The sequence below is a fragment of the Iodidimonas gelatinilytica genome, assembly GCF_008579125.1.
Lineage (GTDB): Bacteria > Pseudomonadota > Alphaproteobacteria > Sphingomonadales > Rhodothalassiaceae > Iodidimonas > Iodidimonas muriae.
Map to the genome: position 1 here is coordinate 57,672 of NZ_BKCL01000007.1, position 56,013 is coordinate 113,684.

Sequence of the window (56,013 nt, forward strand, 5' to 3'; positions counted from 1 at the left end):
CTGAAAGACAGGGGGAGCACATGATGGCCGCACATGCCTCCTCCCACTGGACCGAGGATCTGCCTCCCTTGAAGGGGCGTCTGGAAGCGAATGTGCCTTTGGCACGTTATAGCTGGTTCCGCACAGGCGGTCCGGCGGAGCTGTTTTTTGAACCGGCAGATCAAGACGATCTCTGTGCCTTGCTGGGCACTCTTCCTGCGGATGTGCCGCTGACCGTTCTTGGTGTGGGGTCCAATATCTTGATCCGCGATGGCGGGGTGGACGGGCTTGTGATCCGCATGGGCAAGGCCATGGGGCAGATTGCCCGCGATGGCGATTGCCTGATGGTGGGCGCGGGTGCCTCTGATTTCGCGGTGGCCCATGCGGCCCGCGATTATGGCCTGTCGGGCTTGGAATTTCTGCGGGGTGTGCCCGGCTCGATCGGTGGGGCGGTGCGGATGAACGCCGGGGCTTATGGCGTTGAAATGGCCGATATACTGGTGGATGCCTGCATTATGGATCGCTTTGGGCATATCCGTACCGTGGCCTGTGCCGATCTGGATTTCAGCTATCGCCATAGCGGGTTAAGCGATCGGGATGTGGTTGTCAGCGCCCGCTTGCGCGGTGTGCCGGGTGAGCGCGAACGGATCGAAGCACGCATGGCCGAGATCAGCAAGGCACGGGAAGATGCGCAGCCTTTGCGCAGTCGCACGGGCGGCTCCACCTTTAAAAATCCGCCGGGGATGAAGGCGTGGGAACTGATTGACCGGGCAGGCTGTCGGGGCATGACATTGGGCGGCGCACAAATATCCGAAAAACATACAAATTTCCTGATCAACACCGGAACGGCCAGCTCTGGCGATCTGGAAGATTTGGGTGACATGGTGCGGCAATGCGTGGCGGATCAATGCGGCGTAACGCTGGATTGGGAAATCCGCCGTATCGGCAAGCGTGCAGGAGGGGCCAGATGATCGGACCTTTTTCACGTACCGGCATGATCAAGGCTGTGGCGGCTTTGGTGCTTTTGGCCGTGGGGCTGGGGGCTTTCGGGCTTTATGGGACGGCCCTGCGCAGCCAATGGGCGTTGTTCAGTAGCGAAGCACGCCAGAAACTGGGCCTGACGGTTCATAGTGTGGATGTGGAAGGGGCCGTCTTTACATCCGATGCGGCGCTGAATGAAGCCATTGGCGATCAGCGTGGGCGGGCCATGGATGCGGTGGCGCTGGATGCCATCAAGGCCCGTGTGGAAGCCATAAGCTGGGTAAAATCCGCTGAGGTAGAGCGCCAATTGCCCGACCGTATCCTGATCCGGCTTACCGAACGCACGCCCTTTGCCTTGTGGCAAAAGGATCGGGTTTTAAGCCTTGTGGACGATACGGGTGAAATTCTCACCCATGAAGATCTGGCCCGTTGGCGGCATTTGCCGTTGATCGTGGGCGCAGGTGCCCCCGAAGCGGCGCAGGCGATGCTCCATGTGCTTGATACAACGCCGGATCTTGCAAGCCAGGTGGATGCCTTGGTGCGGGTGGGGGCACGGCGCTGGGATGTGAAAATGGCCAATAATATCCTTGTGCGCTTGCCTGCGGATGGCCCTGAAAATGGCCCAGAGAGTGGTCTTGGGGAGGAAGTACGCGCGGAAGGAGAGCCTGCATGGGATTGCGCCAAGGCCTGGGCGTTTTTTGCGGCTCTTGAAAAGCAGCATCGGCTGATGACACGCGACATTGCTTTGGTGGATTTGCGCCTTGCAGAGCGGTTGGTGGTGCGCCTGACCCCGGAAGGTCGGGCATTGGGCTTGTCCAATGGGGATATCCTATGATCCGGGCCAGTCTCATAACAGCTTTGACGAGGGGGGCTCGGCCATGACCTCTCAGCGACAGGGATTGATCGCGGCACTGGATGTGGGCAGCTCCAAAGTGGGGTGTTTCATTGCACATAGAGGGGCTTCGGGTGAGCTTGATGTGCTTGGCTTGGGACATCGGGTGTGCCGGGGTGTGAAGGCCGGTGCGGTGGTGGATATCGCCGAGGCCGAGCGGGCTATCCGGGCCGCCGTACAACAAGCGGAAACCTTGCGGGCGAAACCGTGGAAAGCGTTGTGGTGAGCCTGAGCGCCGGGCAACTGGAATCGCAGGTCATCGAGGTGGATGTATCCATTGATGGCCATCGGGTGGAAGAGGCGGATATCACTCGCGTGCTGCATGAAGCCCGTGCCAGCATCGACCCCGGCGATCGGGTGGTGATCCACGCTTTTCCGGCCTGCTTTGCCATTGATGGCTCTTATGGGGTGAAAGAACCGGTGGGTATGTTTGGCGACCGTTTGGCGGTATCCATGCATGTGATCACGGCGGCTGCCGGACCGGTGCGGAATTTGGAAAGCGCCATTCAGCGTGCCCATCTTACCGTGGCCCGCTTTGTGGCAAGTCCTTATGCCTCGGCCCTTGCAACGCTGGTGGATGACGAGCGGGAATTGGGCGCGGCTGTTGTGGATATGGGGGCCGGTTCGACACAGATCGCCATTTTTGCAGGCGGTGCCTTGGTGCATGTGGATGTGATTCCGGTGGGGGCGGGCCATATCACGCAAGATATCGCGCGGGGTTTGTTGACGCCGGTGGACCATGCCGAGCGCCTGAAAACCTATTATGGCGCGGCGATGCAATCACCGACCGATGATCGGGAAATGATCGACGTGCCGCAATTGGGGGAAACCGGCCCGGCTGAGGATATCACCAGCCAATTGCCGCGTTCTGTGCTGACAGGGGTGATCCAGCCCCGGATCGAGGAAACTCTGGAATTGGTGCGCGATTATCTGGAGGCGGGCGGCTTTGATGGCATTGGCGCGCGTCGGGTGGTGCTGACAGGCGGAGGCGCGCAAATGCCGGGCATTCGCGAACTGGCGCAAACCATTTTGGGAAAGCAGGTGCGGATTGGGCGGCCACGTCGGGTGGTTGGCTTGGCCGATGCCACGGCCGGACCGGCCTTCGCCACCTGTACGGGGCTTTTATTATACGACCAGATGGCCCCTTTGGAACTGTCGGACGAACGCCAAACAGAGGCAAAGGAACAACCCAAAGGACGATTGGCGCGAATGGGGCGCTGGTTCAAAGAGAATTTCTAGAAACGAGACGCGACCGGAAGGGCAAGCCCGGCGCATATGCCTCCCGATCGGGGGATAAAAAGAGGAGAAGGCCAATGTCGATCGAACTGACCATGCCGGAATTGACCGAGCTTCAACCGCGCATCACTGTGATGGGTGTGGGTGGCGCTGGCGGCAATGCTGTGAACAATATGATCCGGTCCGAACTGCAAGGTGTGAGCTTTGTGGTTGCCAATACCGATGCACAGGCTTTGTCGCATAGCTTGTGCGATACGCGTATCCAGCTGGGCGTGGAAAGCACGCAGGGCTTGGGTGCCGGCTCTAAACCCGAAGTGGGTGAACAGGCAGCGGAAGAAACTCTGGCACAGATCGAACAGCATCTGGATGGCTGCCATATGCTGTTTTTGGCGGCGGGCATGGGCGGTGGCACCGGCACCGGAGCCACACCGGTGATCGCCCGAAAAGCGCGTGAACGTGGTATCCTTACCATTGGGGTTGTGACAAAGCCGTTCAGCTTTGAAGGCAACCGCAGGATGAAGTTCGCGCAAGCCGGTATCGCTGAATTGCAAGAAAGCGTCGATACGCTGATTATCATCCCAATCAGAATTTGTTCCGCATCGCCACAGAAAAGACCACCTTCCAAGATGCTTTCTCCATGGCCGATGAAGTGCTCAATTCCGGGGTTCGCGGCATTACCGATCTGATGGTGATGCCTGGCCTTATCAATCTGGATTTTGCAGATGTGAAAACGGTGATGAGCGAAATGGGCAAGGCGATGATGGGCACCGGCGAAGCCGATGGCGACCGTCGCGCTGTGGAAGCTGCCGAAGCGGCCATTTCCAATCCTTTGCTGGATGAAGTGTCCTTGAAGGGCGCAAAGGGCGTGATCATCAATATCACCGGCGGCATGGATCTGACCTTGTTCGAGGTGGATGAAGCCGCCAAGCATATCCGCAGTCAAGTGGATGAAGATGCCAATATCATCGTCGGGTCGGCGTTTAATGAAGCATTGAACGGCCAGATCAGGGTGTCTGTTGTGGCCACAGGCATTGCAGGCGAAGATATGCAAAAGCCAGCGGATGCACAGCCTTCCAGTGCGTCGGTTGTGAGTTTTTCGCGCAATACGCGGCCCCAAATAAGCGGCGCTGCCTCTCAACCGCGTGCGGAAGCGGCCGTGGCGCGCGCTCTGGAGGAAGAGCCGGTGCGAATCATGGAAGAGGATGATGCCCGCTTGGCAGCCCAGGATGCAGAAGAAGCGCTTGTGCTGGAAGCCCAGATTGGCAGTGAAGCGGAAGCACCGGCGCAGACGGATATGTCTCAGGATGCCGCCTTGGACGAGTCTGCCGCGATGGACAATGCGTCACTGGATGAAGCCGATGTGGAAGCGGTTGTGGCAAACGCGGATGTGTTTATCGCCCCGGAACCGCAAATCCCCAGTACGGCGACAGATCCGGTAGGGGAACCGGATGTGTTTGCAAAGGCGGATTATGAAAATGCTGGCGAGCCGCAGGTGGAAAAAAGCCGCTCTTTGTTTCGGCGCATGACCTCTTTTGGCAATAAAGGCGGGGCGTCAGCCCAGTCTGTGGCAGATGCCCAATTGAACGCCAAAACGGAAGAGGCACAAAAAGACAAGCGCAAGCTGGATCGGTTGCGCCCCGAAGACCGTCCGGTTCCGAGCAGTCGTTCGGAAAAGAAACTGGCGGAAGAACAGTTGGAAATTCCGGCATTCTTGCGCCGCCAGATTAACTAGAAAGGCTCGTTGGCCTTTTCTTGCTTGCCCCATGCCGTCATCGGGATGTCCCCGGTGGCGGCATGTTCTTGTTTTGCACGGTTCTTAATAAAAGGGATCGTTATCCGATCCCAGAATCCGTACCAAAGCCCGGATGGAATTGCGCACACGCGGGTCACGAACCGCATTTAGTTCCTTCGCGGTCAGCACCACATCTTCCGATGTGACGGCCAGTGATTTGCTGGAAAAAGGCTGGTCGATTTCAGAAAAGAAATCCCCCACCGTGATGTTCAAGGCTTTTGCCAGAATATAAAGGCGCCCGGCGCTGATTCGATTGGTGCCATTTTCATATTTCTGGACCTGTTGATAGGAAATCCCCAAGGCCCGGGCCAATTCCTGTTGGGTCACACCACGCTGTTGGCGTCGATTCTTGATCGACAGCCCAACTTGCTGATCAACTCCGTTGGCCAATTCACCCAACGCCTCTCTGTCGGGCATGTTTGGCTCTCGTTGTTCCTCTTCAGTCACTCTCGTGCGCTCCCTGGTCCCCATAAGCAGTTTGGATCATGACAATCCCGACCTTCACAAAAACCGGTTTTTAGCATGCAATGTTCAATTTGGACGGATGCATTGCCGCAATTCCTGAAAATCGTGTTATAAGGCTATCAATCACTGTGTCTCTTTCGATGAGTAAAATTACTCATGGTAGAAAGAGATACGATAGGACAACTCGGTGGACAAGTATAGATGCGATTTCTCAAAAAAGTATTGCAACTGAAGGGTGTGTTTCTGCGTTCCGTTCTGTCCGTTGGGCTGGTTGCAGCTTTAGCGGCTTGTTCCGGCAGCGAAAAAGACACCTATGTGGCGCGGGATGTGGATGTGCTTTACAGCATCGGCTATGATGGCTTGCAAAAGCGTCGCTGGAAAATGGCCGCCGCCGCCTTTGACGAGGTGGAACGCCAGCATCCCTATTCTGTGTGGGCGCGTCAGGCGCAGCTGATGGGGGCTTATGCCCTTTATATGGATGATGAATATGATTCGGCCATTCTTGCGGCCGAGCGGTTCTTGTCTTTGCACCCCGGCAATGAAAATGCAGCCTATGCCAATTATCTGATTGCCGTCAGCTATTATGAGCAGATCTCGGATGTGTACCGGGATCAACGGGTTACGGAGCAGGCAGCTCAGGCATTGACAGAAGTTGTGCGCCGTTATCCCGATAGTGAATATGCCCGCGATGCGGCCTTGAAGCTGGATCTGGTTTATGACCAGCTTGCCGCGAAAGATATGGATGTGGGCCGCTTCTATTTGAAGCAAGAACAATATCTGGCCGCCATGGGGCGCTTTCAGAATGTGATCGACCGCTATGGCACCACCAGCCATGTTCCGGAAGCGCTCCACCGCATGGTGGAATGTTATACCGCCCTTGGTGTGGAGCGGGAAGCACAGAAATACGCCGCTGTTTTGGGACACAACCATCCCGGCAGTAAGTGGTATCGCTATTCTTATGCCATGGTCACGGGTGAAGATCCTGATGCGCCACAAGAAAACCGCAGTTTTTTCGCGCGGATTTTTGGGAACTGAGGGCGGTAATCCTGTGAAAGGCGGCTTAGGGGCTCTGTCGTAATGCTGCTTGGCCTTACTATTTGCGATATTGTTTTGATCGAGCAGCTTTCCTTGTCCTTTTCCCAAGGGCTGACGGTGCTGACCGGTGAAACGGGGGCGGGGAAATCCATCCTTCTTGATTCGCTGGGGCTGGCCATTGGTGCACGCGCCGATAGCGGGCTGGTGCGGCATGGGGCCAGCCGTGGTTCTGTGACGGCCAGTTTCGATCTGCCTGCCACCCATAAGGCGCGGGTATTCCTGCGCGACCAGGAGATCGGCAAAGAGACGGATTGCGCGGATGAGCCGGTGATTTTACGTCGGGTCATTCATGCGGATGGCGGCAGCCGGGCTTATGTCAATGACCAGATGATCTCTGTTTCCATGATGCGGAAATTGGGCGATCTGCTGGTAGAGGTGCATGGCCAGCATGATGATCGTGGATTGCTGGATGTGTCTGGACATCGGGCCTTGCTGGATGCCTATGGAGCCATGAAGACCTCCGAGAGGCGGTGGCCAGCGCCTATGATGCGATGAAAGCCGCCAAGATCAGCCTGCATCAAGCGGAAGAGGCTTTGGCGCAAGCGCAGGCCGGAGAAGATTATCTGCGCCATGCCTTGGAAGAACTGGATAAATTGGCCCCTGAAGTGGGCGAAGAAGCGGATTTGGCCGAACGTCGGGCGCTGATGATGCAGGGCGAACGCCTGGCGGGAACGCTGGGGGATATCCAGACAGAATTAGAGGCCGATACCGGAGTCGAGGCGCAGTTGCGTGGTGTGTTGCGACGTCTTGAGCGGCTGGAGCCAGAAGCGCAGAGCCTTTTGCAGCCGGTAATCAGTGCTTTGGATCGGGCGGCGATCGAAGCCGCAGACGGAATGATGGCGTTGTCTGCCGTACAATCAGAGCTGGATTTTGACCCCGATCAGGCGGAACAGGTGGAAGAGCGTTTGTTCGCTTTGCGCGCGGCGGGCCGGAAATATAAATGTGCGCCCGATGACCTTCCCGCATTGCGGATGAAATTTGCACAGGATGTGGCCTCTTTGGATCACAGTTCGGAAGGTATTGGCGAAAAACGCGCAGCTCTGGAACGCGCGCGCACAATCCTTGCCGAGAAAATTGCGGATTTGCACAAGGCCCGAAAAGATGCGGCGCAAAAACTGGATGCGGCGGTGAATTCCGAATTGCCGCCCTTGAAGCTGGAAAAAGCCCGGTTTCGCACCCGCTTGGAGCCCTTGGCCCAAGAGCATTGGACGCGGGATGGCGGCGATCATGTGGCCTTCGAGATTTCCACCAATCCCGGCGCGCCTTTTGGTGGGCTGATCAAGGTGGCTTCGGGCGGTGAACTGGCCCGTGTGATTTTGGCGCTCAAGGTATCTTTGGCCAGCCGCAACAGTGCAGAAACGCTGGTTTTCGATGAGGTGGACCGGGGAATTGGCGGGGCGACCGCCGATGCGGTGGGCGAGCGTTTGGCGCGTTTGGCCCAACAGGCGCAAGTGCTGGTGGTGACCCATTCACCGCAAGTGGCGGCCCGTGGCGATTGTCATTTACAGATCAGCAAGGCCGATCGGGACGATGTACAAGGGCTTGTAACCCGCACAGATGTAGCACGTCTTGACCAAGAGGCGCGACAAGAGGAAATTGCGCGTATGTTGTCGGGGGCGGAAATCACCGATGCAGCGCGCGCGGCGGCATCCAGCCTGATGAAACAATCCGCCTGATCTCTAGGGCGTTCGTCTCAATTCTAATAAAGCAGTGTTTTTATGTCGAAGCTCCCTTTGTTGCCGGTTGCGGTGGATGATCTTGATGAAAAACAAGCACGCCGCGAACTGGCACGTCTGGCGATGGAAATCGCCCATCATGACGCGCTTTATTATCAGAAAGACAAGCCCGCCATTTCCGATGCAGACTATGATGCGTTACGGCGCCGAAATGAACAAATAGAGGCGCGGTTTCCCCATCTGGTCCGCGCCAATAGCCCGTCAAAACGGGTCGGGGCGGCGCCTTCGGAAAAGTTTGAAAAATACCGCCATCAAAAGCCCATGCTGTCGCTTGACAACGCCTTTGATGAAAAGGATATGGCGGATTTTCTGGCGCGCATCAGGCGGTTTTTGAAGCTGGCCGATGAGACGCCCATCAGCCTGACCGGCGAACCCAAGATCGATGGCCTGTCGGCATCCTTGCGCTATGAACAGGGGGCGCTGGTGGTGGGGGCCACCCGCGGTGACGGGACAGAAGGCGAGAATATCACCCGCAATATCCGCACGATCAGCGATATTCCCAAACGATTGGCGGGTGACGGCTGGCCTGATGTGGTGGAAATTCGCGGTGAAATTTATATGGCGAAATCGGATTTTTTCGCCCTCAATGAACGGCAGGAAAAGGCTGGTAAGGCCCCCTTCGCCAATCCACGCAATGCTGCTGCAGGGTCGGTGCGCCAGCTTGATCCCGCCATTACCAAATCGCGGCCCTTGCGGTTTTTCGCCTATGGGTGGGGCGATATGTCGGCTCTGCCGTTCAAGACGCAAATGGAAGCCTTGAAACAGTTTGAACGCTGGGGGTTCAAGATCAATCCCTATACGCAAACGCTGGATGATCTCGATGCTGTATTGGAGCATTTTCGGGGGTTGGAGCCAAACGGGCCAGCCTTGATTATGATATTGATGGCGTTGTTTATAAGGTGGATCGGCTGGATTTGCAGGATAAATTGGGGTTCATCAGCCGCAGCCCACGCTGGGCCATTGCCCATAAATTCCCCGCAGAAAAAGCCCAAACGCTTTTGATGGATGTGGAATTTCAGGTGGGGCGCACCGGTGCCATTACTCCGGTGGCAAAATTGAAGCCGGTGACGGTGGGCGGCGTGGTGGTGCAAAAGGCAACGCTGCACAATAAAGACGAGATTGCCCGTCTTGGGGTGCGGATCGGCGATACGGTGATGATACAGCGCGCTGGCGATGTGATCCCGCAGATTTTGGGATTTGTGCCGGAATTGCGCCCCGATGATGCAAAGGCCATTCTTTTTCCGAAAACCTGCCCCATTTGCGGCTCGGCTGCGGTGCGCGAAGGTGATGATGTGGTCATTCGTTGCACGGGCGGCTTGGTGTGCGAGGCGCAAAGGGGCGAGCGCTTGCGCCATTTTGTATCCCGCGATGCCATGGATATCGAAGGGCTGGGCGATAAACAGATCAAGCGTTTTTCGCCAAAGGCTTGATCGAAGGCCCTGAGGCTATTTTTACTCTAAAAGACCGCAATAAAGATCTTCAGATCGAAAAGATGGAAGGGTGGGGGGAGCAATCGGCGCAAAAACTGTTCGATGCCATTGAGACGCGGCGCACAGTTTCCCTTGATCGTTTTTTATATGCCCTTGGGATTCGCCATGTGGGGCAAACCACCGCCAGGATATTGGCCCGCCGCTGGACATCTTTAAAGGCATTGCGCGGCTTGCTGGAAGGCGATCAGGAACAGGCCAAGGCGGAATTGAAGGCGGTGGATCAGATTGGCCCAAAGCTGGCCGAAAGCATCATCGACTTTTTCCATGAGCCCCATAATATCAAAGTGATCGATGGGCTTTTGGAAAATGTCACGGTGCTGGATATGGAAGATGTGCCGCAAGAGTCTGGCCCGCTTGCAGGTAAAACACTGGTGTTCACCGGCTCCTTGAAGCAATTGAAACGATCCGAAGCGAAGGCGCAGGCGGAAAGTTTCGGGGCGACCGTAACCGATTCCGTGTCCGCCAAGACAGACCTGTTGATTGCCGGTCCGGGCGCTGGATCGAAATTGAAAAAAGCGCAGAGCTTGGGAATCGACGTGATTGATGAAGAGGAATGGCTGGCCCGTATCGCCACTTTCTCTACGGCCTAGATGTAATTCTTATGGGACGATATATTTTTTAGCTATGCGTTTATTACATAGCTATTGTGCCTTTAATGGCTCTACTATTGTGCAGTGCAAAACGTCACATGAGGGGGGAACAGTGATCACCCTTTTCATAGGAAATACAGATGTTTGCACAATTCGCACAATCCACCCGCGACGCCGCCCAAGGCCTGTTTGGCCGCCAGTATGGCTTTTTCGATCTGCTGACCGACAATGGTCAATTGACGGAACAGGCCACAGCCCAACTTTTGGCCTTTCAAAAGCCCAAAGCCCCCATTGTGACGGCTCCGGTTGCAATGGCACGGCAAGCCGCTTAAGTGATCTTGGCGCTATCCTTGCCTTGGGCCGGTGCCTTACGCATCAACAGGGTCGGCCAATCGCCGATCTGCAAACGCCCTTCACATAAAAATCCACGCGCCCGATAGGCATTGGCCACACGCCGTTCCTGCCGGGCCAGTAATCCCGCCAGAATCAGCCGCCCGCCCGGTGCCACGCCTTTTGCAATATCGGCGGCCATTTCCACAAGCGGTGCGGCTAGAATATTGGCGGTCACCAGATCGAAAGGGCCTGCCGATGTGATGGCGCGATGGCGCATCCCCGGCGCGGTCAGGGCCGCAAGCCCATAGCCCGCATGGTGATTATGCCGCCATGGAAAGTCGTTGATAACGGCGTTTTCCCGCGTGGTGACCATGGCAATGGGGTCGATATCGCTGGCGAGGACGCCTTTGCGCCACAGGCGCCCCATGGCCATTGCCAGAACCCCCGATCCACAGCCAGATCCAGCATAGCCTGTGGCCGGTCGATTCGCCGGGCCAAGCGGTCCAGCATCAGCAAGCACCCCATTGTGGTGGCATGTTGGCCGGTGCCAAAGGCTTGCCCCGCTTCGATCTGCAAATTGATGCCGAAAGCCCGCCGGTTTTCTCGATCATGGCTGCCATGTACAAACAGTTTTCCCGCCGTCACCGGCGACAGCAGTTTCTGGCTTTCGCTGACCCAATCCCGATCTTCCAAAGCTTCGCACTGAATGTCTTCGGCTTGATGCCCGGTTTCATCCCGCCATGCGTCAAGAGCGGCGACCAGCTCTGTTAAATCCGGTTTCGTGTCGAAATAGGCTTCGATTCGCCAGATATGGTCTTCAACCACTTCAAAGCTGGAGATGGTGGGGGGGCAGGCATCAAGGGCGAACACCTCTTCAAACAGAGTTTCAAGGGCGGGGGCCACTGCCATGGGGGCCGTGGTCCAGACATGCCAAGCGCTCATGCGGGCCTCACAAAGCTATCGATCACGCGTTTTTCTCCGGAATGTTCAAACATGACCACCAGCTTGTTGCCATCCACTGACATGACCTCGCCATAGCCGAATTTGTCGTGAAACACCCGGTCTCCTTCGGCAAAGCGGGTGGCTTTGGCTTGCGGCAGGCCGCTGCGCTCCACCCGGCCTTCGATGGGCTTGTTGCGCCTTGATTTGCGGATGCGCTCGGCGCGGCCACCGCCCCAATCGGATTGTGTGCCGTGCCCTCCGCCCGCATGACGATTGCGGGCGCGTGTCCAACCCGGCCCACGGGCCGGTTCGGCGTCATAGCCTTGAAAGCCGCCCCATGCGCCTGATGCCATGCTGCCTTCCTGGCCGGAATAAAGCCCTTGGGCGTTTAATGTGTCCACATGCTTGGCGTCCAGATCTTCGATGAAGCGCGAAGGGAGGCTGCTTTGCCATTGTCCGAATATTTGCCGATTGGCGGCAAATAAAATGATGGCGCGCTTTTTGGCGCGGGTCAGGCCCACATAGGCAAGGCGGCGTTCTTCCTCCAAAGACTCAAGCCCCCCTTCATCAATGGCGCGTTGATTGGGGAAAACCCCTTCTTCCCAGCCGGGCAGGAACACCGTATCGAATTCCAGCCCCTTGGCGGCGTGCAAGGTCATGATGGACAGCTTCTCGACGTCGGATGCTTCCTGATTTTCCATCACAAGGCTGATATGTTCCAGAAAACCGGGCAATGTATCGAAATCCCGCATGGCGCTGACCATTTCGCGCAGATTGTCCAGCCGGCCTTCGGCATCGGGGGATTTGTCTTTTTGCCACATCTCGATATAGCCGGAATCTTCCAGGATCTGTTCGGTCAGCGTTGGATGATCCAGATGATCCAGATCTTCGCGCCAGCGGCGGAAGTCTTCCAGAAACAGCGCCAGTGACCGCCGTGCTTGCGGGCGTAATTCTTCTGAATCGGTAAGCATGGCGGCGGCGCGGCTCATGGGGATGTCTTCAAGGCGGGCAAGGCGGTTGATGGCCTGCATCGCGGCAGGGCCAAGGCCACGCTTTGGCACATTCAAAATGCGTTCGAACGCCAGATCGTCATCGGGTTGCACCAGAACACGCAAATATGCCAGTGCATCTCGGATTTCCGCCCGCTCATAAAAACGCGGCCCGCCCACCACACGATAGGGAATACCCAATGTGATCATGCGTTCTTCAAATTCGCGGGTTTGAAAGCCTGCACGTACCAAAACCGCCATTTCCGCAAGAGAGTGGCCGCTTCTTTGCAGGGCTTCCACCCGGTCGCCCACGGTACGGGCCTCTTCAAGAGCATCCCACACGCCGCATATGGTGATTTTGTCTCCGCTCCCCGCATCGGTCCATAAGGTTTTGCCAAGCCGTCCGGAATTGGCGGCGATCAGGGAGGAGGCCGCCCCCAGAATATGGCCGGTGGAGCGGTAATTCTGTTCCAGACGCACAATATGGGCGCCGGGAAAATCGCTTTCAAAGCGTAGGATATTGCCCACTTCCGCGCCGCGCCATCCATAGATCGACTGGTCGTCATCCCCCACACAGCAAATGTTTCGCGGTTGGTCATCCGGGCGCTGGGCCAGCAGGCGCAGCCATAAATATTGCGCCACATTGGTGTCTTGATATTCGTCCACCAGCAACCGGCGATAGCGGTTTTGATAGCGTGTCAGAATATCCCCATGATGCTGGAAAATGGTGATCATATGTAAAAGCAGGTCGCCAAAATCGCAGGCATTGAGCACTTTCAGCCGGGCCTGATATTGCGCGTAAAGCTCCAACCCCCTGCCATCGGCGAAATTGAACCCTTCACCTTGCGGCACACGATCAGGCGTGAGCGCCTTGTTTTTCCAACGGTCGATCAACCCCGCCAGCATCCGTGCGGGCCAGCGTTTTTCATCAATATCCGCCGCTTTGATCAATTGCTTGAGCAACCGGATCTGGTCGTCGGTATCAAGAATGGTGAAGCTGGATTTCAGGCCCACCAATTCTGCATGTTCGCGCAACCAGCGTGCTGAAATGGAATGGAAGGTGCCAAGTGCCATGCCCGCGGCCGGACGGCCCAAGAGCCGCTCCACCCGTTCGCGCATTTCCCGCGCGGCCTTGTTGGTAAAGGTGACGGCCAAAACTTCGCCGGGATGGGCTTTGCCGGTGGCGATCATATGGGCGATGCGGGTTGTCAGCACCCGTGTTTTGCCGGTTCCTGCGCCGGCCAGCACCAGAACAGGGCCATCCAGCCGCTCCACAGCTTCGCGCTGGGCGGGATTTAGCCCGGAAAGCCAAGGGGCCTGTTGGGCGGGCGGTGTGGCCTTGGGGGCGGGGCCGACATCGGAAAAATCAAAGGGATCGGAATTCATGCGCCCTGTTTAATCTTTTGGCGGGGAAATGGCCACCGGATAAAGCGGGATCAGTCTTTGCCCTGGCTGTCCAGCAATGCGCGATTATAGGCCTTGAGCACATCTTCATGGTTCAGAATACCGATCACCAACCGCGAGCTGGTATCCGACAGAACCGGCAAATCGTGCTCGCCGGTGCGCTCCAGCATGCGCAGGCCGCTTTCCAGAGTGTCAGAGGCATAAATTACTGCCGGATTTGCACGCATTATTTCTGCGGCGCGCACCAGATGGTTCAGATCCGGATCAAAGGCTTCCTCGGGCAGATCGGCAAAGGAAATGATACCGGCAAGGGCACCGTTTTCATCGACAACCATCAGCTTTCCGCCGCCCTGGGCCACCAGATGCCGGCGGACTTCAAAAATGCTGGCGCTTTTTGGCACTGTGGAGAAAATTGTGCGCATGACCGCCTTTGTGCCCGTGGATTTCAACAAATGGGAGGCCTTCCCCGATTCCAGATTAAGCCCGCGTCGTTCAAGCTGGCGTAGAAAAAACGAAGGCGCATAGGCAAAATGGGTAATCATCGACGACAGGGCCGCAGCAACCATCACGGCCATGGTCACTTCATAATCGCCGGTCAGTTCAAACACGATCAGGATGGTGGACATGGGCGCCCCCAGTACCGAGGACGCAAAAGCCCCCATACCAACCACCGCATAAACGCCTGGTCCAGACGTGAAATCGGGAAACATGCTTGCGGTCACCACCCCGAAGGCCCCGCCCAGCATGGCCCCGGTAAATAAGGCGGGTGAAAAAACACCGGTGCCGAATCGCGCCGCCGTGCAAAGGGCGGTGAGGGCAATTTTGCCAAGGAACAGGGCAATCAAAAGCCCGAAGCCATAGCTGCCCTTGAGCGCGCTATCGGTGCCTTCATAGCCAACGCCGATCACTTCGGGCAGCCAGATGGCCACAATCCCCACACAAACACCGCCCACGGGGGGGAAAGCCCAATCGGGCAGGCTGGAGATATGGCGGCGCAGATCGGTGGCCCAAAAGATCGACTGCATGAAGAGGATGGCTCCCATCGCCGATAAAACCCCCAACAGGCCAAAAGCGGGGAATTCCCATAAAGATGCAATTTCCAAAGGGGGAACGGTAAAGGCGGGGAAATTGCCCAGATGAATCCGTGAAACGATGGTGCCGGCAACGCCCGCCACCACAATGGGAGCAAAGGCATGCAGGGCATAATGGCCCACCACCACTTCCAAAGCGAAGATCACCCCGGCAATGGGAGCATTGAACGAGGCGGCGACACCGCTGGCCACACCGCAACCCACCAAGGTGCGCATCACCGCAGGCGATAGATGAAGGCGTTGCGAGAAAAACGAGGCAATGGCCGCCGCCAGATGCACCACGGGGCCTTCGCGGCCCACCGACGAGCCAAAGCCCAGGGCCGTTGCATTGGACACCGCATTGGCCAAGGCAGCCCGGAAGTCCATGCGTCCATCGCGCAACGCCACCGATTCCACCACTTCCGATACCCCTTGCGGGCGGCCATCGGGCAAGAACCATTTCAGCAGCAAAGCCACCACTATGCCACCGGCCACCGGGGCCAAAAGCATGTGCCACCAAGGCAACCGGATGATCCCGGCAATCAGTTGTTCTTCGCTGGCGCCAAAGGCCAGATAGCCCCAGGCATTGATCAGCAAGCGAAAGCCGATGGCTCCATATCCCGCCAGCGTGCCGATACCGATGGCCAGCACAAACAGGATGGAATGGTCATAGCGGAGCCGGCCCAGCATTCCCATAATGGCCGCGCGCATTCGGTGGCTTGTTGATGGGCGTTGCATGATTCGCCGTTGCCTTGGTTATTTGCAGGTTCCTATCGAGCCTTCGGCGCAAATGGTGGTGCCATCGATCCATGTGGCTCCGGTGAAATCGGTTCGATAAAGATCGGCATCTTCCAGCCGCGCCCGGGTCAGATTTGCGCCGCCGAGATTGGTTTGGAACAGCCGGGCACCGCGCAGATCCGCATGGCTCAGATCCGCACCGCTCAGATCCGTCTTGGTGAAATCCGCATCGATCAGATTGGCACCGGATAAATTTACGTTTTTAAGGCTGGCAGACATGAATTTTGCCCGCCGCCCATCCAGCCCCGATAAATTGGCGCGGTCCAGTGTGGCGCGGCTAAAGCTGCTGTCGCGCACAATGCCGTTTTGAATGTCGATATCTTGAAATTGCCGCCCATTCATGAAACAGCGAGTCCATTCCACACCGGGGCGGGGCGCATCGCTGCATCCGGCAAAGGCCGGGACGGAAAGGCCCATCAGGAAGGTTGCCCATAACAAGGCAGAAAACCGCATAAGACGTATGGCAAGGAAAGGCGAGGGGCGATGATAACGGGTCAAGGGCGATCCCTTCTCATGGGTTGGTGTGCGGCTATGGAAACATCTGCTTTCGGATTGCAATATGCCTCAAGACTGCCACACAGTCCTTATGTGATAAGCGTATCGGATATGTGGCTGCAAGGATTTGGTTTTCAACGATGGTCATCAAGCCGTTAAAAGACCGCACGGATATGGACGACACAGCGTTGGATGCGCCGGAAAAAGGGGTGCGGCGCTGGCGTCTGGCGGGCTGGATAGCGGCTGGTCTGCTGGTGGTTTTGCTTGGTCTTGTGCTGATTGCCCCCGGTCTGATCGATTGGAATGCCTATAAAGACCGCTTTGAAACGATGATGAGCACGGCTTTGGGGCGGCAGGTTGTTATCGCCGGAGATTTATCCTTTCGCACCCTGCCCACGCCTGCATTGCGGGCGGCGGATGTGCGGATTGGCAATGTCCCTGATGGGCGTGCTGATTATCTGGCCAAGGCTGAACGGTTGGATGCCGTGGTGGCGTTGTTCCCTTTGCTGCGCGGTGATATCCGGATACGGCGGATCGAATTGATTGCGCCGGAGATTGCCTTGGAGCGGACGGCGGATGGTCGGGGCAACTGGCAATTGGGCGGAGAGGCGCCAAAGGAGCCGGATATCTCCGAAACCGATAGCGCCATGGCGGCCATCAGCGTGGATGATTTTGTCGTCAGAAAAGGCACGCTCAGCTTTTATGACGCGCAATCGATGCAGGAGTTCAAGGCCAGTGCTATCGAGCTTCGGCTTGTGGCAGAGTCGCTTTCCGGGCCGTTTCAGGGGCAGGCCCGGATGCAGGTGGCCGATGTGCCGCTGGACCTTTCCATAAAGGCCAGCCGTTTTGAGCGGGCGGCGCGGGTGCCAGTTTCGGTTACAATGACGGTGCGCGATGCCAAAGCCACTTTGTCGGGCTGGTTTCGCCTGCAAGATGCCGATGCCCATATGCCGCAAATGGCCTTGGCGGCAGGAATAGATGTCCCGGATCTGGCTGTTTTGCTGGGCGATATGGGCGCTATGGCGTCGCACCCGCTCCCCGTCATCGCCGGACTGGACCAACCATTCTCCCTTGAGGGGGACTTGTCGGTGGATGGCGATATCCGGCTGAGCGATCTGCGTGGAAAATTTGCCGCAACGACCTTAAGCGGTGCGCTTGAATATATCATGGAAGATGATCCGGCGCTGACCGCGACCGTGCGTGCCGACCAGATCGATCTGGACCCGTTTTTTGCCAAAGATGCGGTGGATGCGGTTGCAGCGGAAGGGGCATCCACCTTTCCGGAAAAAACGGTGAACTGGCCCGATGTGCCAAAGGATTTGGCGCTGACCCTGTCTTTGGCGGTGGATGCGGCCCATTATCGTGGTGGCATGATCAGCCGCGCCACCATGGATCTGCACAGCGAAGACGGTGTGTTGGTGATCGAACAGGCGCGGGCCAATTTGCCCGGCGCATCAAGCCTGTCTTTGAACGGGCAGCTTTCGCAAAAGGGGGAAAATCCCCAACTGGCAGGAACGTTAAAGGCATCGTCGAGCAATGTGCGTGCCGTGCTGGATTGGTTGGAGATCGCCCTTCCCATCCCAAGGGATCGGCTATCCAGCCTTGTTTTTGAAAGCGCTGTGAAGGCCACCCCCAATGACATAGCGTTTGATGATCTTAGCCTTGTGTTGGATGCCAGCCATGTGGAAGGGACGGTGCTGATGGTCTTTGGGCCGGATCAGCCTGCTCTGGAGGCGGATATCCGCGTCGATCGTTTGGCCCTTGATGATTATTTCTTGCCGCCCGCGCCTGATGCGCCGCCTTTTGACAGGGTGGATTTGTCGCGCAGGGCCAATGATATGCTGGTTGATTCCGAGAGCCTTGATCTGCGCCTGAAGCTGGCATTGGGCCGATTGAGTGCTTTTGGGCAGGATCTGCGCGATGTGCAGCTTGTTCTGGACCGGCATCTGGATGCCCTGACGGTGGAACGGGCCGCTTTTAAAAATCAGGAAGGGGCCGATTTCGGCTTTTCCGGGCGGGTGCAGGCAGGGGACGACATTCCCGGCATCGATATGCTGGTGCGGGGCAGCTTGCCGGATCTGGCCCGCGCGGTGGATGCACTGGCCGTTACATCCCCGCCATTTTTGCGCCCTGTGGGGTCTGTGACATTTGAAGGGCGCATTGCCGGTGCCTTGACCGATGTGGAGGTGGATCTTGGCGGACAGCTTGCGGGCGGGCGCCTGACAGCGCGGGGCAAGGCTGGCTCGGCTCTTGATCCAAAGGCCGGCACCCTGGATCTGGATTTGACAGTGGATCACCCGTCCCATCGGGCTTTGGCTGCGCGTTTTGGCTTTGATGCCTTGGCGCATGGTGATGCCTTGCCGGTGCATCTGGAGGCGCAGCTGTCCGGACCGGCAATGGGCCTTGATGTGGCCGGGAAGGGGCGTCTTTTGGGCGGTCAGATGGATGTGACCGGACAAATGGCGGGCCATGATGGCGGGCAAAATCTTGAACTGGATATAACGGCCACGCATCCCGAACTGGCGCAGCTGGTGCGGCAAGTGATCCCGGATTATCGGCCACGCAAGGCGGAACTGGGGCCGCTCTCCGGCCATCTGTCCGTTGCTTATGACGCGTCGTCCCACCGGCTGGGGTTGAAGATCGCGCCGTCAGAAGTGGGGCCGAGCCGCGTTTCAGGCACATTGGATGTGAAACTGGCAAAAGACCGGCCCTTTCTGACGGTAGAGCTGGATTTGGGGGCGGTGCCGCTGCCGGATTTTCTGCCCCCCGCCTCCACAGGGATCATGCCAGCCCGGAAAACCGGCACTCGCCGCTGGTCGCAAGAGCCTTTGGCCTTGGAAGGATTGCGCGGTTTTGACGGTACTTTGGCGCTTGCCGCCCAAATGATGACGCTTGATCCTTGGAGCTGGATGCGCCGGTGGTGGAAGCCCGACTGGACCAAGGGGTGCTGACCCTGGATGCCGTGACGGGTAAACTTTTCGGCGGCGATCTGTTGATGTCGGGGGCTCTGGATGTGGGGGACGTGCCGGATCTGAGCCTGACCTATGCGCTAAAGGACAGCCGCTTTGCCGATGTGCTCGAGGCGACACTCGGCCACGGGATCATTGATGGTCAGGGCTCTGTTGCGGGGGCCTTTTCCGCCAAAGGCAATAGCCAATTCGATATGGTGTCTTCTGTCAGCGGTCAAAGCCGTGTCCATATTCAAAATGGTGCGTTGATAGGGGTGGATCTTCCCGGCCTTGTGCGCGGCCTCAAGGGCGCTTCTTCCGCTAAGGGTCTGGGCGCACTTGCTTTTAATGCCTTTTCATCGGGCCAAACTCCGTTCACGGATATGACGGTGGATTTGCAAGCGCAAAAAGGCCTTGTGCAAATGGCCCCGATGCGGGCCGCTCTTGCGGCTGGGCAGATGGAAAGCCGCGCCAGTCTGGATCTTGGGGCCTGGGCGCTCTCAATGACCGGTACCTTCCGCCTTGAAGACTATCCCAAAGCGCCGCCCATCGGGTTTGATTTGGGGGGAGCCGTTTCCAACCCCACCATCGCCCTTGATACCGACCCATTGCTGCGCTGGCGGGCCGCCCAATTGGCGACATCGGTGTTCAAACGGCTGGATATTCCCGGATCGGACCTTTTGAAGGCTCCGGATGTGGTGGGCACCAAGCAGGATCGGATGTGCCGTTAAAGGAAGATGCTTTGGCAGAAACCCCGCCAAGGCCGTGACCCTAACGCCCTGCTTCATGCTTCAAGTTCTCCAGCACCAATAGGCGCAAGGCACTGGAGAGATTGGTTTCGCGCTGTTCGTCGATTTCGGTGACAAGGGCGTTGATGGAGAGCCCGCGATGATGGGCAATGCGGGTTATTTCATCCCAGAAAGCCGGCTCAAGCGAAATGCTGGTGCGGTGTCCGCGGATCAGAACAGATCGCTTGGCCGGGCTTTTTCTTGTCATGACCAAGGCTCAGTCTTTGGGGTGCACCATGTCTTTGGGGCGTACCACCCGGTCAAATTCTTCTGCCGTTACATATCCAAGGGATAGCGCCGCTTCTTTCAATGTAGACCCGGATTTATGGGCTTTTTTGGCCACTTCCGTGGCTTTGTCATAGCCGATGGTGGGGGCAAGAGCCGTCACCAGCATCAGCGATTCATTGAGCAATGTCGTGATGCGGTCTTCATTGGCTGCAATGCCAGCGACACAGCGGTCGGTGAAGGAACGCGCTCCGTCGGCCAAAAGGCGGATGGATTGCAGCAGATTATAGATCATCACCGGCTTATAGACATTCAGTTCCATATGCCCGTTGGACCCGGCAACACTCACCGCCACATGATTGCCCATCACCTGCGCGCACACCATGGTCATGGCTTCGCACTGGGTGGGGTTCACTTTGCCCGGCATGATCGACGAGCCCGGCTCGTTTTCCGGCAGGACCAGTTCGCCAAGGCCGCACCGCGGGCCAGAGCCTAGAAGGCGGATGTCATTGGCGATTTTCATCAAGGACACGGCGATGCTGTTCATGGCGCCAGAGGCTTCCACCAAGGCATCATGGGCGGCCAATGCTTCAAATTTATTCTCGGCCGTAATAAAGGGCAGACCGGTGATGGCCGCGATTTCTTGCGCCACACGCTCGGCGAAGCCGGGCTTTGAATTGATGCCGGTGCCCACAGCGGTGCCGCCCTGTGCCAGTTGATAAAGGGCAGGAAGCACGGCTTTGGCTCGACGCAGGGATTGCTTGATTTGATGCACATAGCCGGAGAATTCCTGACCCAGCGTCAGGGGCGTGGCATCTTGCAAATGGGTGCGGCCGATCTTGACGATGTCTTTGAAGGCATCGGCTTTTTGCTCCAGCGCTTTTAAAAGATGCTCCAAAGACGGGATCAGGCGGTGATGGATTTCTTCCACCGCCGCCACATGCATGGCCGTGGGGAAGGTATCGTTGGAGCTTTGCGAGCGGTTGCAATGATCATTGGGATGCACCGGATCCTTTGATCCCAGTTCGCCACCCAGAATTTCAATGGCGCGATTGGCGATCACCTCATTGGCATTCATATTGGATTGGGTGCCCGATCCGGTTTGCCACACCACCAGCGGAAAATGATTGTTGAGCTTGCCGTCGATCACTTCCTGCGCCGCTTGGTCGATGGCTTTGCCGATGCGGCTATCCAGATTGTCCAGCGCCATATTGGCCCGCGCCGCGCCTTGCTTCACAATGCCCAGGGCGCGCACCACCGGCAGCGGCATGGTTTCGCCACCAATGGGGAAATTGATCAAGGAGCGTTGGGTTTGCGCACCCCAATAGCGGTCGGCGGGAACGTCCAGTTTTCCAAAGCTATCGCGCTCGGTGCGCACACCATTCTTGGACATATCTTATCTCCTGCAACGAGTCTTGTGACGGCCAAGGGTATCGGCCCGGCACTGCCGTTCCGTTCTGGCCGAATGATGGGGCAGATCAGGTTTTCTTGCGAAAGGCATCCAAAGCGACGACTTTGCTATCGTCATTGGTGGTGCCATCATCGCCGTGACTGGTGTCCTGTGCATCGGATTCCGGCTCGGCAGAGACAGTATCCAGCGCAACGGGTTCGTCCTCGGTGCTGGTGCCGCTTGCATCCTCGTCTTGAAACTGTAAGGCAAACTGCACGGAAGGATCGACAAAGCCGACCACCGCATTGAACGGGATCACCAGCCGTTCCGGCTTATGATTGAAGGACAGGCCGATTACAAAATGATCGTCAGCCACTTCCAGCCCCCAAAAGCGATGCTGCACAACGATGGTCATATCATCGGGATAGCGCTTTTTCAGATGCTCGGGGATGATAACGCCAGGGGCGCGTGTACGGAAAGCGATATAGAAATGATGGGCGCCGGGAAGCCCCTCGCGCATGACACGACGCAATATTTCGCGCACGACGCCGCGCAACGCATCTTGCACCATTTCATCATAGTTGAATTGAGATTCGGACATGGATGCAATCTTGACCTGTGCCTTTTAAGGAAAAAACGGGCCGACAATCGGACTCGACGTCCTTATAGTCCTTCATATCTGTACTGGCCAGCCGGTTTAAAGGGCTGGGGTCGCAATCTTGGGGAATGCGGCTTTTCCTCGGCGCATGATTGTTTTTGGAGTGGGTTATATAAATGGCTGATTTTTATCGTTTTTTCGCAAGAATTATTGTGCTGGCCGGTGTTATTTTCCCGATTGCAGCTTTTTCCCAGACCCGGCCTTTGGATGCGCCTTCCCCTGATCTTGCCTTTCCCCATGAGCGGAATGCTTTTGGACTTGCGCCCGACCCTGCCATCCATTGGGGGCGGCTGGATACGGGCCTGCGCTATGCCATCATGGAGAACAAAACGCCGCGCGATCAGGCCAGCTTGCAATTGCGTGTGGATGTGGGATCGCTGGATGAAGTGCCGGAACTTGGCGGGATTGCGCATTTTCTTGAACATCTGGCGTTTCAGAAAACCATCCGCCGCCCCGATGAAGGATTGTTCACAGAACTGGAGCGTTTGGGCCTGCAATCGGGGGCCGACAGCAATGCCACCACCGGGCTGGAGGCGACCACATATTATCTGACTGTGCCCGGCTCCGGGATCGACCGCATCTCCCGCGCCTTGGATATTTTCCGCGACATTTCCGATGGTCTGTTGCTGACAGAAGAGGATGTGGAGCAAGAACGGGATGTGGTGACAAGCGAATTGGTGTCGCGCGATAGCAGTGCGGCGCAATCTTCAAAAATCCGGATGCGCTTTTTGACACCCGGTGCAAAAGCGGCTGAACAATGGCCCGCTGGCACGCGAGAGAGCCTTCATGTCATCAGCCGTGAGGATCTTCTGGCATTTTATCAGGCTCATTACCGGCCTGAGAAAATGCTGTTGGTGCTGGTGGGGGATTTTGATGCCGAAGCGGTGGAAGCGGAAGTGCGCGCCCGCTTTGCCGATTTTAAAGGCGCGGGCGTGGCGGCCCCGGATGTGAGTGAAGAACGGACCGCATCTTTGCCGCAGGCCCCGCGCGCTCTGAGCCATGTGGAAGAAAGCCTGCGTCCTTCTATTGCCGTATATTTTGAACAGCCAGCAAAGAGCATTGCCAGCCAATCCCTTGGCTATAGCGGTGCCTATCGGCTGCAAAAGGCCGATGAAGATACACGGCGGGCCGTTTTGAAGCGCGGATTGGCGCTGGATTTTGCCATGGGGGCCTATCGCCGCCGTTTGCAAGATCTGATGTTTGCCGATGATGCGGGGTTCAGCTCTGGCGGGCCGTTTGGCGACCATATCCCCCGTGCCGCCTATTTTGCGGGCTTGCAATTCACCCCGGTTGGCGATGATTGGCGCACCGCCCTTCATGTGGCACGGCGTGAACTGGATCGGTTGCTGGCCTTTGGCATTACAGAGCAAGAACTGGATCTGATGCGCCGGAGCCAGATCACAAGTTTAAAAGCCAGCGTAGATCGGGCCGATACCCGCAGTTCGGGCGCATTGGCATCGAATATCCTTCGGTCAACGGCGGCGCATTTCGTGGTGCGGCATCCGTCTGCGCTGTTGGCGGATTTGATGGATGTGGTGGATCAGCTCAGCCTTGAGGATGTGAAGGCAGCATTAAAGGATCGTTATGAAGGCAAGGCTCCGGCCATTTTCGTGCGCTTGCAAAACAGCGATGAGCCGGTGAGCGAAGCGGAGATTTTGGCCGAATGGGCGGCGGCAGGGGAAACGTTATTGCAGCCGTGGCAACCTTCTGACGACAAGGCCTTTGCCTATCAGGTGTTTGGCGAGCCCGGCCAGATCGTTTCGCAAGAACATATCGAGGATTTTGATTTCGAACGCCTGACCTTTGCCAATCATGTGGTGGCGCAGATCAAGGACAGCGATCTGGAACGCAATACCGTGCGCTTTTCGATCCGGCTGGGCAATGGCCTGTCCGCTTTTGCGCCCGATGAAGCGGGATTGATGGCCAAAGCCGGTCAATGGGCCACATTGGGGGGGCTTGGGGCCCATGATTTTCAGGAATTGTCGCGGTTGTTTGCCGATAAAAACATGTCGGTGCAATTGTCTATCGATGGGGGCGGGGTGCGGATTTTAGGGGCCGCCATGCGCGCGGATCTGCCCATTGCCTTGCAATATGCCGCAGCGCTATTGACCGATCCGGCGTTCCGGCCCGATGCGGTGCCGCTTTACGAGCGCTCCATGATGCAGCTTTTCGCCGGGCTGCGTGCCAGCCCGCAATCGGTTCTGCGCGCCGAAGGGGTGCCGTTTATCTTTTCGGGCGACCAGCGCCGCGTGGGCTTTCCCGCCGATCTGGAGGCGGCGCTTGCGCCAGATCGGGAAACGGTGGTGAAGCGCCTGACCCCCTTATTGGCCCATGAATTTCTGGAAGTTTCTTTGGTGGGGGACATCCGGGTTTTGGAAGCGCAAACGCTGTTGGCCAATACATTGGGGGCGTTGCCAGAGCGGGCCGCCGAGCCGGAATTGGCCGGCTCCATTCTCCCCCGGTTTGCGGCCAATGGGGCCAAAGCTGCCTTCACCTATGATGGCCATGATGCGGGGTCGCGGGTGTCGCTTTACTGGCCGGTACGGGACGGTGTGGAGCGCCCCAAGGCTTTGGCGCTGCATTTGATGACCAGCGTGCTTGATATTTTGGCGCGGGAAGATGTGCGCGAGGCCGGTGGATTGTCTTATTCGCCGCAAGCCTCATGGCAATTGGATTCGTCCTTGGGATATCGCGGGCTGATCGCGTTGTCCGCTGATAGCGATAGCGCCCGCAGCCATGAGGTGGTGGAGGCGCTTTCGGCTTTGCTGGAAAGGGTAGCGCAAACAGCCCCCAGTGACGATCTGCTGGAACGCGCCCGCCAGCCGGTGATGGAACAGCTTGGCCGTTGGCGCGATAGCAATCAGGGCTGGTTGTTCGGCATGCTGGAAGGGCTGTCGCATGCCCCCGAGCGGTTAAAGCGTTACCGCACGGTGGAAGCGGATTATCGGGCCGTCACCGCAAAGCAGGTGCAGGATGCGGCCATTTGGCTTTTGAAAACCGGTGCCCCCATTGAAATCGTGGTGAGCCCCATAAGCATAGAGGACGACGCCACAAAAGAGGCAAAGGCACCAGATTCGCCCTGATGAAAGCACAGGGCGGATAAAGAGAGCCGATATATGGGACTGCGGGAAGTGGAGGGCTTTTTGTTGCCCGGTGCCCTCCGAACCGCGGGAATGCTTCTGTTACCCGGTGCACCCCTAAATACCGTGCTGATTGCTCTGCAATCTTGACCGCTAGGTCTTAATTACGCTGCAACAGCAAATGCCTCGTTATCATTGGCATTTGTGAATATGGCCCATCACGGTGGTACCATGCCGAGCAGAAAGTATCGTCTTTGAGCACATGTCGATCCTATTTCGCCCCCATCAGCAGCGGTCGCTTCCCCGGCCTATATGCTTTATGGGCTTCAATCGCTGATGGTGGAGGCGCCGGGTACCGCCCCCGGGTCCATAATGCCTATTTCACGCACCGTTTACTGCCATAGTCGGTTGCCCGACAGCGCCTATATAAGCATTTTTGGCGAAGGTTTAAAGAGGCTTGCGTTTATCAATGCACAAAGGCCCAATGGCAGGCATGATAAAGGGGCGAAAAGCCTATGTGATGGCGGAAAAGGAAAGCTCTTATGGATCAGCTGGCAGCATTGCGGGTGTTTTTGAAGGTTGCAGAAAAAGGCAGCTTTTCCATGGCTGCGCGCAGCCTGAACCTGTCCAAATCCGCCGTATCGAAGCTGATTTCGGCCTTGGAGGATCATTTGGGGGCGCGGTTGTTTTATCGCACCACACGGCAGGTGAGCCTGACGGAAGAAGGGCGCGCTTATGTGCAACGGGCGACGCGGATTCTGGAGGATCTGGCGGATGCGGACAATGCGGTGTCCAGTCTTAATGCGGAACCGCGTGGCACATTGCGTATAAGTTGTGCTCTGGATTTCGGGCTTCGCCATGTGGCCCCGGCCTTGCCGGAATTTCTGGGCCAGTATCCCGATTTGAAGATAGATGTGGATTTTAACGATCGATTCGTTGATCTGGTAGAAGAAGGCTATGATCTGGCTTTGCGCATTGGCAGCTTATCGGATTCCAGCCTGATTGCCCGCAAGATTGCCGTGGCGCGAATGGTGGTGGCGGCCAGCCCTGCCTATTTGGCACGCTATGGCACACCGCTCAGTCCTGCGGATTTGGCCGACCATGATTGTCTTTTATATCGCGGGCGCAACAATTCTGGTGAGTGGACCTTTACCGGCCCCGATGGGCAAAGCCAGTCGGTGCGGGTGTCCGGCCCGATGCGGGCCAATAATGGGGATGCGTTGAAAGAAACCGCGCGCCATGGACTGGGGATCGTGGCCATTCCCGATTTTCTTTTGGGTGCGGATCTGGAGCAAGAGGGCCTTGTGGAGATCCTGAGAGATTATCAGCAAGCCCTTTTGCCGGTGCAGTCAATTTATCCGCCCAACCGGCATCTTTCCACCAAGGTGCGGCGCTTTATCGATTATCTGGCGCAACGCTTCTCGACAAGGCCCGGCTGGGGTAATGGGACGGATCATATCGTCCATAAATCCTGAGCGGCGTCATTTCCGAGCTTATGGTCCAAAATATATGAAAGGGCGCTGCCGCTTGTTGGGAAAGATGCAGCGCCCTTTTTTTCTTATGCGTGATTTTCGTGGCTATCCCTGCGGATGGCTTCAAGGAAGCTGTCGATTTTGTTCGACAAGGTTTCTGTCAGCGTGAACACATCGCCAGCCAGTTGCCGCACATCGGACATGGAGCCGCCGATATTGCCTGCCGACAAGGATACTTCGGCAATATTGGACGAGACATCCTCGCTGCGGCCCGCCGCTTCTGTCACGGCGCGGGTGATTTCGTTGATGGCCTGTGCCTGTTCGTCGATCATCGAGGTGATCTCGTCGGAAATGGTGCTGACCCGTGTGATGGTGGCATCCAGCCGCTCATTGGCGCTCACCGCTTCCTGAGTGGCGGACTGGACAGAAGAAATCTGGCTGGCAATTTCCTTGGTGGCTTGTGCCGTTTGCCCCGCAAGCTTTCACCTCATTGGCAACCACGGCAAAGCCCCGCCCTGCCTCGCCCGCCCGCGCCGCTTCAATGGTGGCATTCAAGGCCAGCAGATTGGTTTGCCCGGCGATATCATCGATCAGCTTGACCACATGGCCGATTTTTTCCACATAGCCTGCAAGGCTGTCGATCACTTCGCCGGCGGCTTTTGCTTCCTTGGATGCTTCGCCCGATGCGCCGGACGAGCGTTGTACCTGTTCGTTCATCTGCTGCACCGAGGCAGAGAGTTCTTCGGCGGCCGCGGCTGCGGTGCGCACATTGTCGGCGCTGCTGTCGGCGGCATTGGAAACGGTGGTGCTGGATTCACTCATGGCCTCGATGGCGGTGCTTACTTCGCTGGCATTGTTGCGCATCCGCTGGACGGCATCGGTCACGCTTTTCAGCGTGCTCACCACTTCTTGCTCGAAGTTTTTACCATGCTCTTCCAAAAGCGCTTCGGCACTTTCGCGCACCATTTCATGATTGGTGGACGACATGATCTCGTTCATCAAAAAATTGTGCCGGTTGAGCGCCACCACGGCCTTGGCGCGGTCTTCGCGGTTCTCGATTCCTTCGATCACATATGTGATGAACATGTCATAGACGGTGGCATAAGCGGGAAGATAGAATTTTGGGCTCAACCCGATGCGGTGCATATAAGCGCCGCGCTCGGAAATGACCTGCCCATAGCGGCGATCCATTGGCGCGGTGAACATATAGTGCCAAAATTCCACCTGCCGCTTTTTGATCTGCTCCAACCGTGATGTATCGATGGCGTTTTGCGCTTCTTTATGGATCAGAAGATTGTCGAAGAATGCTTGCAATATGGAGTCGATATTCGGCTCGATGACTGGCCATAAAAGGCACAGCTCGTCGCGGAGCTTGCCTCCCGCGGCAAAATTCTGGATGCGGCTATTCATTTCGAGCTTGAACGTGATATCGCTCAGCTCTTCCAGAATTCCGGTTTTTGTTTTAACACTCAGGCTTGTTTCGCTCATGGTACCCCCGACGCCCGTTTAGGCTGTATTGTCTCTTGCTAAAGCACTATCGAACCACAGAGTTAAAAGGCCCTTAAAATTTGAACGATCTCTGAATGCTTTGGTGGATTGTGATCGGAAACATTTGCAGTCCTGAATAGAAGAACGGTAATATTTTCGATGAAACAGTATCTTGACTTGTTGCGCCATGTTCGAACGCAAGGCACGTTCAAACAAGACCGCACAGGAACGGGGACCTACTCGGTTTTCGGGCATCAGATGCGCTTCGATCTGGAGCAGGGCTTTCCGCTTCTCACCACGAAAAAACTGCATTTGCGGTCAATTATCTACGAGCTTTTGTGGTTTTTACGCGGCGACACCAATATCCGCTGGTTGCAAGAAAACAAAGTCCGCATCTGGGATGAATGGGCCGATGAAAAGGGCGAGCTTGGCCCGGTTTATGGCAAGCAATGGCGGGCATGGGAAACGGCGGATGGCCGGGTGATCGACCAGATATCCAATGTGGTCGAGGCCATCAAGAAAACCCCCGATAGCCGGCGGTTGATCGTATCGGCATGGAATGTGGCGGATGTGGATCACATGGCTTTGCCGCCTTGCCATTGCCTGTTTCAATTCTATGTGGCCGATGGGCGTTTATCGTGCCAGCTTTACCAGCGGTCGGCGGATATTTTTTTGGGTGTGCCGTTCAATATTGCCTCTTATGCGTTGCTGACCATGATGATGGCCCAAGAAACGGGGCTGCGTCCGGGGGATTTTGTCCATAGCTTTGGCGATGCGCATCTTTATAGCAATCATGTGGAACAGGCGGATCTGCAGCTTGGCCGGACGCCGCGCCTTTTGCCGAAGATGATCCTCAATCCGCAGCGCACATCCCTCCAGGCATTTCAATATGAAGATTTTCGCCTTGAGGATTATGACCCCCATCCGCATATCAAGGCCCCCGTTGCCGTTTAAAGGCCGCGAACTATTTCTGTCTTTGATCGTTTCTGCTTTGCGGCAGGAATAATCAGGCAGAGGTGCAGCAATGACCAAGAGCGGGCAGACTTATGAGTCTTTAAAGGCAACATTGGACGAATGGGAAGCCGAACTGGAAAAGATGGAGGCGAAAGCCCGCAAATTCCGAGCGGAAAAGCAGGCGGAATTTGATTCCTATGTCAAGCAGGCGCGTTCCCAGCGCGACGAGGCCCATGACCGGATCAGCAAGCTGCAAAAAGCCAGCGAGCATGCCATGGGCGATATTCGCAAAGGGGCGGAAAAAGCGCTTGATGATTTAAATGACGCCATGAAACGCGCCAGAGCCCATTATCGCTAGGGCCAGTTTTTACGCGTCTTTTCGTTGATCGCTCTTTCTATCCCAACCGCCTCTGTATTTTCCGATATTGATTTGGGCGGAGGCGGGCGGTTGGGTGTGCGCGCACGCACTCTGTTGAGTCAAGGAGCTGTCGTCGCTTCGGATGCCATTTTGGTGCTTTCATGCTGGCGTAAAAAATCCAGAATAGCCGCATTGCCACGCGGCTCAAACAGATCCCAGCCATGTCCCGCCCCATCAAATAACAGGCGGGTGATATTGTCGCCGCCCGCCGCCATCAGGCGTTCGGATTGATGCTGCGGTACGGTGGCATCTTCGGTGCCGTGAATAATCAGCACCGGCTCTTCCACATCTTGAATGCGGGCGATGGAATCGAAGCGGTCCGTCAAAATCGCATCGACGAACCATTTGGGGAACTGGTCGTAACCCATTTCTGCGATAGAGGCGAAAGGGGCTGCCAAAACAACAGAGGCAACGGCGCGATCTGCCGCCAAAGGAACGGCGGTGCCGGTGCCCAGCGAATAGCCGTAAACATGCACGCTCGGGGACGGAATACCGCGATCTTCCAGCCAGTCCAGCCCGGCTTTGGCGTCGATCAGGAAGCATCATCGGATAAAGCCCCCGGATTGCCGCCATAACCGCGATATTCCAGCATCAAAACGCCATAGCCCGCTTCTACCAAAGGTGCGGTTCCGCGCGTATATTTGCCGATGCTTTTGGAATTGCCGTGCAGATAAAGGATGGTTTCTTCACCCGCAAGTGGCGCATGCCACCACGCATTCAAGGCCAGTCCGTCGGGCGTTTCGATACTGACGGTTTCAACGGGAAAAGGCACCAAAGACGCATCCGGTCTGTCGGGCGAAGGATTGAAGATGCGGTCCTTATAATAAACATGAAGCCCATAACCGGAAGCGCCGGTGAGCAATAACAGGGCGACAAGCGCAATGGACAGGCGTTTGATCATCTTCAACTCCGGCTTTATAGGATGTGGCACGGATATAATGGCACCAGACCAGCAAAGCAGGAACCTCCTTTTATGGCAAGACTATCACTGATTGTGGCCGCTGCCGAAAATGGCGTGATCGGCATGAAAGGAGAGATGCCTTGGCACCTGCCCGCTGATTTGCGGTATTTTCGCAAGATCACTTTGGGGCATACGGTTCTGATGGGCCGTAAAACCTATGAATCCATTGGCAAGCCTTTGCCCAAGCGCCGCAATATTGTCATCACCCGTCAGGAAAACTGGCACGCCGAGGGGGTTGAGGTGGCGTCTTCGGTGGATGAGGCCATCCGCATGGCCGGATCGGATGAGGAAATTATGGTGATCGGTGGCGGCGAGATTTACAGGCAAAGCCTGCCCAGCGCCGATCGGGTGTATTTGACCCGTGTGCATCTGGAGGTGGCGGGCGATACGTATTTTCCCGAACTCTCCAAAGATCAGTGGCGTGAAGTTTCTTGTATGGACCATCCCGCCGAAGGAGACGCGCCTGCCTATTCGTTGCGGATGTTGGACCGTGTCTGAGCGTTGTCGATAAGATGTCGGTCCAGTTCTTGGATGGCGTCCAACAGAACCTCTTTGGAGTTCCAAGGCAGGAAATGGTTTTGTCCATCCAGACGCGCCAATGTAAAGGACGCGTCTTCGGGAAGCGTCTTGCGCATATAATCCACATTGGCATAGGGGACCAGATCGTCTTCGGTGCCATGCACCATGATGATGGGCAGGCGCATCTGCGCGATCCCTTGGGATAGTTCCACCAGCTCGTCTTCAAGGGCGATCAGTTCCCGATTGGCATTGCGCATGGCCCGCGGCAAGGCCCAGGACAGCAGGAAGCTGTCGCCGAGATGCTGGATGGCATAGACTTTTTCCAGATCGGGATCGAATGCCCCCGCCGCCAATACCAGCCCGCCCACCAGATCGGGATAATCCATGGCAGCGCGCACGACCACCGGTCCTCCCAGGCTATGGCCCATCAGGATTGGTTTCAGGCCATTCTCCGGCGTCAGAAATGAGCGGAGGGCCGCAGCCTGTTGCGCAAGGGAGGTCACAACCCCTTCCGGTCCGCTTTCGCCAAAGCCGGGGCGGTCAATGGCGATGAAATGAAAGCTGTCGCCCGCCATGGCCATGAAATCCCGCCACCCTTCGGCAGAGCCGGGCGTGCCATGGACCAATATCACGGTGCGCGCGTTTGAGGGGCCTTGGGTATAAGCGGCGATCTGTGTGGATTCGTCGGGGCCGATGGGGGCATCGACAGACAGGCGGGTTACGTCCCATATGCCGTGGTTGTCACGCAGGCCAGAAGGTGGCCCGACACAGGCATAAAGGCCGCCCATAATCACAGCCAGACCGGCGAAGGTGATAAGGACGCGACCGATTTTCATGAAGCAACCTCTAGGACTGAACGGGGTGTAAAGCCGATTCGGTGGGGCGGGGGTGATAGACATTCCCCGGACCTAAAAGCCCTTGAGCGGTCAAATAGTCAAGATGAGCCTGTACCGATTGTTGCGCCGCCTGAACAAGGCGCGGGGTCAGGCCCGTATAAATTTGCGAGACAATTTCAGCGGGCGTGCGGCAGCCTTTTTGCAGACAGGCGATAATCTGTTGTTCCCGGCAATGGCGATGCTCGATCAACTGACGGACATAGTGATGCGGATTGTCGATTTTCGGGCCGTGGCTGGGCAGATACAGCCGATCCTCACGGGTCAGCAGGGCCTCCAGTGAGTTCAGATAATGCTCCAGATTGCCCAAAGGCGGCGAGATGACGGTGGTGGACCAGCCCATCACCTGGTCGCCGGAAAATAAAATACGCTCTTGTTCAAGGGCGTAACATAAATGGTTGGGAAAATGCCCCGGCGTGTGAACGGCGCGGATTACCCGCCCATCAATGGTGATGCTGTCTTGATCCGTCAGTTCCCGGTCCGGCGCAAAGGCCAGATCCACGTCTTCTGTGGTCAGGGCGGCAATGGCGGCGTCGATGGGGCGATGGCCCATCACCGGTGCGCCGGTAAGCTGTGACAAGGCTGCTGCTGCCGGAGAATGGTCCTGATGGCTGTGGGTCACCAAAATGGCGCGCACGGGGCGCCCTGCCACCGCTTTCATCAAGGCATCGATATGGCTGTCCAACAAGGGGCCGGGGTCGATGATCGCCAGTTCGGTTTCGCCCACCAGAAAACTGTTGGTGCCCCGAAAGGTGTAATCCTTGGGGTTTTGGGCAAGCACCTGCACGATGCCCCGGGCAATGGGGTGGGGTGCTTCATAAGGCGCATCGAAATTACAATTGAAATCAGGCGGCACGTGGGTTTCCGGTTCTGTGACAGCGGGACAAAATGCATATATGACGCGGCAAAACGCCAATGTGGGTTAAGCGGCCATAGGGTCTCGATATATAAAGCACTCAACCGATGAGAAACATTGGTGGGGGGATCACAACTGCTGAACAGGGGTTCACAAATATGTCAGCATGAGAGTATCAAGGCGGGGCTATAGCTTTGGGGAGGGATTGCCCAAGACCTATGAAAGGCGCGCGCAATCCCCATTTGTATTTGGGAGTGTACTATGAAGCGGATTTTATTGCTGGGTGCAGGCAAGATCGGTGAAATGATCACGGTGATGCTGGCGCAAACCGGCGATTATCATGTGCGTGTGGGCGATCGGGACGAGGCCGCTTTTGCGCGCATTGTGCAATCCGATCGCGTTGAAACGCAGGTGGTGGATGCCAGCGACCATGACAGCCTGATAAGCGCCATGCAGGGCTGTTTTGCGGTTCTGTCGGCCATGCCGTTCCATCTCAATCCCGGCATTGGCAAGGCGGCAAAAGAAGCGGGCTGCCATTATCTGGATCTCACAGAAGATGTGGCCAGCACCCGTGCCATCAAGGCGCTGTCGGAAAATGCCGAAACCGCGTTCATTCCCCAATGCGGGCTGGCACCGGGCTTTATTTCCATCGTTGCCGCCGATCTGGCCGGTCGCTTTGACAGCCTGCACAATGTGCATATGCGCGTTGGCGCTTTGCCGAAATATCCCACCAATGCGTTGAAATATAATCTCACCTGGTCCACCGACGGGCTGATCAACGAATATTGCAATCCATGCGATGCGGTTGTCGGCGGTGTGCTCAAAGAAGTGCCGCCCTTGGAAGAAATCGAGCATTTCTCGTTGGATGGTATCACCTATGAAGCCTTCAATACTTCGGGCGGGCTTGGCACTTTGGCGGAAACGCTGGCAGGAAAGGTGAATAACCTCAATTATCGCACGGTACGTTATCCGGGCCACCGCGATATCGTGAAAATGCTGCTGCAGGATTTGCGTCTGGCCGAAAAACCGGACTTGATGAAGGATATTTTCGAGCATGCCATCCCGTTGACCATGCAGGATGTGGTGCTGATTTTCGTCACCGTATCGGGCTATCGCAATGGGCGATTCATGCAGGAAAGCCATGCCCAGAAGGTTTATGCCCATGAACTGGATGGCCGCATGTGGAGCGGTATTCAGATCACCACATCGGCGGGCATCTGTGCCGTTCTGGATCTGTTGGCCACTGGCGCGATTGCCCAGAAAGGCTTTGTGCGGCAAGAAGATATCTCGCTGGATATGTTCTTGGAGAACCGTTTCGGGCGGCATTATGCGCTGGCGCAACCCAATGTGGCAGATATGACGCCGGGAGCTGCGGGCCGGGCTGCGGAATAAGCCGCCATGACCGCTTTGGGAACAGGTCTTTCAAAAAGCGCTCCGCCCATGACCGGCGCCGGTGTTCTTGTGGAGTCGCTGGTAGAGGCCGGGGCCAGAATGGCTTTCGGCGTGCCGGGCGAAAGTTATCTGGCGGTGCTGGATGCGCTCCATGATGTGCGGGATCGCTTGCCGTTCATCACCTGTCGCCATGAAGCCTCTGCCGCCAATATGGCGGAGGCTTATGGGAAGCTCACCGGCGACCCCGGCTTGGCGCTTGTAACCCGCGGGCCGGGGGCGACCCATGCCAGCATCGGGCTGCATACGGCGTTTCAGGATTCGACGCCGATGCTGTTGTTCATCGGGCAAGTGGCACGCTCGATGATCGACCGGGAAGCCTTTCAGGAAATTGATTATCGCAAATTCCTGTCGGAACTGACCAAATGGACCGGCGAAGTGGGAACGCCCGACCGGATGGCGGAATATCTGGGCCATGCCTGGTCCACCGCCACGGCGGGGCGGCAAGGGCCGGTGGCGCTGGCTTTGCCTGAAGATGTTCTCAGCGCTTCGACCAGCCGTCAGCCCGGCCGCGCGCATAAGCCGGTGCAGGCGCATCCGGCAAAAGAAGATGTGGTGGCGGTGGCAAAGGCCATTTCGGCGGCAAAACAGCCGCTTCTCCTGATCGGTGGCGGTCCGTGGAGCGCGGATCAATCCAAAGCCCTTCAGGCATTTGCGGAACGCCATCATCTGCCATTGCCACGTCATTCCGCTGCCAGTCTTTGATCGATAATCGCTCGCCAGCTTATGCCGGACATATGGGGATCGGGGCCAATCCGGCGCTGGTCAACCGCATGAAGGCTGCGGATCTGTTGCTGGTGATCGGCCCGCGTTTGGGGGAGATGACGACCCATGGTTATCATCGCCTCGATGTGCCTGTACCGCACCAACGTCTTGTGCATGTGCATGCCGGGGCCGAGGAATTGGGCCGAGTTTATCAAGCGGATCATGCCATCAATGCCGCCCCCGGCCTGTTTGCAAAAGCCTTGTCGGAAGAAGGGGTGTCGGGCGATTGGGCCGATTGGTGCGGTGGTGCCGCAGCAGAGGAAAGCGGATGGCGCAGCCTGTTGCCAATCCCGGCGCGGTGCAGCTTGGGGCGCTCTATCACAGCTTGCGGGCGGCCCTTCCCGATGAGGCGATCATCACCAATGGTGCGGGAAATTATGCAGCGTTCCTGCACCGCTTTTTTGAATATCGCGGCTTTAGAACCCAGCTTGCACCCACATCGGGAGCCATGGGTTATGGGGTGCCAGCGGGCATCGCGGCGAGTCTGGCCGCGCCGGACCGTCCGGTGGTGGCTGTGGCCGGGGACGGCTGCTTTTTGATGAGCGGCAACGAACTGGCCACCGCTGTGCGCTATAATGCGAAAACGGTGTTTTTGGTGCTCAATAACGGCATGTACGGCACCATCCGCATGCATCAGGAACGCACCTATCCCCAAAGGGTCAGCGGAACCGATCTTACGAATCCCGATTTTGTCGCCTATGCCAAATCCTTCGGGATGGAGGCATGGCGGGTGGATTCGTCCGATCAATTCGAACCGGCTTTGGGCCGTGCCTTGGCCACCGATGGCCCGGCTCTCATTGAAATCATTGTGGACCGTGAAGCAATCAGTCCCACTGCAACTTTAAGCGGCCTTGGCGCATAAAGGCGTTGTCCGGCCCGACATATATAATCTCAGGAGTATTCCTATGACGTCTCAAGATTTGCTGACCGCCCTTCATTTGGACCCGACGCATTTTGCCAAAGGCGAACTGGCCGTGACCAGCCCCATCGACGGGGCCGTTTTGGGCCATGTGGACCTTGATAGCCCGCAAACAGTTTCGGCCAAGATCGGCAAGGCTACGGACGCATTTGCAAGCTGGCGCGCCGTGCCGGGGCCGCAACGTGGTGAACTGGTGCGGCTTTTGGGTGAAGAACTGCGCGATCATAAAGAAGCGCTGGGCCGCCTTGTCAGTGCCGAATGCGGCAAAATCCTTGAAGAAGGCAAGGGCGAAGTTCAGGAAATGATCGATATTTGCGATTTCGCTGTCGGTCTGTCGCGTCAGCTTTATGGCCTGACCATCGCGTCCGAACGCCCCGGCCACGCCATGCGTGAAACATGGCAGCCCCTTGGCCCTGTCGGGGTGATTTCCGCTTTCAATTTCCCGGTGGCCGTATGGTCGTGGAACACCGCCCTTGCCTTGGTTTGCGGCGATCCGGTGATCTGGAAACCATCAGAGAAAACGCCGCTCACCGCCCTTGCCTGTCAGGCTCTGTTTGAACGTGCCGTAAAGCGGTTTGGCGCGGCACCGGAAGGCTTGTCGCAAGTGATCATTGGTGCTGCAGATGTCGGGGAAGCCATGGTGGATGATCCGCGCCTGCCGCTGATTTCCGCCACCGGCTCATGCGCCATGGGCCGCAAAGTGGGGCCGCGTGTGGCCGCCCGCTTTGGCCGCTGCCTTTTGGAACTGGGCGGCAATAATGCCATCATCGTTACCCCTTCTGCCGACCTAGATCTGGCGGTGCGCGGCATTGTATTCGGGGCCGTGGGCACAGCCGGTCAGCGCTGCACCTCTACGCGCCGGTTGATCGTGCATGAAAGCGTTTATGACACGTTGATGCCGCGTCTTAAAAAGGCCTATGACGCCGTCACGGTGGGCAATCCCCTTGAAGGGGCGCTTGTGGGGCCATTGATCGACAAAGCATCCTTCGATGGCATGGAAAGGGCGTTGGAAAAAGCCCGCAAGGAAGGCGGTACCGTGCATGGTGGCGGACGGGTTTTGGAAGATAAATACCCCAATGCCTATTATGCCCGTCCGGCGCTGGTGGATATGCCCAAGCAAGCCGGGGTGATGGTGGAAGAAACCTTCGCGCCGATTCTTTATGTGGTGACATATAGCACGCTGGATGAAGCCATTGCCTTGCAAAATGGTGTGCCGCAGGGCTTGTCCTCTGCCATCTTCACCAATGATGTGCGCGAAGCCGAGCGTTATTTGTCGGCCACCGGTTCCGATTGCGGCATAGCCAATGTGAATATCGGGACGTCCGGCGCGGAAATCGGCGGTGCATTCGGTGGTGAAAAAGACACCGGCGGTGGCCGCGAATCCGGCTCCGATGCGTGGAAGGTCTATATGCGCCGCCAAACCTCTACGGTGAATTATTCCACGGATCTGCCTTTGGCGCAGGGGATCAAATTCGATATTTAAGGACGCATAGACATGGGGGTGCGGGACGGCTTTATTTTGGCTCTGTTTGTGGTTTTGGCCTTTGGCCTTGCCGCATGTAATGGTGCCGGGTCGAACCCGCCCCCCGTGCAACGACTTGAAGATATCCGGCTTTCTGCCTGGCAAAATAGCGGCGTAACCAAAGTCTGCTTGCCGCCCGTTCCGATCGTGGAAATGGCGGTGATCGATCTCAATACCATCACCTTCCAGCTTGCCGATAATAGCCGGTGGCGCAATGATTTGCCGCAGGTCTGTCCCGGCCTTATGATGAGTGAAGCCTTCGATATTCGCGCCAAAGCGGAGACGCTGTGCCGCACCGATATGGTTCAGGTCAAAAGCCCTGATGGCCCCGGCGCTTTGTGCGGGCTTGGGCTTTTTGAACGGTTGGAGCCCCGATTGGAACAGATGTGAGCGCCCAGCGTTCATTCGGGCGATATGGCGAACCTTTAACCAAGGGAGGGTGGAATGATGGAAGGATCGTTCAGGTGGCTTTTTCTTTTCGGGCTGGCGGCGGTGGCCGCTTGCACGCAAGGACAAGAAAACACGCCGGATGCGGCACAAACCGCAAAGATCGAGGAAGATCACGCCATTCTTGGCCGCTATGAGGCAACGGGAGAGGAAAAAAGCTGCATTTCCTTGACGCGAATTTCTCAAAGCCATGTGTTGTCGGACACAGAAATCTTTTTCGAGATGCGCGGGCGGGAAGGCTATCTCAGCAATTTGCCCAATCGGTGCCCGCAGCTTGGTTTTTATGAAAGCTTCAGCTATTCCACCAGCACCGGGCAGTTATGCAACACCGATATCATCACCGTTTTAAACCGCAGCTCGGTGGCAGGGGCCTCGTGCGGGCTTGGGAAATTTGTCGCCTATAAGCTGAAGGAAAAAGAGTGATTTCCGATGTGGCGACGATCAATTCGCAAGCTTTAGAAGCTGGCGTTCAAACAGTTTTAAAACCGGTCCCAAAGCCTGTCCGCGCTTGAGAATTTGCCCGTCCATGCCAAGGATCAGCCATGCCCCTTGTCGTTTGGCATGGGCAGGGCTTTTGATAATCCGGTAAAGCGGCATTTCGCTGGCACGGCGGAAAATGGAAAACACCGCCCTGTCGCGGCCGCTATGGATGCCATAGTCGCGCCAGTTTCCAGCAGCAACCATGCGCCCATAGACATTCAGGATCAGCGTCAATTCCATGCGCGTGAACAGCACTGCCTTCGGGGCATTGCTGGTGGACGGAAAAGGGGCAATGAGATTGTGGTTGACCATCAAGGGCCATTTTGCGGGGTGCTTATGGACTTGGCAAGGGACCTCTGCCTCGGTCGTCTTTGTTTTTAGGTGCTTTAAATCATAGGCCTTGATCAATCCGGAAAGCTATTATATCGTTTAGATATATTAATGGAGGCGTGCTCTTTGCAAAGAGCACTGCTTGCACAGGCTGTTAGCAGGAAATGCGACGACCGTCCGGCAACCGGCGATCAGTGAATGGAGAACATGGATGACAGGAATCCAGAATAAACGGACAATGGTTTTTGGCGGTGTCATTGCAGCCATTTTTGCTGTGGTTGTGGTGGCTTCATTCGTTGCCCCAAGTCAGCTGATGGAAGAGATCCGATCCGAAGAAACCATCCGAATCACATTGTCCGGTGAAGACATATCCCAGACCAGAGATATCAGCATGGCCGAGTTCAATCGGGTACGGCTTGTAGGCCATTATGATGTGGAACTGGTGGCGGGAAAGCCTGCGATGCTCAAGATCGAAGGCGACAAGGCGGTCCTGAATCTGATCAAGACAAAAATCGTGAATGACGAATTGCTGGTCGAACCGAAAGGAAAGTTGGGCAATAGAGGGCTGGGGGACGTCAAGATGGTGCTCCATTTGCCCAGCCTGACGGCTTTGACGCTTGATGGCGCGACCAGTGCACAATTGATGAATTTGGATAGCGAGAACCTGATGCTGACCATCAACGGAGCCGGCGACATTGAGAGCGAGGGTCGGTGCGGCACCCTGATCGCCGTAAGCAATGGGGCTGCAGATGTGGATGCCAGGGACTTGCGCTGTAAAACGGTGCAGCTCACCATCAATGGTGCGGGCCAGATGTCGGCCTATGCCACGGATTCGGCGATGGTTGCTGTCAATGGTGTGGGTGAAGTCGATGTGTATGGCAATCCCAAAAACATTCGTAAAGTCAATGCAGGCTTTGGGGACATCACCTTCCATGACATGGACGACGAAGACGAAAGCGCCAAGGATAAGGACAAGGACAAGGACTCTTGAGCGCACCCTTGTCCAAACGGCTTGAAACAAAGGCCGTCTAAGCAGCCTTGATCAAAAAAGCGGGCAAAATGTGTGTGTTGCATAAGCGACGGGTGCGTTTGCCCAAATGCTGCGCTATAAGAGGGCTCCGTGTTTCACCCTTATAGCTTTGGTTGCGCCCTTTATGCCTGATTCCGATAAGCTTTATGAATCCGCCTTGCGTTATCACCGCATGGCTCCCGCTGGAAAACTGGCCGTTGTCGCCACCAAGCCGCTGGTTACACAGCGAGATTTGGCGCTGGCATATTCTCCCGGTGTGGCGGCAGCCTGCACGGCCATTGTCGATGATCCGGGCCAAGCGGCGCAATTGACGGCGCGGGGCAATCTGGTGGCGGTGATCAGCAATGGCTCTGCCGTTTTGGGGTTGGGCAATATCGGGCCGCTGGCTTCCAAGCCGGTGATGGAAGGCAAAGCGGTTCTGTTCAAGAAATTTGCCAATATCGATTGTTTCGATATTGAGGTGGATGCCACTGACGCGGACCTGTTTTGCAAGGTGGTGGCCGCCCTTGAACCCACCTTTGGGGCCATCAATCTTGAAGATATCAAAGCGCCTGAATGTTTCATCATTGAAGAACGCTTGCGCAAGATCATGGACATTCCGGTGTTCCATGACGATCAGCATGGCACCGCCATTGTGGCAGGGGCCGCGATCTATAATGCGCTGAAAGTGGTCGGGAAAAGCTTTGGGGATGTGAAGCTGGTTTCTACCGGCGGCGGAGCGGCCAGCCTTGCTTGTCTTGATCTGCTGGTTTCCATGGGACTGGCAAAAGACAATATCACCCTGTGCGATATTGACGGCGTGGTTTATGAGGGCCGCGAGGCGGGGATGAACCCCTATAAAGCCCGATATGCGCGCAAAACGGATATGCGTTCGCTAAGCGATGCGATCGAAGGGGCCGATATTTTCCTGGGATTATCTGCACCCCGGGTTTTGACAGCGGATATGGTAAAAAAGATGGGCACGCAGCCGATCATCATGGCGCTGGCCAATCCTGAGCCGGAAATCATGCCGGATCTGGCCCGCGAAGCCCGCCCTGATGCCATCATTGCCACTGGCCGGTCGGATTTTCCCAATCAGGTCAATAATGTGCTGTGCTATCCCTTTATGTTCCGCGGTGCTTTGGATGTGGGGGCGACCGACATCAATGAAGCGATGAAAATCGCTGCCGTGAAAGCCATTGCGGCGCTGGCGGAAAAAGAGGTGTCGGACGTGGTGGCCCGCGCCTATGAAGGCGAGCCTTTGCGCCTTGGGCCGGACTATTTGATTCCAAAACCCTTTGATGCGCGGCTGATGACGGAAGTGGCTCCGGCTGTGGCCAAAGCGGCCATGGACAGTGGTGTGGCGCGGCGGCCCATCGAGGATTTTGATGCCTATCTCGCAGGCCTTAATACCTTTGTTTTCCGGTCTGGCAATCTGATGCAACCCATTTTCGAACGGGCCCGCACCCAGCGTAAACGGCTTTTGTTTGCCGAAGGGGAAGATGAACGGGTGCTGCAGGCAGCCCAAGCTCTCCTGGATGAACGCATGGCCGATATCACGGTGGTGGGTCGCCCCAAGGTGGTGCAAAGTCGGATCGAGAAATTGGGCTTGCGCATTCGCCCGGATGTGGATTTTGAAGTGGTCAATCCGCAAAATGATGCGCGTTATGGCGAATATTGGCGCAGCTATCATGAATTGATGGAAAGAAAGGGCGTTTCTCCCGATGAGGCACGCACCATCATGCGCACCAACAACACCGCCATTGCGGCCTTGGCCCTGCATCGCGGCGAAGCCGATGCCATGGTTTGCGGTGCGGTGGGGCGCTACCATCGGCATCTCACCCATGTGCTTGATATTGTGGGCCTGTCGGATGGGGTGAAGGCGGCGTCGGCCTTATCGGTTCTGATGTTGGGCAAGGGCACGTTTTTCCTGTGCGATACGTTTATCACGCCAGACCCCACGGCTGAAGAGATCGCTGAAGTGACCATCTTGGCCGCCGATGAAGTACGGCGCTTTGGCTTGACGCCGAAAGTGGCTTTGCTGTCTCATTCCAATTTCGGGTCATCCAGAACCCATAGCGCCGCCAAAATGCGCACGGCATTGGCGCTGTTGCATGAAATGGCCCCGGATCTGGAGGTGGAAGGCGAGATGCACGGCGATGCGGCCATTGAAGAAAAAATCAGGGACCGCATTTTCCCCCATTCCCGCCTTTCGGGCATGGCCAATCTGCTGGTGATGCCCAATCTGGATGCCGCCAATATCTCTTATGAACTTTTGAAGGTTCTTGGTGATGGGCTGCCCATCGGCCCCTTGCTTTTGGGGACAAAAAAATCCGCGCATATCGTAACGCCATCGGTGACGGCACGCGGGCTTTTGAATATGGGGGCGCTGGCGCTTGTGGATGCGATTGATCCACCGGCTTTGCGCCGCTCTCCATCGATCGATCTATTGGACGTCTGAAAACGCGCCTCTTTGTCCGGTGAAAATGGCTGGGCAAAGGGGCGTGGCTTAATCGGGATCAACCCAGGTGACGTGGCCCATTTTACGCCCCGGCTTGGCAACGGCTTTGCCATAATGGTGGAAATGGGCCAAAGGATCGCCAAGGATATCGCGCCAATGGGTGATGTTCTTACCGATCAGATTTTCCATGCGGATTCGTCCCAAAGCGCGGCTGTCGCCTAAAGGCAATCCACAAATGGCGCGGATATGTTGCTCGAATTGGCTGGTAACGGCGCCATCCAGTGTCCAGTGCCCGGAATTGTGAACGCGCGGGGCCACTTCATTCACCAAAACCTCGCCGGTTTTGTCGGTCACGAACATTTCCACGGCCAGAACGCCCACAAAATCCAGCGCTTCGGCAATGGCATGGGCATAGCTGAGCGCTTGATCGGCCACAGAGTCGCTGATGGTGGCGGGAACGCGGCTGGTGCGTAAGATCCCTTTTGAGTGATCGTTTTCCACGGGTGGCCAACTGGCGATATTGCCATCAAGCCCGCGGGCCAAAAGCACCGAGATTTCCCGGTCAAAGGGGATAACGCTTTCGGCGATCACCAGTTCCGATGCCAAAGAATCCCACGCGTCTTGGGCATTGTCGCCCTTTTCCAAGCGCACCTGCCCCTTGCCGTCATAGCCCAGCCGGCGGGTTTTGGCGATCACCGGATAGCCCAGCGTCTGGGCGGCATCGTGCAGCGCTGCGGCACTGGCCACATCGTGATAAGGCGCTACGGGAATATCAAGAACCGAGAGAAAGTCCTTTTCAAACAAACGGTCCTGCGTTGTCGCCAAGGATGCAATGCCGGGCCGGATGGGCACCCTTGCTTTCAGAAAATCCAAAGACAAGGCCGGGACATTTTCAAACTCGAAGCTGATCAGATCCACCGCATCTGCGAATTCCGCCAGGGCGGCCCGGCTTTCATAAGGGGCCTGCCAATACCGGTCGCACATCTGGAAGGCGGGGCTTAAAGGATCGGGGCAATAAATGGCCGTGCGATAGCCCAGCTGTGCCGCCGCTATGGACAACATGCGCCCCAACTGCCCGCCGCCCAATATGCCAATGGTGCCGCCCGGCGCCAGGCTTTCAAAGGTTTCCGCGCGTTCGGAGCGTCCGGTCATGGAAATTTCTTTCTTTCAAGGGGCGTTTTGTTGCGGGGCCGGGGCCACTGTATCCGTCTGTTCGGCGCGAAAGGCATCCAGCCGCTTGGCCAGATCGTGATCCATCAGGGCCAGCACGGCCGTCGCCAAAAGCGCAGCATTCTTCGCCCCCGCTTTGCCAATGGCCAAGGTTCCCACAGGGATGCCGCCGGGCATTTGCGCGATGGATAACAAGCTGTCCATGCCCTTGAGAGCCTTGCTTTCCACCGGCACGCCGAACACCGGCAAAGGGGTAAGGGCGGCGGCCATGCCCGGTAGATGTGCGGCACCACCGGCACCGGCGATGATGATCTTGAGGCCGCGGTCACGCGCCGATTGGGCATAGTCGTAAAGCCGCTTTGGCGTGCGATGGGCGGAAACGATTTTCACCTCATGGGGGACGGCCAGATTTTCCAGAATGGCCACAGCATGGCGCATGGTTTCCCAATCGGATTGGCTACCCATGATGATGCCAACCAAAGGCGTGGGATCTGTCATTCGATGCTCCAGAGCCAGCGGTGAAATGCGTGAGCGCATTATAGGGAGAGGGCGTGCCGACGCAAGCGCTGGAAAGCGGCTTATCCTTGACAATTGGTGCGCAGCCCTCAAACCTTAACAGGGAATTAGGGATAGGTGCCGCTTGATGAAAGTAGATGCCGCAGATGCCGTGAATGCGATTTCATCTGGTCAACGCGATAAACGCGATCAGGAAAACAGCCCTGATGGGGATATGGCGGAGGGCGGTGCTGCATTCCAAGATGATTTTATCCTTTTTGGAATCCCTGAACATGATCTTACCCCAGAGGTGCGGGCCGCCATTAGTCGTTTGATCGGGGATGTGGAAACGCTCACCCTTCAATTGGGGCGGGCGCAGGCACAGATTGCCGAGCTTGAAAAACTGGCGGATCATGATGCCTTGGTACCGGTTTTGAATCGCCGCGCTTTCATGCGTGAATTGAATCGGCAGATCGCTTTGGCCAATCGTTATGGCCATCCGGTAAGCATCTTGTATTTCGATGTGGATAATATGAAACGCATCAATGATCGGCTTACTCATGCGGCGGGGGATGCGGCCTTGCTGGCGGTGGGAGATGCGCTGACACGTTATAGCCGTAGCTTCGATCTTGTGGCGCGTTTGGGCGGGGATGAATTCGGGCTGATCCTGCCCCATACGGACCAACAACATGCCGAGGACATGGCCAAACGACTGGCCGAGGCCGTTGCCCGTAAAGAACCGCAGATCAATGGGACAACCATCCCCCTAACGGTAAGTTATGGTGCCTATGGGCTGACACAGGGTGATGATGCAGAGGGCGCCTTGGCGCATGCGGACAGGCTTATGTACGCCTTTAAAAAGCAGCGGCATCTCAAGGATGGTGGGGCGGTCAGGCAATGATATCGGGCAGAATCTGGTCTTCCAGATGCCGAATCTGATCCCGCAACATGAGTTTCCGTTTTTTCATTCGCAGAATCTGAAGCTGGTCGAACGACCCGGCGCTATGCAGGGCCTCGATTGCCATATCCAGATCACGATGTTCTTGTTCCAGAATCTTCAGACGCTTTTTCAATTCTGCGTCCGCCAGTGTCATTCCGTCGTGCATGCGATGTGCTTTCGAAAGTCGGACAGACCCCCAAGTCCGGCCATATTATAGCGAGTCATGGGGGAGAATCACAAGAGTGCATCGCGCGGTCAAACCATATGCCGCTTCTGTGGCCCTTCCGAGTCGGGAGCGTTGTGTGAAATTGAGGGAAGCGCAGTGCTTTGTAAAAAGGGAAGGGCGGGAATTTCGCATGGAGCAAAGAGCGCTGCTTGTATCCGGCCATGGCCGGAATTTTTACGCAATGGCGGGCGGTTGACCACTGCGTCTGAATGGGTTCAGGTGCGCTGTTTCAAGAAATATGGGGCATGGTGACGCATCGGGGTGCGAATTGAAGTGACAATCAGGGACCTTATATGGTGCCATATCAGTGTTGTTCGTAATGAAGGAGGATACCGGTATGACACAGCAGGCGCATGCTCAGGCTCTGGCAGACAAACACGCCACGTTGGAACGGATTATCACCCAAGAGGCCAGCAGGCCCGCGCCGGATACCCTTCGATTAGCCAAGCTCAAACGAGAGAAGCTTTTGCTGAAGGAAAAACTCAGCGGATATGAACATCATTAACGAGAGCCGATGATAAAAGATGTGGGCGCAGCCTTTTGGCCGCGCCCATTTTTTGTCTTCGACCCAATGGCTGTTCTTATGGCAGCATATAGGCTTTTATAGAGCCGGACAGATCCGATTATCAGAGATCCGATGCGGGGCTGTCGTCGGCAGGGTTTTCCACATCGGCGCCGCTATCTGCTGCATCCTCCGCAGGGGCGCTCTCAGGCTGTGCCGGTGCGTTCTTTTGTGCGCGAACGGCGGCTTTTTGAACCGCTTCATCCAATTCCATTTGCTTGCAAAGGCCCAAAGCAACGGGATCTTGGGCGCGGATATTGGCGATATTCCAGTGGGATCGTTCACGTATGGCACCAATGGTTGGCTTGGTAGTGCCCACAAGACGCGAGATTTGCGTGTCGGAAAGCTCGGGATGGTGGCGCAACAGCCAGGCAATGGCATCGGGCTTATCCTGCCGCTTGGAAACGGGCGTATAGCGCGGCCCTTTGGTCCGGGTCTGTTCGGGCTTGGCTCCTTTGCTCAGCACCAAAGATGCCGAAGGATCATCTTGGCAACGGCGCACTTCGGCCCATGTCAATTGGCCATTGGCCGTGGGGTCGATCCCGGCGATGGATTGCCCGACGGTTCCATCCGCGATGCCTTGCACTTCAAGATCATGCAAGCCGCAAAAACGAGCGATTTGCTTGAATGTGAGCGAGGTATTGTCGATCAGCCAAACGGCGGTTGCCATCGGCATCAGTGGCTGGCTCATAGTCCTCTCCAAAAGACACGCAATAAAGCACCAGCCCCGGCGCGGGCCTTCCCCAAACCGGTGAAGTGCATTTGTCAAATCACGGAGAAAGACCCATCGCAAAGGCTGGCAATAAAGGTGACTGTGGCGCAGCTTTGTCCATCAATCAAGACGTTCGCGGATTATTTTATCACCATATGGAAGCTTTGGTTCCTATCGGTCGGAAAAGGCCATTGCAACCGGCAGACGAGCAGCACGGATGGCCGGGAAAAATCCACCAACCAAGCCAATTCCAAGGGCCAATATGGCCCCTTGCACCAGCAAGGCACCACCCAGTTGAAAACTGAACACCACTTGGGTGAAGCCGCCTCCAAGGGTGGATGTGCTCAATCCGTCGAAAAAGCTCCAGGCAACCGCCGCTCCCAACAGCCCGCCCAGCACCGAAAGTGCAAGTGATTCGGATAATGTGCCGAAAAAAGCGGAGAGGCTGGAGAAGCCGATGGCGCGCAATGTTGCAATTTCCCGCGCGCGTGCGGCCACCGATGTGTAGATGGTATTGAGCGCTCCGGCCAAAGCCCCCAGGCCCATGGCAATGGCCAGCGGCCATCCCAGCACAAGGATCAGGTCAGAGGTGCTTTGGGACTGTTCCTTGAAATAATCCTTTTCACTAATGACATCGACACCCAAGCGGGGATCGTTCTCGACAAAATCTTTAAGGTCTTCGATGGCATCGGGGCTGGTGAGTTTGGCGCGGACAGATTGTACGGAACTGCCGCGATTGAACTGGTTTTGCACACCGGCAAGATCGCTCCACAATTCCGATTCGAACACCGTTCCACCGGTTTCAAAGACGCCGACAATGTTCCAATCCGTAGCACCGAAACGAACGGTAGAATTCAGATCGAAGCCGTCGAATTCTCCTAAAAGGGCACGTCCCACCACCAGCTCATTGCGGCCCGGCACGAACAGGCGGCCTTGGCTGATGGTGACAGGGCCGCGCATGGCGATGCCTTGTTCAGAAAGCCCGCGTAAAGGCAAATTGACTTTGGTGCCGCTGGTTTTCTTGATGCCATTCACCACCACATAAAGCTCGCCTGAAACCATGGGCTCGCCATTGTTTTTGGCAATGCCTGCGGCGGTTTCAAGTACGGCCTGATCTTCGCGGTTCAAAACGGAATTCAGTTCTGTGCTGGCCCCGCCGCGCAAGATCAGCGCCACATCATCGGAGCCAGTGCCTTCAAGGGTTTTGCGAAAGCCGTTGGACATGGCGAGAAAGGCCAGCAACACCGCCACAACCACGGCAATGGTGAGAATGGTGGCGAGGCTGAGCCAAAGTCTTTGTGGCAGACTGCGAAGGCTGATCCAGCTTACCGAGAGAATTTGCTTCATCATGATGATTACACCCTTGCAAATGCGGTGCTGAGCTTCAAACGATAGGCGTTCCAGGCAGGGAAAAGCCCGGTGAGCACGCCAAGAACGACCATCAAACCGAAAGCCTGCAGCCACACACTGGTCGGGAAGCCCAGGACGAAGGGAAAACCGGGGATATTGCGGGCGATCTCCACAAGCCCCCATGCGGTAATGGTACCGATCAGCCCACCAAAAAAGGCCAAACCAAAGGCTTCACCCAGAACCATGGAAAACACCGTTGAGGCGCGAAAACCGAGCGCCTTCATCACCCCGATCTCGCTGGTTCTCTCCCGGATCGACAGGGCCATGGTGTTGCCGACAATGATCAGAATGGTGAACAGGGCGGCCCCCACCACCGATGAAATGATCAGGCCGATATTGCCAAGCTGGTCCACGAACGAGCGATTGAATGCCGCTTCCGTCCGGGTTTCGGTGGCATAGGCGGAATTCTGGAACCGGAAATCGATGGCTTGGGCCACCTGATCATTGAGCGCCGGATCAGTGGTGGTCAGGGCCACCGTGCCGGTGAAATCTTTTCCGAAAGTGCGGGCCTCGTTCAGATAGTCGTAATGCATATAAAGGCCATTGGCAGGAAGTTCGTCGCGGCTGGATTTGAAAATCCCTTTGATCACCACGTCCCAAACCTTCGACCCATCGGCCTGCTGCCAGATATTACTGGAAATGGGCACCAGATCGCCCAGTGCCCAGCCATAAGTTTCGGCGGTATCCGCCCCCACAAGCACGCCACGCCGGTCTTTGATGAAGGCATCGATCTGTTCTGCGGGCAAAACGACGTCGTCTTGATAAACAGCGAGGAAACTTTCCGGGTCCACGGCGAATCCGAAAATGAAATTGCGCTGTTCCTGATAATAAGAACCAAGCCAGCTTTGATGGGTGGCGTGCAACACCCCGTCCATGCTGCGGATGCGGTCCACATAGGCAATGGGCAGCGGTTGGGTAAAGTTGATACGGTTGCTCACCACCAGGCGATCATCGGCGGCCAATTCGGCTCCGGCATCAAGGGCTTTATCGAAGCTTTGCAAGATGCCGAACAGAAAAAAGGCGATAAAGATTGCAAATGTGGTGAGGAAAAAGCGCAGCCGATAGCGCGTCAGATTTTTCCAGATCAAGGTGCCGTGGGTCATGATGTCACCAGTTCTTCAACGAAATGGCCCTTATCCAAATGCAGAATGCTTTTGGCATATTTGGCGGCTTCCGGATCATGGGTCACCATCAGGATTGTCTTGCCAAAATCGTGGTTCAGCATTTGCAGGGTGGAGAGAATTTCACCGGCGGTTTCCCGATCCAGATCGCCGGTGGGTTCATCGCATAACAACAGTTTCGGGTCCGAAACGATGGCGCGGGCGATGGCCACGCGCTGTTGCTGGCCCCCGGACATTTCCCGCGGGCTATGCTTGGCACGATCTTCCAGCCCCACCACCTTTAGGGCGGTCATGACATTTTCACGGCGTTTCTTGCGCGAAAGCTTTGTCAGCAAAAGCGGGAGCTCCACATTGCGGGCCGCCGTTAGCATGGGCATCAGATTATAGAACTGGAAGATGAAGCCAACGGTATGTGCGCGCCAGCGCGACAGGGCGCTTTCGCTCATTTTATCAATGCGTTCGCCATTGATGGTGATGGTGCCGCTGGTGGGCCGGTCAACGCCGCCAAGAAGGTTGAGCAATGTGGTTTTGCCAGAGCCCGATGGCCCCATGATGGCCACGAAATCGCCTTCCTTGATGGAAAGGTTCAACTGGTCGAAAATGGAAATTTCTGACTTTGCCTTGCGGTAAGCCTTTGAGACATTTTCGAGCATAATCAAAGGAGTGTCGGGCATGGGCATATCCTTTATCTGGCAAGCAGTATCTCAGAAATTTACGTTAGCGGTTTTCCATAAAGGCCACATTCACACCCATTTCCGGCAGAATACGGCTGTCTTTTTCACCAAGGGCAATGCGCACGCGCACCGTTGCCCGATCGCGGTTGGCGGTGGGAATGATGGCGATCACACGCGCAGGAATGATCCAGTCGGGATAGGCATCCAACCGCGCTTCGACCCGTTGACCGGGGGTTACAAGGCCGATGAAGCTCTCGCTCACATCCACTTCGATCTCAAGGCTATCCATATCCACAAGCGTACAGATGCCGGTACGGGTGAAACCGCCGCCTGCAGATCCGGGGGCGACAATTTCACCGGGCTGGGCGTTTTTATCAATCACAACGCCGGCAAAGGGGGCGCGAACCTCATGGTCGTTCAACCGTTCCTGAGCACGGGTCACTTGGAGCTTTGAAATATCCAGATTCGCTTCGGCCCGTGCCAGATCAGCCGTGAGAGATTCCACTGCGGCTTCCGCCTGCGTGAAATCCGCTATAGACGAATAATTCGCCGAACTCAGTTGCGATACCCGCGTCAAAACGCGATTGGCTTCCGCTAGATTGGCGCGGCTTGCTTTTACTGCAGCCTCGGACGCACTCACCTGCGCTTTTGCCAGATCAAGATCGACGCGGGCCAACGCATCATCAAGCCGGGCCACAAGCTGGCCTTCTTCCACACGCATGCCTTCTTCCACCAGAATTTCGGTGACCCGACCGGTAATCTCTGCCGATACCGTGGCCATGCGTCTTGCGGTGATATAGCCCGATGCATTGAGCACGCGCTCTTTGGTGGCGGTTGTGCTTGTGCTTGTTTCTTTTGGCTGGGTGGTTTGGCTGGTTTCTTGGGCCGTGCCCGGATTCGCAGCGGCGGGCACCGCGGACTTTTGGCCCGCAGGCGCGGCTATATTTTTATCGTCGGATGATAAGCCCCACCAAAGCCCGGCGGCCATCAGCGCGATCGGCACAAGGATTGCCAGAATGATCCACCCATATCGTTTTTTTCCCTCCGACGGAGGAGGGGAATCGCGGGTGATTGTCAGGCTGTCCAGCAGGGCTTTCTTATCGTCCATAAAATTGTCTCGCGCGCGTGGAATTTGTTGTTTTAGAAGTTCTTTTATCCTTATTCCGATGAAACTTGTAAAATTATTTTTCCCATATGTACACTGTCTTCCATGCGGCTATGGGCGCGCCATGCCTCATCAAGGGGAAAGACACTGTCGATCACTGGCGCAAAGCGTCCTTTTTCAATCATTGGCCACACCAATTGCTCGACCGATTGCGTAAGTGCGGCTTTGAAGGAAAGGGACCGGGCCCGCAATGTCGATCCTGTCATGACAAGGCGTTTCAGCATCAGGGGGGCAAGATTGATCGTGGTTCTCGGCCCGCCTAAAAAGGCAATGGTCACATGGCGGCCTTCCGTGGCGAGGCAATCGAGATTGCGCGGCACATAATCGCCGCCGACCATATCCAGAACCACATCCACACCGCGCCCGTCCGTGGCTTTTTTCACAGCGGAAACAAAATCCTGATCCCGATAATTGATGGCCAGATCGGCCCCCAGATCACGGCAAAAGGCGCATTTTTCATCCGTCCCTGCGGTGGTGATCACATGGGCACCAAAGGCTTTGGCAAGCTGAATGGCGGTAGAGCCGATGCCCGATGAGCCACCATGTACCAAAAGCCATTCACCGTGATCCAGATAGCCGCGCTCAAAGACATTGGACCACACGGTAAACACCGTTTCTGGCAAGGCGGCCGCATGGGCCAGCGGCAGACTTTGCGGAGCGGGCAGGAGCGTTTCAACGGGGGCCACGCACAGTTCGGCATAGCCACCGCCGGCTACAAGGGCGCAGACCCGATCACCCACCGCCCAATTGGTGACCCCGGCTCCCAAGGCCTTGATGGTGCCGGAAATCTCCAGACCGGGAATATCCGATGCGCCGGGGGGCGGTGGATACAGTCCCCGGCGTTGCACCACATCAGGGCGGTTCACCCCTGCGGCCACCACCTTGATCAGCACCTCTCCTTGTTGCGGCTCTGGATCTGGACGATCACATGGCCGCAACATATCAGGGGCACCAAATTCTGCGATTTCAATTGCCTTCATGCGACCTCCCCCCTTACCAATTTGGGGAAAGTGTGACGCCTGATCGGGCGATAATCAACGTGTGATCATGGGCTTTATGATTTTTATGGAGAGTGTGATGGATATGGAAGACAGGCCCGTACGAAAAGATCAACCGATAAAGGCATTGGAAGGCGAAGATCTGGACAGCTATTCTCTTGATGATCTTGTTGAACGGATCGAGCGCTTGCGGGCCGAGATTGCGCGAACCGAACGGGTGCGTGCCTCGAAAGGCGCCAGCCAAGCCGCCGCTGAAGCCTTGTTCGGGAAATCGTGAAAGGTGGCGATATGGGCGCCGTTGTATAATCGCTACTCCTGCATATTTTCCGTCGCACATGGTCGCCTTTGTATCACCCTCGGACTTGATCCGGGGGGGCAATGAGGCGGGAAAGGCATGCTCCGCCAACAAAGAACTGGATTCCCGGGTCAAGCCCGGGAATGACGTAAAATGTTGAGGATCTATTCGTCACACACGGTCGCTTCACACTCGTCACCCCCGGACTTGATCCGGGGGTCCACACCGGCAGGGCTAGAGCGCTCTACCAACAAAGAACTGGATTCCCGGGTCAAGCCCGGGAATGACGTTGAAGGGAGAGAAAGCCCGGGAATGACGAGGCAGGAAGCTCAAGCCCGAGAATAACGAGCGTTGGTCCAGCCCACTGCATAGCAAGAGCCATGCAGTGGGGCCGTTCCATCCTGCCATTATTTAGGCGGCGGTTTTTTCTGCCACGGTCTTATCACCGGATGCCAGAACAGAGGCTTTCGGGCTGCCTTTTTCGATGGTGATCTGGCGCGGTTTCATATGCTCGGGAACGCGCCGTTCCAGAGAAATGGTCAATAAGCCATTTTCAAATCCAGCGCCTTTCACTTCAACGGTTTCTGCCAGGCGGAAGGTGCGCTCAAAAGCGCGCTTGGCAATACCGCGATGCAAGAATGTGCGGCTGTCATCTTCTTCGGTAGCACGTCCCGTAACGGTCAGGACGCGATCTTCCAGCACCACATCCAGTTCATCGGCAGAAAAGCCGGCGACGGCCATGGTGACGCGATATTCGTCGTCACCCAGCTTTTCAATATTATAGGGAGGATAGCTTTGGCTGGCCGAATCCAACCGGGCTTCCGCCAAACGGAACAGGTCGTCAAAGCCTACAGACGACCGCATCAGGGGCGTTAAATCTAAGCTACGCATGGCAAAATATCCTCTTTATTTGAGCGATATGATTGGCGCTGTTCCGCTGGTTTTTAGCCGGAACAAGCCATATTTGCGGCCCCGATATTGGCGACCGCGAGCTTTATGTATGCTCGTTTTTTTGGTGGTCAAGAGCCGTTTACGGCACAAAACTGTAAAATTCTGGCAATTTTGTTATAGTGGAGACAGGGCATAGGGTGGTTCGCAGGAGGGAACATTGAGCACATGGCTTGAAGAGAGAGGCCAGCGGTCGCAGACGGCGCCTGTTCATGTGTTCCAATCGGTGGATCGCGCCTATTGCGATGCCATGGATATGGCGGTGGAGTTGCGTTCTTTTTTATCATCCGCCCGATATGCGGAGCAAAAAAACACTCAGGCGGAAGCAGAAACCGCCTATGTGGTGGAAACCATGCGGATGTCCGTGCGGATCATGCATGTGATTGCGTGGGCATTGGCCCGCAAAGCGGTCGCGGCAGGGGAATTGAGCGAAAAAGAGGCCCATGCTGCGGCCTATCGCTTGGGGGATCGGGAAACATGCCTTGCCCAAAAAGATCAGTCTCTTTCTGTTTTATCGCCGCCGACGCAGGATTTAAGCGTCCGCAGCCGCGGATTGTATCAGCGGGCCTTGCGCCTTGAAGCCATGATGGAGAATGGCTATGGCGGTGATGGCGAAACACGGGCCGCGCTTGGCTCGAAAGGCGAGGGGCGCATGGGTGTTCATGCCATGTGGGACGAGATTGCCCGCAGCGAGCGGGGCGGCGATCCCAAGTCTGCACGGCAAACGCGCACGAAAAAAAGCGCATCAGGACATATACCGGATGCGCTTTTTCTGATTTGATCGAGCGGTGGTTGATAACCGCGCCGCCCGATTTTATTTTTTCAGCGTAAAAGCGCCGAAACGCTTTTGGAACCGCGCGACCTGACCGCCCTTGTCCATCAGGCGCTGGGCGCCGCCGGTCCATGCCGGGTGGGACGTGGGATCGATTTCGAGCTGAAGGCTTTCACCTTCGGAGCCCCAAGTCGAGCGGGTCATAAATTCGGTACCGTCCGTCATGACCACTTTGATCATGTGGTAATCAGGATGAATATCTTTCTGCATGGCCCTCTCCGCAAAATTCGAGCGCGCTACATAGCCCGTTACCGTTGCTATTGCAAGGTTTGCATTCCGCATCAATCATTTTAAGGGGCCATAAATTTCATGGCCTTTCAGATTGCGCGATTGTCGGGCTGTAGCAGCGCTGCTATAGCCGCAGGGATAAAGCATGTGCGAAAGAGATTGGCAATAGATTTGGCGCGCGAGAGAAAAGATTCAACGGACAAAACCGGACGGAGCAATCTGTCAAAGCTCAAGCGTCTCAGGCTGGTTGCCGGTTATGCCTTGCGTTACAAGGGCTTGGGATTTGCGTCCTTGTTGGCGCTTGGTGTGGCGGCGGCGGCGAATTTGGCGGCGATCGGAGCGTTGCAGCCGGTGATCGACAAGGGCTTTGGTGGAGAAGATCCGGACGCCATCAACCGGGCCTTTGCGATTCTGTTCGGTATTGTGACCGTTTTGGCCATTGCGGCGGCGTGTCGGGCCTATTTCGTGACTTTGCTGGGCGAACGGGTGGTGGCCGATTTGCGGCGGGCCGCCCATGCGCGGGTGGTGTCTTTACATCCGTCGTTTTTTGAAGAAAACCGCCCTAGCGAAATTGCCTCCCGGTTAACCGCCGATGCGGGGGTGATCCAGCAGGTTGTCAGTACCTCCGTTTCCATCGCTTTACGCAACACTGCCTTGTTCATCGGCGGATTGAGCATGATGGTGATTTATAATCCCGGCCTGATGGCGATCATCACCGTGGCCATTCCCGTCATTATCGCGCCCATCGTGTATCTGGGGCGCAAGGTGCGGGCTTTGTCGCGTTCATCGCAGGACCGCATTGCCGATGTGGCTTCTATGGCCACGGAAAGCCTTGGGGCCATAGAGGTGGTGCAGGCTTTCACCCGTGAAGAGGCGGAGAAAGAACGCTTTGGCTCGGCGGTGGAAGCGGCTTATAGCACCGCCCAACGCCGCATTCGGGCGCGATCCACAATGGCAGGGGTGGTAGTGTTCCTGATCTCGTCCGCCATTACATTCATTTTGTGGCAGGGCGCACAAGAGGTGGTGGCGGGTCGTATGACCGGCGGAGAAATGGCGGCCTTTGTGGGCTATGCGGTGATGGCCGCCGCTGCTGCCGGGGCCGTTGTCGAGGTTTATGGCGATTTGCAGCGGGCCGCCGGTGCCGCAGGCCGGCTGGGGGAATTGCTGGATGCCCGAACGGATCTGGTGGTGCGTGCCGATCCTTTGTCCTTGCCGCAGCCCTTGGAAGGCCGGGTGTCTTTTCAGCAGATTTCCTTTTCCTATCCGTCTAAGCCGGGCATTGCGGCGTTGAAAGATTTTACTCTGGAGGCCGCGCCGGGGGAAAGCGTGGCGCTTGTTGGCCCTTCGGGGGCGGGAAAATCCACGGTCTTGCAATTATTGTTGCGTTTTTTCGACCCGCAATCGGGGGCGGTGTTGCTTGATGGTGTGAATATCCGCGATGTGGAGCCGGTGGATTTGCGCAACCAGCTTGCCATTGTGCCGCAGGAGACGGTGATTTTTGCCGATACGGTGCGGGAAAATATCCGTTATGGCCGGCCCGATGCCGGGGATGACGAGGTGGAGGCCGCCGCCAGAGCTGCTGTGGCCCATGATTTTATCATGGAACTTCCCGAGGGCTATGAGGCCTGGCTGGGCGAGCGCGGTGTGCGGCTTTCCGGCGGTCAGCGGCAACGCCTTGCCATTGCCCGGGCGATCTTGCGCGATGCGCCGGTTCTTCTATTGGATGAAGCCACCAGCGCCTTGGATGCACAAGCAGAACAATCGGTGCAAAGAGCGCTCGAGCATCTGATGGAGGGCCGCACCACCATCCTGATCGCCCACCGGTTGGCCACCGTATTGAAGGCCGATCGTATCGTGGTGCTGGAAGATGGCCATGTGGTGGCCAGCGGCCGCCATGAAGATCTGTTGCAGAAAAGTC

51 protein-coding genes, 1 other RNA gene and 5 pseudogenes (2 of these 57 running past the window's edge) are annotated in these 56,013 nt (G+C 56.6%); 29 read left to right on the plus strand and 28 right to left on the minus strand.

The window, feature by feature from the left end:
* From murC to ftsZ, 6 genes and pseudogenes are all read left to right on the plus strand, one after another.
* On the plus strand, nt 1-24 hold the end of the coding sequence (murC, locus tag JCM17844_RS10160) for a UDP-N-acetylmuramate--L-alanine ligase (RefSeq protein ID WP_150000852.1). Its footprint begins 1,401 nt before the window's first position; 24 of the gene's 1,425 nt are visible here — the last part of the coding sequence; its start codon lies beyond the left edge, outside the window; the stop codon is at nt 22-24.
* On the plus strand, nt 21-950 hold the full coding sequence (gene murB / locus JCM17844_RS10165) for a UDP-N-acetylmuramate dehydrogenase (protein ID WP_150000853.1): 930 nt from the start codon (nt 21-23) through the stop codon (nt 948-950). Before murC ends, murB begins: the two co-directional genes overlap by 4 nt.
* On the plus strand, nt 947-1,795 hold the full coding sequence (locus JCM17844_RS10170) for a cell division protein FtsQ/DivIB (protein WP_210431787.1): 849 nt from the start codon (nt 947-949) through the stop codon (nt 1,793-1,795). The genes murB and JCM17844_RS10170 overlap by 4 nt, the downstream gene beginning before the upstream one ends.
* A gap of 43 nt (nt 1,796-1,838) precedes the next feature.
* Entirely contained in the window at nt 1,839-2,078 is a 240-nt protein-coding gene (locus JCM17844_RS15095; protein ID WP_210431788.1) for a hypothetical protein, read from the plus strand.
* On the plus strand, nt 2,060-3,091 hold the full coding sequence (gene ftsA / locus JCM17844_RS10175; RefSeq protein ID WP_210431789.1) for a cell division protein FtsA: 1,032 nt from the start codon (nt 2,060-2,062) through the stop codon (nt 3,089-3,091). The genes JCM17844_RS15095 and ftsA overlap by 19 nt, the downstream gene beginning before the upstream one ends.
* A 74-nt stretch (nt 3,092-3,165) precedes the next feature.
* Nucleotides 3,166-4,820: pseudogene (ftsZ, locus tag JCM17844_RS10180) on the plus strand (cell division protein FtsZ).
* Between the two features lie 84 nt (nt 4,821-4,904).
* Here the strand turns inward: ftsZ and JCM17844_RS10185 are convergent.
* Entirely contained in the window at nt 4,905-5,327 is a 423-nt protein-coding gene (locus JCM17844_RS10185; RefSeq protein ID WP_210431792.1) for a helix-turn-helix domain-containing protein, read from the minus strand.
* A gap of 219 nt (nt 5,328-5,546) precedes the next feature.
* Between JCM17844_RS10185 and JCM17844_RS10190 the strand changes: the two genes are divergently transcribed.
* The 4 genes and pseudogenes from JCM17844_RS10190 (at nt 5,547) to JCM17844_RS10205 (ending at nt 10,588) form a co-directional block, all read left to right on the plus strand.
* The gene (locus JCM17844_RS10190) at nt 5,547-6,380 is read left to right on the plus strand and encodes an outer membrane protein assembly factor BamD (RefSeq protein ID WP_150000856.1); all 834 of its coding nucleotides are present in this window, start codon (nt 5,547-5,549) and stop codon (nt 6,378-6,380) included.
* A gap of 42 nt (nt 6,381-6,422) precedes the next feature.
* A pseudogene (gene recN, locus JCM17844_RS10195) lies at nt 6,423-8,116 on the plus strand (DNA repair protein RecN).
* A 42-nt stretch (nt 8,117-8,158) separates the two neighbouring features.
* Nucleotides 8,159-10,256 (plus strand): annotated as a pseudogene (gene ligA / locus JCM17844_RS17320) (NAD-dependent DNA ligase LigA).
* 140 nt (nt 10,257-10,396) lie between these two features.
* On the plus strand, nt 10,397-10,588 hold the full coding sequence (locus JCM17844_RS10205; protein ID WP_150000857.1) for a hypothetical protein: 192 nt from the start codon (nt 10,397-10,399) through the stop codon (nt 10,586-10,588).
* Here JCM17844_RS10205 and JCM17844_RS16655 read toward each other — a convergent pair.
* The 5 genes and pseudogenes from JCM17844_RS16655 to JCM17844_RS10230 all read right to left on the minus strand — a co-directional run bounded on the left by JCM17844_RS16655 (nt 10,585) and on the right by JCM17844_RS10230 (nt 16,290).
* Complete coding sequence (locus tag JCM17844_RS16655) at nt 10,585-11,022, minus strand: 50S ribosomal protein L11 methyltransferase (RefSeq protein WP_150000858.1); 438 nt, start codon at nt 11,020-11,022, stop codon at nt 10,585-10,587. The two genes, JCM17844_RS10205 and JCM17844_RS16655, sit on opposite strands and share 4 nt — an antisense overlap.
* Before the next feature lie 65 nt (nt 11,023-11,087).
* Nucleotides 11,088-11,531 (minus strand): annotated as a pseudogene (locus JCM17844_RS16660) (50S ribosomal protein L11 methyltransferase); the annotation flags it as partial.
* Nucleotides 11,528-13,906: an ATP-dependent helicase gene (locus JCM17844_RS10220; protein WP_150000860.1), complete on the minus strand. Its 2,379-nt coding sequence runs from the start codon at nt 13,904-13,906 to the stop codon at nt 11,528-11,530. The gene JCM17844_RS10220 and the pseudogene JCM17844_RS16660, both read right to left, overlap by 4 nt.
* Before the next feature lie 50 nt (nt 13,907-13,956).
* Nucleotides 13,957-15,705 carry a chloride channel protein gene (locus JCM17844_RS10225; RefSeq protein WP_210431798.1) on the minus strand — a complete coding sequence of 583 codons (1,749 nt, stop codon included), beginning with the start codon at nt 15,703-15,705 and terminating at the stop codon, nt 13,957-13,959.
* Nucleotides 15,706-15,750: 45 nt separating this feature from the next.
* Nucleotides 15,751-16,290 (minus strand): pentapeptide repeat-containing protein, encoded by a 540-nt coding sequence (locus JCM17844_RS10230; RefSeq protein ID WP_150000862.1) that lies wholly within the window; start codon nt 16,288-16,290, stop codon nt 15,751-15,753.
* A gap of 170 nt (nt 16,291-16,460) precedes the next feature.
* Here JCM17844_RS10230 and JCM17844_RS10235 point away from each other — a divergent pair, with 170 nt between their 5' ends.
* A complete protein-coding gene (locus JCM17844_RS10235; protein ID WP_210431799.1) occupies nt 16,461-19,238 on the plus strand; it encodes an AsmA family protein in 2,778 nt (925 codons plus the stop codon).
* Nucleotides 19,187-19,966, plus strand: a complete 780-nt coding sequence (locus tag JCM17844_RS10240; RefSeq protein ID WP_150000864.1) for an AsmA family protein — start codon at nt 19,187-19,189, stop codon at nt 19,964-19,966. The genes JCM17844_RS10235 and JCM17844_RS10240 overlap by 52 nt, the downstream gene beginning before the upstream one ends.
* 40 nt (nt 19,967-20,006) lie before the next feature.
* Here JCM17844_RS10240 and JCM17844_RS10245 read toward each other — a convergent pair whose 3' ends face one another.
* The 3 genes from JCM17844_RS10245 to JCM17844_RS10255 all read right to left on the minus strand — a co-directional run bounded on the left by JCM17844_RS10245 (nt 20,007) and on the right by JCM17844_RS10255 (nt 22,239).
* Entirely contained in the window at nt 20,007-20,231 is a 225-nt protein-coding gene (locus JCM17844_RS10245; RefSeq protein ID WP_150000865.1) for a ribbon-helix-helix domain-containing protein, read from the minus strand.
* A 9-nt stretch (nt 20,232-20,240) separates the two neighbouring features.
* Entirely contained in the window at nt 20,241-21,641 is a 1,401-nt protein-coding gene (gene fumC / locus JCM17844_RS10250) for a class II fumarate hydratase (protein ID WP_150000866.1), read from the minus strand.
* An 85-nt stretch (nt 21,642-21,726) separates the two neighbouring features.
* Entirely contained in the window at nt 21,727-22,239 is a 513-nt protein-coding gene (locus JCM17844_RS10255) for an SspB family protein (RefSeq protein WP_150000867.1), read from the minus strand.
* 173 nt (nt 22,240-22,412) lie between these two features.
* Between JCM17844_RS10255 and JCM17844_RS10260 the strand changes: the two genes are divergently transcribed.
* On the plus strand, nt 22,413-25,379 hold the full coding sequence (locus JCM17844_RS10260) for a M16 family metallopeptidase (RefSeq protein ID WP_150000868.1): 2,967 nt from the start codon (nt 22,413-22,415) through the stop codon (nt 25,377-25,379).
* Between the two features lie 85 nt (nt 25,380-25,464).
* On the opposite strand, the gene ssrA is transcribed toward JCM17844_RS10260, so the two are convergent.
* Nucleotides 25,465-25,832, minus strand: a transfer-messenger RNA (tmRNA) gene (gene ssrA, locus JCM17844_RS10265).
* Nucleotides 25,833-25,918: 86 nt separating this feature from the next.
* Between ssrA and JCM17844_RS10270 the strand changes: the two genes are divergently transcribed.
* Entirely contained in the window at nt 25,919-26,851 is a 933-nt protein-coding gene (locus JCM17844_RS10270) for a LysR family transcriptional regulator (protein WP_150000869.1), read from the plus strand.
* Nucleotides 26,852-26,934: 83 nt separating this feature from the next.
* On the opposite strand, the gene JCM17844_RS16040 is transcribed toward JCM17844_RS10270, so the two are convergent.
* Nucleotides 26,935-27,249, minus strand: coding sequence for a hypothetical protein (locus tag JCM17844_RS16040; RefSeq protein WP_150002688.1), 315 nt, complete (start codon nt 27,247-27,249; stop codon nt 26,935-26,937).
* On the minus strand, nt 27,236-28,336 hold the full coding sequence (locus tag JCM17844_RS16915; RefSeq protein WP_307725804.1) for a globin-coupled sensor protein: 1,101 nt from the start codon (nt 28,334-28,336) through the stop codon (nt 27,236-27,238). Before JCM17844_RS16915 ends, JCM17844_RS16040 begins: the two co-directional genes overlap by 14 nt.
* 159 nt (nt 28,337-28,495) lie before the next feature.
* On the opposite strand from JCM17844_RS16915, the gene JCM17844_RS10280 reads away from it, so the two are divergent.
* Together JCM17844_RS10280 and JCM17844_RS10285 are read left to right on the plus strand one after the other, a co-directional pair.
* Nucleotides 28,496-29,290, plus strand: a complete 795-nt coding sequence (locus JCM17844_RS10280; RefSeq protein WP_150000870.1) for a thymidylate synthase — start codon at nt 28,496-28,498, stop codon at nt 29,288-29,290.
* Between the two features lie 70 nt (nt 29,291-29,360).
* Nucleotides 29,361-29,648 carry a sll1863 family stress response protein gene (locus JCM17844_RS10285; protein WP_150000871.1) on the plus strand — a complete coding sequence of 96 codons (288 nt, stop codon included), beginning with the start codon at nt 29,361-29,363 and terminating at the stop codon, nt 29,646-29,648.
* Between the two features lie 119 nt (nt 29,649-29,767).
* Here the strand turns inward: JCM17844_RS10285 and JCM17844_RS10290 are convergent, their stop codons facing one another.
* Both JCM17844_RS10290 and JCM17844_RS10295 read right to left on the minus strand, forming a co-directional pair.
* Complete coding sequence (locus JCM17844_RS10290) at nt 29,768-30,244, minus strand: alpha/beta hydrolase (RefSeq protein ID WP_150000872.1); 477 nt, start codon at nt 30,242-30,244, stop codon at nt 29,768-29,770.
* Complete coding sequence (locus tag JCM17844_RS10295; protein ID WP_150000873.1) at nt 30,241-30,609, minus strand: alpha/beta hydrolase family protein; 369 nt, start codon at nt 30,607-30,609, stop codon at nt 30,241-30,243. Before JCM17844_RS10295 ends, JCM17844_RS10290 begins: the two co-directional genes overlap by 4 nt.
* Nucleotides 30,610-30,681: 72 nt before the next feature.
* On the opposite strand from JCM17844_RS10295, the gene folA reads away from it, so the two are divergent.
* Nucleotides 30,682-31,167, plus strand: coding sequence for a type 3 dihydrofolate reductase (gene folA / locus JCM17844_RS10300; RefSeq protein WP_150000874.1), 486 nt, complete (start codon nt 30,682-30,684; stop codon nt 31,165-31,167).
* Here the strand turns inward: folA and JCM17844_RS10305 are convergent.
* Nucleotides 31,137-32,024: an alpha/beta fold hydrolase gene (locus JCM17844_RS10305; RefSeq protein ID WP_210431800.1), complete on the minus strand. Its 888-nt coding sequence runs from the start codon at nt 32,022-32,024 to the stop codon at nt 31,137-31,139. The genes folA and JCM17844_RS10305 overlap by 31 nt on opposite strands.
* Nucleotides 32,025-32,034: 10 nt before the next feature.
* A complete protein-coding gene (locus tag JCM17844_RS10310; RefSeq protein WP_210431801.1) occupies nt 32,035-32,937 on the minus strand; it encodes an MBL fold metallo-hydrolase in 903 nt (300 codons plus the stop codon).
* Between the two features lie 261 nt (nt 32,938-33,198).
* Here JCM17844_RS10310 and JCM17844_RS10315 point away from each other — a divergent pair, with 261 nt between their 5' ends.
* From JCM17844_RS10315 to JCM17844_RS10335, 5 genes and pseudogenes are all read left to right on the plus strand, one after another.
* A complete protein-coding gene (locus JCM17844_RS10315) occupies nt 33,199-34,329 on the plus strand; it encodes a saccharopine dehydrogenase family protein (RefSeq protein WP_150000877.1) in 1,131 nt (376 codons plus the stop codon).
* Nucleotides 34,330-34,335: 6 nt separating this feature from the next.
* Nucleotides 34,336-36,013, plus strand: a pseudogene (locus tag JCM17844_RS17325) (thiamine pyrophosphate-binding protein).
* Nucleotides 36,014-36,056: 43 nt separating this feature from the next.
* Complete coding sequence (amaB, locus tag JCM17844_RS10325) at nt 36,057-37,553, plus strand: L-piperidine-6-carboxylate dehydrogenase (protein ID WP_150000878.1); 1,497 nt, start codon at nt 36,057-36,059, stop codon at nt 37,551-37,553.
* A 12-nt stretch (nt 37,554-37,565) separates the two neighbouring features.
* A complete protein-coding gene (locus tag JCM17844_RS10330) occupies nt 37,566-37,982 on the plus strand; it encodes a hypothetical protein (protein ID WP_150000879.1) in 417 nt (138 codons plus the stop codon).
* A gap of 54 nt (nt 37,983-38,036) precedes the next feature.
* On the plus strand, nt 38,037-38,462 hold the full coding sequence (locus tag JCM17844_RS10335; RefSeq protein WP_150000880.1) for a DUF6491 family protein: 426 nt from the start codon (nt 38,037-38,039) through the stop codon (nt 38,460-38,462).
* A gap of 18 nt (nt 38,463-38,480) precedes the next feature.
* On the opposite strand, the gene JCM17844_RS10340 is transcribed toward JCM17844_RS10335, so the two are convergent.
* Nucleotides 38,481-38,831 carry a DUF2794 domain-containing protein gene (locus tag JCM17844_RS10340; RefSeq protein ID WP_150000881.1) on the minus strand — a complete coding sequence of 117 codons (351 nt, stop codon included), beginning with the start codon at nt 38,829-38,831 and terminating at the stop codon, nt 38,481-38,483.
* Between the two features lie 229 nt (nt 38,832-39,060).
* Here JCM17844_RS10340 and JCM17844_RS10345 point away from each other — a divergent pair, with 229 nt between their 5' ends.
* Nucleotides 39,061-39,840, plus strand: coding sequence for a GIN domain-containing protein (locus JCM17844_RS10345; protein WP_150000882.1), 780 nt, complete (start codon nt 39,061-39,063; stop codon nt 39,838-39,840).
* 163 nt (nt 39,841-40,003) lie between these two features.
* A complete protein-coding gene (locus JCM17844_RS10350; RefSeq protein WP_150000883.1) occupies nt 40,004-42,319 on the plus strand; it encodes an NADP-dependent malic enzyme in 2,316 nt (771 codons plus the stop codon).
* Between the two features lie 48 nt (nt 42,320-42,367).
* Here the strand turns inward: JCM17844_RS10350 and JCM17844_RS10355 are convergent, their stop codons facing one another.
* Together JCM17844_RS10355 and purE are read right to left on the minus strand one after the other, a co-directional pair.
* The gene (locus JCM17844_RS10355) at nt 42,368-43,471 is read right to left on the minus strand and encodes a 5-(carboxyamino)imidazole ribonucleotide synthase (protein WP_150000884.1); all 1,104 of its coding nucleotides are present in this window, start codon (nt 43,469-43,471) and stop codon (nt 42,368-42,370) included.
* A 15-nt stretch (nt 43,472-43,486) separates the two neighbouring features.
* Complete coding sequence (gene purE, locus JCM17844_RS10360; RefSeq protein WP_150000885.1) at nt 43,487-43,987, minus strand: 5-(carboxyamino)imidazole ribonucleotide mutase; 501 nt, start codon at nt 43,985-43,987, stop codon at nt 43,487-43,489.
* Nucleotides 43,988-44,132: 145 nt separating this feature from the next.
* On the opposite strand from purE, the gene JCM17844_RS10365 reads away from it, so the two are divergent.
* Entirely contained in the window at nt 44,133-44,885 is a 753-nt protein-coding gene (locus JCM17844_RS10365; protein ID WP_150000886.1) for a GGDEF domain-containing protein, read from the plus strand.
* On the opposite strand, the gene JCM17844_RS10370 is transcribed toward JCM17844_RS10365, so the two are convergent.
* Nucleotides 44,875-45,090, minus strand: a complete 216-nt coding sequence (locus JCM17844_RS10370) for a YdcH family protein (RefSeq protein WP_210431804.1) — start codon at nt 45,088-45,090, stop codon at nt 44,875-44,877. The genes JCM17844_RS10365 and JCM17844_RS10370 overlap by 11 nt on opposite strands.
* Before the next feature lie 397 nt (nt 45,091-45,487).
* On the opposite strand from JCM17844_RS10370, the gene JCM17844_RS10375 reads away from it, so the two are divergent.
* Nucleotides 45,488-45,655, plus strand: a complete 168-nt coding sequence (locus tag JCM17844_RS10375; protein ID WP_150000887.1) for a DUF465 domain-containing protein — start codon at nt 45,488-45,490, stop codon at nt 45,653-45,655.
* Between the two features lie 121 nt (nt 45,656-45,776).
* On the opposite strand, the gene JCM17844_RS10380 is transcribed toward JCM17844_RS10375, so the two are convergent.
* The 6 genes from JCM17844_RS10380 to JCM17844_RS10405 form a co-directional block, all read right to left on the minus strand.
* On the minus strand, nt 45,777-46,403 hold the full coding sequence (locus JCM17844_RS10380; protein ID WP_150000888.1) for a DUF1013 domain-containing protein: 627 nt from the start codon (nt 46,401-46,403) through the stop codon (nt 45,777-45,779).
* A gap of 192 nt (nt 46,404-46,595) precedes the next feature.
* On the minus strand, nt 46,596-47,774 hold the full coding sequence (locus JCM17844_RS10385; RefSeq protein WP_150000889.1) for an ABC transporter permease: 1,179 nt from the start codon (nt 47,772-47,774) through the stop codon (nt 46,596-46,598).
* A 5-nt stretch (nt 47,775-47,779) separates the two neighbouring features.
* A complete protein-coding gene (locus JCM17844_RS10390) occupies nt 47,780-48,937 on the minus strand; it encodes an ABC transporter permease (protein WP_150000890.1) in 1,158 nt (385 codons plus the stop codon).
* Complete coding sequence (locus JCM17844_RS10395) at nt 48,934-49,629, minus strand: ABC transporter ATP-binding protein (protein ID WP_150000891.1); 696 nt, start codon at nt 49,627-49,629, stop codon at nt 48,934-48,936. Before JCM17844_RS10395 ends, JCM17844_RS10390 begins: the two co-directional genes overlap by 4 nt.
* Nucleotides 49,630-49,672: 43 nt before the next feature.
* A complete protein-coding gene (locus JCM17844_RS10400) occupies nt 49,673-50,737 on the minus strand; it encodes an efflux RND transporter periplasmic adaptor subunit (protein WP_150000892.1) in 1,065 nt (354 codons plus the stop codon).
* 50 nt (nt 50,738-50,787) lie between these two features.
* The gene (locus tag JCM17844_RS10405; RefSeq protein WP_150000893.1) at nt 50,788-51,774 is read right to left on the minus strand and encodes an NAD(P)H-quinone oxidoreductase; all 987 of its coding nucleotides are present in this window, start codon (nt 51,772-51,774) and stop codon (nt 50,788-50,790) included.
* Nucleotides 51,775-51,871: 97 nt separating this feature from the next.
* On the opposite strand from JCM17844_RS10405, the gene JCM17844_RS10410 reads away from it, so the two are divergent.
* Nucleotides 51,872-52,069, plus strand: coding sequence for a DUF1192 domain-containing protein (locus JCM17844_RS10410; RefSeq protein ID WP_210431805.1), 198 nt, complete (start codon nt 51,872-51,874; stop codon nt 52,067-52,069).
* A 429-nt stretch (nt 52,070-52,498) separates the two neighbouring features.
* Here the strand turns inward: JCM17844_RS10410 and JCM17844_RS10415 are convergent, their stop codons facing one another.
* The gene (locus JCM17844_RS10415; RefSeq protein WP_150000894.1) at nt 52,499-52,978 is read right to left on the minus strand and encodes an Hsp20 family protein; all 480 of its coding nucleotides are present in this window, start codon (nt 52,976-52,978) and stop codon (nt 52,499-52,501) included.
* A gap of 217 nt (nt 52,979-53,195) precedes the next feature.
* Here JCM17844_RS10415 and JCM17844_RS10420 point away from each other — a divergent pair, with 217 nt between their 5' ends.
* Nucleotides 53,196-53,816 (plus strand): DUF1465 family protein, encoded by a 621-nt coding sequence (locus JCM17844_RS10420; RefSeq protein WP_150000895.1) that lies wholly within the window; start codon nt 53,196-53,198, stop codon nt 53,814-53,816.
* A gap of 33 nt (nt 53,817-53,849) precedes the next feature.
* Here the strand turns inward: JCM17844_RS10420 and rpmE are convergent, their stop codons facing one another.
* Complete coding sequence (rpmE, locus tag JCM17844_RS10425; protein ID WP_150000896.1) at nt 53,850-54,077, minus strand: 50S ribosomal protein L31; 228 nt, start codon at nt 54,075-54,077, stop codon at nt 53,850-53,852.
* Nucleotides 54,078-54,176: 99 nt separating this feature from the next.
* Between rpmE and JCM17844_RS10430 the strand changes: the two genes are divergently transcribed.
* On the plus strand, nt 54,177-56,013 hold the 5' portion of the coding sequence (locus tag JCM17844_RS10430; protein WP_150000897.1) for an ABC transporter transmembrane domain-containing protein. The gene runs 80 nt beyond the window's last position; 1,837 of the gene's 1,917 nt are visible here — the first part of the coding sequence; the start codon lies at nt 54,177-54,179; the stop codon falls past the right edge of the window.

What these genes read in the sequence shown, in the direction of transcription:
- JCM17844_RS10405 (WP_150000893.1), bottom strand. Translation starts at nt 51,774, where the DNA reads ATGAAGGCAATTGAAATCGCAGAATTTGGTGCCCCTGATATGTTGCGG.
- JCM17844_RS10270 (WP_150000869.1), top strand. Translation starts at nt 25,919, where the DNA reads ATGGATCAGCTGGCAGCATTGCGGGTGTTTTTGAAGGTTGCAGAAAAA.
- JCM17844_RS10255 (WP_150000867.1), bottom strand. Translation starts at nt 22,239, where the DNA reads ATGTCCGAATCTCAATTCAACTATGATGAAATGGTGCAAGATGCGTTG.
- JCM17844_RS10395 (WP_150000891.1), bottom strand. Translation starts at nt 49,629, where the DNA reads ATGCCCGACACTCCTTTGATTATGCTCGAAAATGTCTCAAAGGCTTAC.
- purE (WP_150000885.1), bottom strand. Translation starts at nt 43,987, where the DNA reads ATGACAGATCCCACGCCTTTGGTTGGCATCATCATGGGTAGCCAATCC.
- JCM17844_RS10225 (WP_210431798.1), bottom strand. Translation starts at nt 15,705, where the DNA reads ATGCGCGCGGCCATTATGGGAATGCTGGGCCGGCTCCGCTATGACCAT.
- JCM17844_RS10400 (WP_150000892.1), bottom strand. Translation starts at nt 50,737, where the DNA reads ATGGACGATAAGAAAGCCCTGCTGGACAGCCTGACAATCACCCGCGAT.
- JCM17844_RS10350 (WP_150000883.1), top strand. Translation starts at nt 40,004, where the DNA reads ATGCCTGATTCCGATAAGCTTTATGAATCCGCCTTGCGTTATCACCGC.
- JCM17844_RS10285 (WP_150000871.1), top strand. Translation starts at nt 29,361, where the DNA reads ATGACCAAGAGCGGGCAGACTTATGAGTCTTTAAAGGCAACATTGGAC.
- murB (WP_150000853.1), top strand. Translation starts at nt 21, where the DNA reads ATGATGGCCGCACATGCCTCCTCCCACTGGACCGAGGATCTGCCTCCC.
- JCM17844_RS10315 (WP_150000877.1), top strand. Translation starts at nt 33,199, where the DNA reads ATGAAGCGGATTTTATTGCTGGGTGCAGGCAAGATCGGTGAAATGATC.
- JCM17844_RS10295 (WP_150000873.1), bottom strand. Translation starts at nt 30,609, where the DNA reads ATGATCAAACGCCTGTCCATTGCGCTTGTCGCCCTGTTATTGCTCACC.
- JCM17844_RS10260 (WP_150000868.1), top strand. Translation starts at nt 22,413, where the DNA reads ATGGCTGATTTTTATCGTTTTTTCGCAAGAATTATTGTGCTGGCCGGT.
- JCM17844_RS10190 (WP_150000856.1), top strand. Translation starts at nt 5,547, where the DNA reads ATGCGATTTCTCAAAAAAGTATTGCAACTGAAGGGTGTGTTTCTGCGT.
- JCM17844_RS16655 (WP_150000858.1), bottom strand. Translation starts at nt 11,022, where the DNA reads ATGGCCATGGGGCGCCTGTGGCGCAAAGGCGTCCTCGCCAGCGATATC.
- JCM17844_RS10235 (WP_210431799.1), top strand. Translation starts at nt 16,461, where the DNA reads ATGGACGACACAGCGTTGGATGCGCCGGAAAAAGGGGTGCGGCGCTGG.
- folA (WP_150000874.1), top strand. Translation starts at nt 30,682, where the DNA reads ATGGCAAGACTATCACTGATTGTGGCCGCTGCCGAAAATGGCGTGATC.
- JCM17844_RS10305 (WP_210431800.1), bottom strand. Translation starts at nt 32,024, where the DNA reads ATGAAAATCGGTCGCGTCCTTATCACCTTCGCCGGTCTGGCTGTGATT.
- JCM17844_RS10245 (WP_150000865.1), bottom strand. Translation starts at nt 20,231, where the DNA reads ATGACAAGAAAAAGCCCGGCCAAGCGATCTGTTCTGATCCGCGGACAC.
- JCM17844_RS10330 (WP_150000879.1), top strand. Translation starts at nt 37,566, where the DNA reads ATGGGGGTGCGGGACGGCTTTATTTTGGCTCTGTTTGTGGTTTTGGCC.
- JCM17844_RS10345 (WP_150000882.1), top strand. Translation starts at nt 39,061, where the DNA reads ATGACAGGAATCCAGAATAAACGGACAATGGTTTTTGGCGGTGTCATT.
- JCM17844_RS10390 (WP_150000890.1), bottom strand. Translation starts at nt 48,937, where the DNA reads ATGACCCACGGCACCTTGATCTGGAAAAATCTGACGCGCTATCGGCTG.
- JCM17844_RS10280 (WP_150000870.1), top strand. Translation starts at nt 28,496, where the DNA reads ATGAAACAGTATCTTGACTTGTTGCGCCATGTTCGAACGCAAGGCACG.
- JCM17844_RS10220 (WP_150000860.1), bottom strand. Translation starts at nt 13,906, where the DNA reads ATGAATTCCGATCCCTTTGATTTTTCCGATGTCGGCCCCGCCCCCAAG.
- JCM17844_RS10385 (WP_150000889.1), bottom strand. Translation starts at nt 47,774, where the DNA reads ATGATGAAGCAAATTCTCTCGGTAAGCTGGATCAGCCTTCGCAGTCTG.
- JCM17844_RS10340 (WP_150000881.1), bottom strand. Translation starts at nt 38,831, where the DNA reads ATGGTCAACCACAATCTCATTGCCCCTTTTCCGTCCACCAGCAATGCC.
- JCM17844_RS10365 (WP_150000886.1), top strand. Translation starts at nt 44,133, where the DNA reads ATGAAAGTAGATGCCGCAGATGCCGTGAATGCGATTTCATCTGGTCAA.
- JCM17844_RS10355 (WP_150000884.1), bottom strand. Translation starts at nt 43,471, where the DNA reads ATGACCGGACGCTCCGAACGCGCGGAAACCTTTGAAAGCCTGGCGCCG.
- JCM17844_RS10415 (WP_150000894.1), bottom strand. Translation starts at nt 52,978, where the DNA reads ATGCGTAGCTTAGATTTAACGCCCCTGATGCGGTCGTCTGTAGGCTTT.
- fumC (WP_150000866.1), bottom strand. Translation starts at nt 21,641, where the DNA reads ATGTCCAAGAATGGTGTGCGCACCGAGCGCGATAGCTTTGGAAAACTG.
- JCM17844_RS15095 (WP_210431788.1), top strand. Translation starts at nt 1,839, where the DNA reads ATGACCTCTCAGCGACAGGGATTGATCGCGGCACTGGATGTGGGCAGC.
- JCM17844_RS10170 (WP_210431787.1), top strand. Translation starts at nt 947, where the DNA reads ATGATCGGACCTTTTTCACGTACCGGCATGATCAAGGCTGTGGCGGCT.
- JCM17844_RS10335 (WP_150000880.1), top strand. Translation starts at nt 38,037, where the DNA reads ATGATGGAAGGATCGTTCAGGTGGCTTTTTCTTTTCGGGCTGGCGGCG.
- rpmE (WP_150000896.1), bottom strand. Translation starts at nt 54,077, where the DNA reads ATGCAGAAAGATATTCATCCTGATTACCACATGATCAAAGTGGTCATG.
- JCM17844_RS10380 (WP_150000888.1), bottom strand. Translation starts at nt 46,403, where the DNA reads ATGAGCCAGCCACTGATGCCGATGGCAACCGCCGTTTGGCTGATCGAC.
- JCM17844_RS10375 (WP_150000887.1), top strand. Translation starts at nt 45,488, where the DNA reads ATGACACAGCAGGCGCATGCTCAGGCTCTGGCAGACAAACACGCCACG.
- JCM17844_RS10205 (WP_150000857.1), top strand. Translation starts at nt 10,397, where the DNA reads ATGTTTGCACAATTCGCACAATCCACCCGCGACGCCGCCCAAGGCCTG.
- JCM17844_RS10370 (WP_210431804.1), bottom strand. Translation starts at nt 45,090, where the DNA reads ATGCACGACGGAATGACACTGGCGGACGCAGAATTGAAAAAGCGTCTG.
- JCM17844_RS10410 (WP_210431805.1), top strand. Translation starts at nt 51,872, where the DNA reads ATGGATATGGAAGACAGGCCCGTACGAAAAGATCAACCGATAAAGGCA.
- JCM17844_RS16915 (WP_307725804.1), bottom strand. Translation starts at nt 28,336, where the DNA reads ATGAGCGAAACAAGCCTGAGTGTTAAAACAAAAACCGGAATTCTGGAA.
- amaB (WP_150000878.1), top strand. Translation starts at nt 36,057, where the DNA reads ATGACGTCTCAAGATTTGCTGACCGCCCTTCATTTGGACCCGACGCAT.